We start from the raw sequence: 57,671 nt of genomic DNA, 5'->3' as shown, positions 1-57,671 counted from the left end.
GTTTGATTTTTTAGACACCAGTAACAATGGTCATATTAATCTTGATGAAGCATCTAAGATTGATATTGTCACAACTTATAAACCATAAATGATTATGAGTTAGTAAGAAAAAAGCCCTCAATTGAGGGCTTTTTTATGAAGTTAATACCATTAAAAACTACATAACATAAGGGCTGACGATACTTGGTTTAACATCAAAAATGATTGTCTGTAAATTTTCAAGTTGTTCAGAGGTTAATTGCAACTGCTCTTGTATCACCTGCTTATTACCATCTATAGTGACAGCAACTGGTAATTCTGAACCACTAAAAGTGAATGTTAATCCAGAGATTGGTTTCCTAAAATATTTCATGGGAAACCCTTGCTGGCCATCTAATAGCGCATCCATATCATTTTTGACATCAATTAACTCTTCTTTCGAGTATTTTACTTGCGTGGATTTAGCGCGAACTTGCATTGCAACACCACAAAGTGACGAGTCCCCTGTTACTTCAATATTTAGCAAGCCTCTATCAGATTTTAGCTGTGCATCATAAGGAAGGTACAAGCGCTGATCTTTATCATAAGTCAGCGGGTATTCATTTTTTTCAGTGGTAATATTGCCAGATATCATTTCACAGTTTTTATTTTTAGGTACGCTAAAAGCAACTTCCACTAATTGATAATTATGTTTGTTGACCTGCTTTAGTCTTTCATAAAAACCTGCATATGGTATTGAAACTGAATCAGCTATGACAGAAGGACTGATAAGCATTGCTGCAAAAATAATTGACGACTTTTTTAAATTCATTTTATAAACCTGCTAAATACGCTTTGTTTTGGCGTAACATCTCTAGTAGTTCGTCAATATAAGCATCTTTTCGTTCAGAGTAATGAATTAAGCCAAATACTAATTCTTCAGCAGTCGGCTCCTTTTCTTGTGAACGAATGTCAGCTCTAATAGAACGTAATAATCGATAAGCTGAATTTGTATTTAAATTCAACATGTATGCTGCAATAGAATCTTCTGGGGTATCAAAAGAAGCAACTTCATGATTCAAGCCTGCTTTTCTTGAGAGTGGCACTAAGCCACAACCTTTAGAAAAACACCATTGACCGAAATAGTTATTCCCTTCTTTGGCAAAGCGAGAGCTTCCCCAACCTGTTTCATTGGCTGCCTGAATCAATACCATTTTTGCAGGGACGGTATCGACTCTAATGAGTAAAGGAGCCAAGGTCGATTCATCGAACTTTTTAACAGAGTAATTATATTTATTAGTAAGCTGTTTAAGCTTAAACAATTCTGCTTCGGTTAACTCTTGTTGATTGTTTAGGTTTGCTAAAATGACTTTTAGAAAGTTGCGTTCTTTCAAAATTAGCGCATTTTGATGATTAACAGCAGGAGCCATATAATCAAAAAAGACTTGTTTTTTTGTTGGGATATCATTGATAGCGGTGAAGTTAGGAACCGTTTTTTCTTCTATCTCATTTTGCTGAATTTCAGGAGTGGAGACCAAAATCTTTTCCAAAGTTGGAACGAGCCATACTCTAATCAAAATAATACTGATTATCACAAAGCCTAAGCCAAGGGTAAACTTACCTACTCTACCAGTTCTCAAGAACAATCCTACCTTAATAATTTTTAAATGATTATACCCAGATTCATCACTAAAAGCAGTCCTGTGTTTATGCTATTATTTCTGAGCATTCAATTTTAGCATCAAGCAATAGTTAACATGCATTATTACGATGCAAGATTAGAAAGTCATCAAGAGTATGAAAGGAATCAAGAGTATGAAAGGAATCAAAAAATGATGAATCAAGAATTACATCAGTACAGTCATGTTGTTGCACTAGGCGGCGGACATGGTTTAGGGCGCGTATTAGCAGCATTATCTTTCTTAGGCCCTAAATTAACCGGAATTGTAACCACAACTGACAATGGAGGCTCAACTGGAAGAATACGCCAGGATGAAACAACCATTGCTTGGGGCGATTTAAGAAACTGTTTATCTCAATTAGCCCACCGTCCATCCATAGGCACTATGCTATTTGATCATCGCTTCAATGGCGATAATGAATTAAACGGCCATAATCTTGGCAATATCATTATGTACGCTTTAGAGCAGCTTTGTGTCAGGCCAATGGAAGCGATTAAATTAATCCGCACCATATTAAAGATTGATACTCGCATTATTCCAATGTCTGAGGAGCCAGCCCACCTAACCGCATTAAACCTTGAAGGCAAAACAATCTTCGGTGAAACCAATGTTGATGGGATGAAAGAAGTACCAAGCTCTTTAGCTGTTGAACCTCAAGTGGCTGCGACATGCGAAGCCATTCAGGCAATTAACAAAGCAGAGATGATTATCATTGGCCCGGGAAGCTTTCTTACTAGCGTATTACCGCCGCTACTATTACCTGAAATTTCAAAGGCAATTCAACAATCAAGCGCTCAGATTGTTTTCATAGACAACTTAACCAATGAGTTATGCGCCGCTAATACACTTAAATTAGAAGAAAAAATAATTTGGATTAATCAATTAGTTGGCCGCGATGCCGTTAACAATGTCATTAGCCATGGTGACAGTATTGATATCGGCGAATTTGTTAGCTATTTTCCGCTAGTCAGTGATCATCATGCAGGATTACATAATAAAATACTTCTAGCAGATGCATTAGCAAGTGTGATGAAGAAGCTTTAAATAAAATGCTTTAATACAATATAAAAAAGAGCGAAAAGTAAACATGACTTTTCGCTCTTATATTGATGTTAATAATCAATAGTATGATTTCGTGTGATTACAGAACTTGCGCAATCGCTTTACAGATCAAAGGGACATTTTGTTTAGTCATGCCAGCAACACTAATACGACCTGAACCAACAATATAAACAGCAAACTCATCTTTTAAACGATTGACTTGATCTTTGTTTAAGCCAGAGAAGCTAAACATGCCATTTTGGCGTGAGATAAAGCTAAAGTCTTGCTCTACGCCTTCAGACTTTAAAGTATCGACAAATAACGTACGCATTTCTGCGATACGTTGGCGCATTTCAGTCAACTCTGCTTCCCATTCTTGACGTAAAGCATCATCAGATAAAATTGTACTGACAATTAAACCGCCATGTGCTGGCGGGTTTGAGTATGTAGCTCGAATGGTTTTCTTAATTTGGCTGAAACTTTTCTGAGCTGCTGGCTCATCTGCTGCAACGATTGTTACAGCGCCAATACGTTCATTGTATAAACCAAAGTTTTTAGAAAATGAATTGGCAATTAATAGCTCTGGCACTTTAGCCGCAACAATGCGTAAGCCCTGAGCATCTTCTTCTATTCCTGCTCCGAAACCTTGATATGCAAAATCAAATAAAGGAACAAGTTCTTTGTCTGCACAAAGTTGGCCAATCACTTCCCATTGCGAAGCATCTAAATCGATACCTGTCGGGTTATGACAACAGCCATGTAATAACACAAGATCACCTGCTTTAGCGCCATGCAAATCAGTCAGCATGGCGTCAAAATCCATGGCATGGGTTTCAGCTTTGTAATAACCATACTCTTTTATCTCTAAACCAGCTGTCTGAAAGATATTTTGATGGTTAGCCCAAGTTGGATTACTGACCCATAATGTTTTTGAATCTGTATTTCTAACTAAGAATTCCGCTGCAACTCTTAATGAACCAGTTCCGCCTGGAGCTTGCGCTGTATAAGCGCGCTTGTTTGCAATAATGTCACTTTCTTCACCAAATAATAATGTTTGAACAACAGCGTTGTATTGTTCTACACCTTCTATTCCAAGATAGTTTTTTGTTTTCTCAGCTTCTAATAAAATAGCTTCAGCTTTTTTTACCGACTTTAACACTGGCGTTTGCCCTGCTTCGTCTTTGTAAATACCCACACCTAAATTGACTTTCTCTTTTCGAGTGTCTTTTTTAAAGGCATCTGTTAAACCTAAGATAGGATCGGCTGGAGCTTGAGGGACCTGAGAAAATATCATTACATCTTTCCTTCGTATGAAGTGAACCACTATTTTTAAGTATTTATACCATTGAATAGCACAATGAAATAGTGACTTTTTGTATTGTTGGAAGAATTAGTTCACAGTTTAAACATTTGGTAAATATTGACGTCAAAAAATAGATATTCTCTAAACATCCAGCCTTTGTTAAGACTACAAAATAGGTTTTATCTGATTTAGCTAACATTTTATCTAATGGATATAGAAAATTTTTAGTTAATTGCTTTAGCCCTTGATTGGGATTATTAATGCCACTTAATAAATAGTTATCTTGTAATAAAAGACATCATCACTTCAAAACAACGAGGGATTACACTCTTGATCCAATTTTTTAGATTTTAGACATAAAAAAGCCCCGACATTGGTTGAGGCTTATTTATAATGGTACCCGAGGCCAGACTCGAACTAGCACGCCCTACTTTACAACAACGAGGGGTTCCACTCTTGATCCAATTTTTTAGATTTTAGACATAAAAAAGCCCCGACATTTGTCGAGGCTTATTTATAATGGTACCCGAGGCCAGACTTGAACTGGCACGCCTATTAAGCGAGGGATTTTAAATCCCTTGTGTCTACCGATTCCACCACTCGGGCAAAAGTGTTGTTTTAACCGCTAACTCGTTCGTTAGCAACTAAACAAAATTTGTGGAGGCGCGACCCGGAGTCGAACCGAGGTCGACGGATTTGCAATCCGCAGCATAGCCATTCTGCCATCGCGCCGTTGTTTGATTGGAGCGACATATCGGGTTCGAACCGATGACCTATACCTTGGCAAGGTATCGCTCTACCAACTGAGCTAATGTCGCATATCAAACAATGCACTTGATAAAATTGATTAATCAATTTGTCTCTAAGTGCGGAATGGAATTCTACCGTTTTACGCAAATGTGTCAATGCAGAATTACACTATTTTAAGCCATTTATAACTGTTTGATGTTTAAATCTACTTATTGAGTAAATATTGTCTATTAAAGAATGACAGGCAAAAAAAAGCACTTCATATAGAAGTGCATTTTAAACTTATAATGTTTACTTAATTACGCTTCAGGTAAAGATAGCGTAGTTAGACCTAACATTTTTTGCATAACACCTACAACTTGGCAGCTATAACCAAATTCATTGTCATACCATACATATAGGATTGCACGTTTTCCGTCAGCGATGGTTGCTTGAGAGTCAACAACACCAGCGTAACGTGAACCGACTAAATCGCTTGATACGATTTCAGTTGAGTCAGTGTAATCAACTTGGTTTTTCAGTTCAGAAGTTAATGCAATATCTTTAAGATATTCATTTAATTCATCACGATTTGTTTCACCATTTAGATTTACACTGATAATAGCCATTGAAACGTTAGGCGTAGGGACGCGAATCGCATTACCTGTTAATTTACCTTCCATTACAGGTAGAGCTTTAGCAACAGCTTTAGCGGCACCAGTCTCTGTAATAACCATATTTAATGGAGCACTACGGCCACGACGGTCTGCACTGTGGTAATTATCAATTAAGTTTTGATCGTTAGTGTATGAATGAATAGTCTCAACGTGACCATTTTCAATACCATACTTATCATTTACCGCTTTAAGGACAGGTGTAATAGCATTGGTTGTACAGCTAGCAGCTGAAACAATCATATCTTCAGGTAAGATATCATTTTCATTTACGCCGTAAACTACGTTTTTAATCGCGCCTTTAGCAGGCGCTGTTAAAAGTACTTTACTTGCGCCTTTGCTCTTAAGGTGAAGACCTAAGCCATCTTCATCTTTCCAAATACCAGTATTATCTACAACAAGCGCATTATTAATGCCGTACTGCGTGTAATCAACTTGATCAGGTGAATTTGCGTAAATAATTTGAATGTAGGTACCATTAGCAATGATCGCGTTATTTTCTTCGTCAACTTCAACAGAACCATTGAATGGTCCGTGAACTGAATCGCGACGTAATAAGCTAGCACGCTTCTCTAGATCACCTTTTTTACCACCACGCAGAACAATAGCACGTAAACAAAGCTTATTACTCTTACCTGTCTTTTCTATCATTAGACGCGCTAATAAACGACCGATTCGTCCAAAGCCATAAAGAACAACATCTTTCGACTCAACGTCATCACCAAAGTTTAAGCCTTGTTCCAGCTCTTTAGTCATGTAAGCTTGAATTTGTGATGCATCAGCATTATCACGCCAGTAATTAATGGCTAACTTGCCAATGTCCACTTTACAGTGCTTTACTGATAACTTGCTTAATGCTTCGACGAATGGAAAGCTTTCACGTAGGCGTAATTTTTCGCCAATGTGACGACGAACTAGTCGATGAGCTTTAATAATTTCAATTGTAGATGCGTTTAAAAGTGGTTTACCATAAACTAAGACTTCAACGCCTTGATTACGGTACAGTTTACCTAGTAAAGGCTGCATAGCCTCAGCCATTTCGAAACGTTCTTGCCAACTTTGTAGGTGTTTATCAGCGCTCATTAAAAAGATCCTTTATCTCATATTTCAGCATTAGTGTGCAGAAAGAATTGAGTAACAAAAAGAAAAGACCAATAATCGTTATTTGGTAGGGTTTACCCCTTTTGGTCGGCGACATTGTAATGAAATTTGCACTTTTTCGCCAGTAAGAAATTTTTAGTAAACGTGTAATTTTATTAGAGAAATTCCTGTTTTGGAGCCTGTTTTGAACAAAAGTTTAGTAATAATTACATCATTTTCATTATTTGCTGCTATATTCGCCTTATTTGGTTGTGATGTTGGCCGAAATAGTGGCAGCATTTGTAAAAAAAATCCTGAACTTTGTGCCGATTTACACAAAGATAGTTGGTGTTTAGTAGAAAAAGGCGACTTAATTCGAAGCCGCTACCAATTAAAAATCACAGAAACCCCGTCGGGAAAGCAACTTTATGACCAATTAATTAAACTTGAGTCATACAGTAAGTGCATCGAATTGGCTGCAGGTATTAAACATATAATTAATACACATCGTACTGAGGACAGAGAACGTGCTTACGCTGTAAGTACTCAAAACTTAGCTCAATTACAAGAGTACACAAAAGATAACCCCGATATTTACCTTGCCTATTATCGTTGGACGAAATTTAATGACTTCCCTTCTCGCGATATTGTCATTAAAGCCGAACAAGCCGGTGAGCTCTCTGAAACTTTTATGATCGCACAAGTTGCCTCTCATTATATTAAGACTGATTTAGCTAGAGCCAAGTTGCTGTATTTGCATTTACTTTCTCATGTTAAGGCGAGCAATATAGATTCAGATTGGCTGCTTGCACTCGCAACCGTTTATAGAAGAGAGCAAAATACAGAAAATGAGTATTTGTTGACTAAGGCTAATACGCTAATGAGTGACAACACTGCTTCAGAAGAAAAGTTATTAGCGTTAATAGCCAATAATAATGAACTAGCAAAGCAACTTAATATTGATGCGGCGGAACTGGTGAAGCAACTTAACGCAGGTAAGTTTGATACAAGTGAAATTAAATTAAGATTTGAATAAACAAAGGCACGCTTGTTGGCTACACTAAAATGCAATTAATTAACAAGCATCAGTGTATTGCACTTTCAAAAAAGTCGTTTAGAAGTGCTGATTGTCGACTTTTGTAAATTAAATACAGATATTTTGGGATTTATTGCCGTTTTGAGGCTTTTTTACTTGACGAAAATCGTTAATTTGGTAATTTTACTACCATATGATTTACGTAACAGATTTATAATCACTTGAGGGATATGCAATGACTATCCGTGTAGCAATTAACGGCTATGGCCGTATCGGTAGAAATGTTTTACGTGCGCTTTATGAAAGCGAAAAGGATTACCCAATTGAAATCGTAGCTTTAAACGATTTGGGTGATGCTTCAATCAATGCTCACCTTACCAAATATGATTCAGTACATGGTCGTTTTAACGCTAAAGTTGACCATGACGATGAAGCAATCTACGTTAATGGCGATAAAATCTTAACTTTCCAAGAAAGAGATCCTTCTAAATTACCTTGGGCAGAATTAAACGTTGATGTGGTTTATGAATGTACTGGTATTTTCACTTCTAAAGAAGCTGTTCAACCACATTTAGCAGCTGGCGCAAAGAAAGTAATCATTTCTGCACCAGGTAAGAATGTCGATGCGACTGTTGTTTATGGCGTAAACAACGAAGTGTTAAAGAGTGACATGACAGTGATTTCAAATGCTTCATGTACTACTAACTGTTTGGCTCCTATTGCAAAACCGCTAAACGACGCTGTAGGTATTGAATCTGGTTTAATGACAACTATTCATGCTTACACCAATGACCAACGCCTATCAGATGTTTACCACACTGATTTGCGTCGTGCTCGTGCTGCTGCAATGTCAATGATCCCAACACAGACAGGTGCAGCTGCTGCTGTAGGTCTTGTGGTTCCTGAGCTTCAAGGTAAATTTGACGGCTTAGCTGTTCGTGTACCTACAGTAAACGTGTCACTGGTAGATTTAACTTTCCAAGCATCTCGTGACACTACTGTTGAAGAAATCAACCAGATTGTCGCTGACGCAGCAAAAACTTCACCTTTAAATGAAGCGCTTGCCATTAATGTTGAGCCTTTAGTCTCTATCGACTTCAACCATAATGCATTCTCTTCTAATTTCGATGCAACTCAAACAAGAGTTAAAGGTCGACTCGTTAAAGTTATGGCTTGGTATGATAACGAATGGGGTTTCAGTAACCGCATGTTAGATAATACTGTCGCGCTAATGACTGCTAAATAATTAGCTTAATACATTAGACGTAATCCATTAAAAAGCCCTGCAATTGCAGGGCTTTTTGTTATTCGCTGTTAACTCATTACAAGCTAACTTAAAAAGTAATAACTCAATAAACGCTATGCGTTACCCTTCACTTTCATGTTCAGTGTTTTAGCAAAATTTAGCATTCTATTGAGTGGCACTAACGCATCATCACGTAAAGCATCGTCAACAAATACTTCATGATCTGTCTTATCAGTAGCAGTTAACGACGCTTCAATAGCCTGTAATCCATTCATCGCCATCCAAGGGCAATGAGCACAGCTCTTGCACGTAGCGCCATTACCACCTGTTGGTGCTTCGATTAAGGTTTTACCTGGTGCTGCTTGCTGCATTTTATAAAAAATACCGCGGTCAGTTGCAACAATGAACGCTTGGTTATCCATTGTCTGCGCTGCTTTAATTAATTGGCTAGTAGAACCAACAGCATCAGCAAGAGCTACCACATTCGCAGGTGATTCAGGGTGCACTAAAATAGCCGCGTCTGGATGCTGTATTTTAAGTTCCCTTAGTGCTTTGGCTTTAAATTCATCATGGACAATGCAGTCGCCCTGCCACATCAACATATCTGCGCCAGTCTCTTTGGCAATGTAACTGCCTAAGTGACGATCAGGTCCCCAAATAATTTTTTTGCCTTCACTATCTAAGTGTTCAACAATCTCTAGCGCAATACTCGAAGTAACGACCCAGTCAGCTCTCGCTTTTACCGCAGCAGACGTATTCGCATAAACCACAACAGTATGATCTGGGTGTGCATCGCAGAATTCAGAAAACTTGTCGATAGGACAGCCAATGTCTAATGAACATGTTGCTTCCAATGTTGGCATTAAAACCGTTTTTTCAGGGCTTAAGATTTTTGATGTCTCACCCATAAATTTAACGCCTGCGACAATCAACTTCTTTGCAGGATGATCACGTCCAAAACGTGCCATTTCAAGAGAATCAGAAACACAACCACCCGTTTCTTCAGCAAGTGCCTGAATTTCAGGATCAGTATAATAGTGTGCAACTAAAACAGCGTCTTGGTCGATTAACAATTGTTTAATTCTTGCTTTCGCAGCAGCTTTTTCAGCGTCTGACAATAAAGCTGGTTTTGCAGGAAATGGATACTCGATAGAATCGATATTCGGTGCCGAGGTGATCATTATGGTTCCGAGAAGTTACAACGTCCGGAGATTATACAAAAAGCCTTAACAAAATTAAAGGACGCATTCGCGTCCTTTATTGTGTTGAATATTAACCAGCTAGTATTAACGCATTGCTAGTAACATTTCTTGTGGTTGTTCTAAGTATTGCTTCCAAAGATTACAGAAACGAGCAATTGTCCCACCATCAATAACTCGATGATCACCAGACCAACTAACCTGCATAATCTTACGAGCTTCAACTTCACCATTCGCATTAAAGCGAGGCAATGTCTGTAACTTACCCAACGCAACGATAGCAACTTCAGGTTTGTTAATGATTGGCGTTGCAACGGTTCCACCTAAGGCACCAATATTAGAAATTGAAATTGAACCGCCTTTTAAATCAGCAGGACTGACTCGACCACTTCTAGCTGCTGTTGTTAAACGAGTAATTTCAGCAGCGACCTCTAGTATTGATTTGCTTTGAACGTCTTTTACATTCGGTACTAATAAACCAACTTTAGAATCGACGGCCATACCAATGTTATGGCTTGCTTTGTAAGTGAGTTCAGTACAATCAGAATTAACTTGACTGTTAAGTACTGGGAATTCATTGATAGCAAGCGACATGGCTTTCATAAAGAAAGGCATCATGGTTAACTTAACTTCATCAGATGAATAACGCTGTTTCATTTCAGCGCGTAATGCAACCAAATCGGTTAAATCAAACTCTTCACAGTAAGTAAAGTGTGGAATGGTTGATACTGACTCAACCATCATTTTAGCCATGACAGCTTTAACACCTTTAATTGGCTCTACTCTGTCAGCAACTGATTGACTGACCACTTGTTGAGTCGGTGAAATCACTGGCTCTGAGGCTGTTGTCTCTGCTGAAGATGGTTTAGATACAGAGTTACCGTTTACAAAGTTTTCTACATCTTCTTTATAAACTCGGCCACTCTTACCACTGCCAGGTACATTGGCAATATTGATATCTAAGCTTCGAGCTAAACGACGAACCGCAGGGCTTGCTAACGCTTTGCCTTGCGCCACTGGTTCGTTTGTATTTACAACATCTGCAGAAATGGTTTCAACAGTTGCTTGTTGTGGTTCAGCAGCTTGGTTTGATGATTCAACTTCAATTGCAAACAAAGGTTCATGAACTTTGGCTAACTGCCCTTTTCGGTAATGCAGTTTAACAATTTTACCATTTTTGATTGCAGGAATTTGTACCAGTGCTTTATCAGTCATCACATCAGCGATTGGCTGATCCTCTGACACCATTTCACCTTCTTCTACTAGCCATTCAACCAGTTCACATTCAACAATACCTTCGCCAATATCAGGTAATAAAAATTCTTCTATGGCATTACTCACTGCTGAAGTTTCATGAGCTGTTGGTGAAGAAGCGTTAACTTCTTCAGCTATAACAGTAGTTTCTGTGTCAGATATGTTGTCTGTATTGCTTGCAACGGTAGCATCAAGTTCAACGGCATATAGTGGTTCGTGAACCTTAGCAATTTCACCTTTTGCATAGTAAAGTTTAGTGATAACACCAGCATGAGGTGCTGGAATTTGAACTAACGCTTTGTCAGTCATTACATCAGCGATGGGTTGATCTTCAACAACCACATCCCCTTCTTTAACCATCCAATCAACGAGTTCGCATTCAACTACGCCTTCGCCAATATCAGGCAAAATAAAATCTTTAATCATATCTTGCTCCTAGAAATTGACAGAAGCTTTGATTGCTTCATAAGTTTTCAGTTCGTCTGGCATATATTCTTTCTCAAGAATAAGCGGATATGGCGTATCTAAACCACAAACGCGACTTATAGGCGATTCGAGATGTAGGAAACATTCCTCTTGGATTGTTGCTGCAATCTCACCTGCAAAACCACCCGTTAATGGTGCTTCGTGGTTAATTAACAAGCGACCTGTTTTCTTAACTGATGTTGCAACAGTCTCGATATCCCAAGGTGATAAAGTTCTTAAATCTATTATTTCACAAGAAATGCCATCTATTTCAGCCATTGATGCTGCTTTTTCGAGGATTTCCATTTGAGCTCCCCAACCCAGTAGCGTGATATCACTACCGGTTTTAACCACATCTGCGTTACCTATTTCAATTTCGAAATCACCTGCAGGCACTTCGCCTACTGATGCACGATAAAGTCTTTTAGGTTCAAAGAAAATAACAGGGTTTGGATCACGAATTGAAGCAAGCAATAAGCCTTTAGCTTGTTCTGGATTGCGAGGAATAACGACCTTCAATCCAGGGGTTTGCGTGAAATAAGCCTCTGGAGATTGTGAATGATAGTGTCCACCGGCAATACCACCGCCATAAGGGGTTCTGAAAGTTAACCCTCCTACATTGAACTGATTACCACTGCGGTATCTGAATTTTGCGGTTTCATTAACGATTTGGTCGAAGGCAGGAAAAATATAATCAGCAAATTGAATTTCTGCAACAGCAGTCATTCCGTTCGATGCTAAACCATTTGCGAAACCTGCAATACCTTGTTCAGTTAAAGGGGTATTGAAACAACGATCACGGCCAAACTTTTCTTGTAAGCCTGAAGTTGCACGGAAAACGCCACCAAAATGACCAACATCTTCGCCAAATACCACCATTCTTTCATCAGCAGTCATGGCAATCGCTAATGCATCATTGATGGCGTGTAACATATTCATTTCAGCCACAATTAAATTCTCCCTGCGCTTTTAGGATAAGACTTTGGATATTTTTTGATATGTTGTTTTAGCTCTGCAAGCTGTTTTTCTAAAACAGGTGTAGGCTTATCCAATACGTCCGTAATGAGTCCATCTATATGTGGCAATGGTACTTTTTCAGCAACTTTTACTGCATTCAGTACTTCTTCACGATATTTTTCATATTGTGCGGCATCGTCAGCTTCATTTAACCAATCTTTATTGATCATCCACAGCTTGAAGCGCTTAACAGGATCATGCTGCTCCCACTTAGCCTCTTCTTCTTTAGAACGATACCCTGAAGGATCATCTGAAGATGAATGTGCACCTAAACGATAGGTCATCGCTTCAATTAATACAGGTGCGTTATACTCAAGGGCGTGAGCACGAGCTTGCTGTGTTGCAGCAAGTACTGCAAGCATGTCATTGCCATCTACGCGGATGGTATGCATTCCGTAACCTACTCCGCGACTTGCAATACCATTACCAGCAAACTGCTCTTCAGTTGGTGTTGAAATGGCATAACCATTATTGCGGCAAAAGAAAATGGTAGGAGACTTTAATACTGCAGCCATATTTAAGCCAGCATGAAAGTCCCCTTCAGAAGCGGCACCTTCACCAAAGTAGCAAATGGCAACGTTACGTTTACCTTGCAGCTTAAACGCATGAGCTACGCCAGTCGCCTGTGGAATTTGGGTTGCAAGTGGAGAAGAAATCGTTTGGTAATTAAGTTCATTACTACCGTAATGAATTGGCATTTGACGGCCCTTACCTAAATCTTTTTCATTACTGAACATTTGATTCATAAATTGTTCAGTAGTGAAACCACGATAACGCAGTGATGCATGCTCACGATACTGAGCTAAAATAACGTCACCATCATCAAGTGCAGCAGTACTGCCAATGATTGAAGCTTCTTCACCAGTACACGTCATATAAAAACTAATACGACCTTGTCTTTGCGCACTTAACATACGCTCATCAAGTACTCGGGTAAAAACACAAGTGTCGTGAATGCGTTCAGCTAACGCTTTATCAATAACTGGCATGACTGCATTTTCATATGTAGTGCCATCAGCCTGAAGAAGTTTTAAAATAGGAATGTGCAATGAAGCTTTGTCTAAGAAGCTGACACGATGCACTGTTTCATTATTCAGTGGTGCGTTGCTCATATTGTGCTCTTATTATGTGAGGCCTTATAAAATAAAGCTAAATTTATACTATGCGAACAAACATTACGTTAACGTAAACTAGCGATCAACTAATGTTCATTCCATCTGATGAATAACCTTTCAATAATTTTGTATATTTAGGTTTACAAATTACTGTATATCTTCGTTAGGCGCAGGTATAAGACATAATACCGTGCGCTGGCCAACAGGTACATTTTCATTTGGAAAAACGATAGCTTCATACGGATATTCAATTTTAATTTCTGTTCCACCTTCGGTAGCAAGTGTTTCACCTTGACTAAAGCCAGTGAAATTAACTGTGGATTTTGGAAACGAAAAAGTAAAATCATCGAAATTTTTATTCACTGAACGTGACACTTTATACAAGTTAAGCTTTTCCGCATCAAATGAAGAAACACTGATTTGTTGCTCAGTGATTAATTGATTAAGCATTTTTCGAGTGTTCGCAAACTTTTTTAACTCGTTTTGGCCAAATGGCATCACTTTGCCAAGCTCAACAGTAAATGCATCAGCTTTAAATTGCTCTGAAGAATAATAGCTAAATGTAGTTGTCGGTTCGTGATGAAATAAAATTGTATCGACATCACAACCAGCCAAAAACATAATTTGTTCAGCACTAAAGGTGCGGCCAGGCCTATAAGGATAGATGGCAAACTTCTCATGTTTTGAGGGTTTAATCGCGGTATGAAGATCGTAATGAATACGTTGTGACTGTTCATTATCGAGGAAAAAGTCTGCAACAAATAATTCTAATGCTTTAGCACGAACTCTTTCCTTATTACAAAGCCCCTCACCTTTTGAATGAGCACCACTGAATAATCGATTCATATTTTCTTCGACAAATCGTGTTTCAGTTAAAATTGAATCAGGATTACCGATTAAGAATAAGACCCGATGTGCGGTTTGAATTTTCTCTTCTAGTAAACCTTGAATGAGCTCATTACAAATTTCAATCGGTGCTGTTTCATTACCGTGTACCGCACAAGACAATACAATATCTTTCGTTGAACCAGTTTCGGGCGTAAAACTAATCACACCGTTATCTAATATTTTAACTGTTGTTTGGTTAGATAGAGTGAAACTCTGAGGGGTAACTTCTTTATCGATATTAGCTAAAGTAAATGCTAAAAAATCTTTTTCTTCAATTAATTGTTGAAACACGAAGACTCCTTGAAAGACGGCTAAACTGAAATGGTTTCAATCACATTTGTTGATTCTAACACAACTGAGGGAAGCTAACGTTAAGAGACAATTACCATAGTGTAAAACTTTACTTGCATTCTGGTTCAGATTAAATATAATTTTAGCCATCTAGACTTCTTTATGGTTGTAAGTATGACATTAGCGACATTTGGTGCAGGCTGTTTTTGGGGCGTTGAGTATTTTTTTAAGCAAGTTGACGGTGTTGTTAACGCTAAATGCGGCTATATGGGCGGAAAAGACCAGTTTCAAACTTATGAAGAAGTTAAAACTGGTACCACAGGTCATGCTGAAGTTGTTCAAGTTGAATTTGATGAATCTATTGTGTCTTACGAAGAGTTATTGGCGGTATTTTGGCAAAACCACAATCCAACGACACTTAATAAACAAGGTGGAGATATTGGTAATCAATACCGTAGCGCTATTTTTTTTCATGATAAACACCAAAAAGACACAGCCGTTCGTTCAAAGTTAGATTTAGCAAAAAGCGGCAAATGGGGAATTAAACATATTGTGACTGAAATAGTGCCAATACAGCAATTTCATCCGGCAGAAGAATATCATCAAAATTATTTAGAAAAGAATGAATTACCAAGCTGTCATATCAGTTATTAAGTAATAAATTTTAAGGAGGCGCTTATTTATAGTGCCTCAATCAATCAAATGGTGCTTTTTCTGTACAAAACCGATTAATACAATCTATATCTTAGACTCTTCTGCGCTTTACCCCACTCTATAAATTCCCTACAATCCATGCAAATTGCTTAAGGCATGAATACGGAGAAATACACAAATGAGTCAAGCTCGTCATATTAACCTACTTATTTTAGGTTCAGGTCCTGCTGGTTATACTGCTGCGGTTTATGCTGCTCGTGCTAATTTAAAACCTGTCATGATCACGGGTATGCAACAAGGTGGTCAGCTTACTACGACTACTGAAGTCGAGAACTGGCCAGGTGATGCTGAAGGACTAACAGGTCCTGCTTTAATGGAAAGAATGCAACAGCATGCAGAAAAATTCGATACTGAAATTATTTTTGATCACATCAATGAAGTCGATTTCAGTGAGCGCCCTTATAAATTGAAAGGTGATAATGGCGAATTTACTTGTGATGCATTAATCATTGCAACTGGTGCTTCAGCTAAATATTTAGGTTTGCCTTCAGAAGAAGCCTTCATGGGCCGCGGCGTATCAGCTTGTGCAACTTGTGACGGTTTCTTTTACCGTAACCAGAAAGTTGCTGTTGTTGGTGGTGGTAATACAGCTGTAGAAGAAGCACTTTATTTAAGTAACATTGCTTCAGAAGTCCATTTGATCCATCGCCGTGATACTTTCCGCTCAGAAAAGATTTTAATTAATCGTTTAATGGATAAAGTGGCTAATGGCAATATTATCCTACACCTAGACCAAACACTCGATGAAGTAACTGGTGACAATATGGGTGTGACTGGTTTGAATATGAAGAGCACTAAAGACGATTCTATTTCGTCTCTTGAAGTTGCTGGTGTATTCATTGCAATTGGTCATAGCCCAAACACTGGCATTTTTGATGGCCAGCTTGATATGAACTATGGATACATTACTGTAAACAGTGGCCTACAAGGCAACGCGACACAAACAAGTGTCGAAGGTATTTATGCTTGTGGTGATGTAATGGACCAGCACTATCGTCAAGCGATTACTTCTGCTGGCTCTGGTTGTATGGCGGCATTAGATGCTGAGCGTTTCTTGGATGCTCAATAATCTTTTATTAAAAGCCTAACCACATTAAAGCCAGCATTAGCTGGCTTTTTTAATCAGATATTTTTAGAAAGAATAGATATAAACATATAGGTGTAAAAAAGATAGCAAAACTATTTAACTTTTCTATTTGTAACATCCAAAGAATACAAAACAACATCAAACGCTTCATTTTCATCATGATATTGCTGGGTTTCAATGTAAGTCATACCAAGCTTTTTCATAACTTTAATCGATGCTGTATTTAATGGATCGGCTATTGCTGAAAACTTTGAAATACTATCTTGTTGCTGACTTATATGATTAATTAATGCCAAAGCACTTTCAGTTGCAATTCCATTCCCCCAAGTTGCTTGTTTAAAGCGCCAACCAATTTCTAAATCATCTAATTTTGGTTTGTCACTAAAGAACCCCATAGGCCTGATTAAAATCCAGCCTAAGAAAACATCATTTAAATCAAATACCTTCCACTGGCCCCAACACTTCTCTTGATTTAGATATTTTGCTAAGCGAGGAATTGAAACATCTTCTATCTCTTGTCTTGATGGTGCTTCTCCACCATTAATATATTGCATGACTGCAGGGTCTTGATCTAATTCAAATAATAAATCTGCATCATCAAGTGTCATGAGTGATATTTTTAATCGCTGGGTAACAATGAGAGTCATAAGTTTATTCCATTAAATGACAGGATAGATAAAAGTATCTGAAGTTTTAACTCTTATAAATTATAGGCATAAAAAAAGGAACCCGAAGGCTCCTTTTTTAAAGCAATACAGCTAATTACTTAGCTAAAGCTTCTTTTGCTTTTTCAACTAAAGTTGTAAATACAACTTTGTCGAATACAGCGATGTCAGCCAAAATCTTACGATCGATTTCGATTGATGCTTTTTTAAGGCCATTAATGAAACGGCTATAAGAAAGACCATTTTGACGAGAAGCCGCATTGATACGTGCAATCCAAAGTTGACGGAATTGACGTTTCTTCTGACGACGGTCACGGTAAGCATATTGACCAGCTTTAGTTACTGCTTGAACAGCAACGCGGTAAGTACGAGAGCGAGCTCCGTAATAACCTTTGGCTAATTTAAGTACTTTCTTGTGACGAGCACGAGCGGTTACACCACGCTTAACTCTAGGCATTGTTCATATCTCCTTTAATTAAGCGTATGGTAGTTGACGTGCGATTGCTGGCACATCAGACTTTGCAACTAAACATTTAGCACGTAAGTGACGTTTACGCTTAGTGCTCTTCTTTGTCAAAATATGACGTAAGTGTGCTTGTTTACGCTTGAAACCATTAGCGGTTTTTCTGAAGCGCTTTTGAACACCCTTATCTGTTTTCATTTTAGGCATTGCTAAAACTCCGCATTGGGACATTAATAAAACGTAAGGCGAGCAAAACCCTCAAAAGGACTTTGCTACTTTTTAGTGGGTTGCCCTACTATTTCTTTTTAGGTGCGAGGACCATAACTGCTTGTCGACCTTCCATTTTCGGGAAAGATTCAACAACAGCATATGTTTCCAAATCTGCTTTGATACGGTTCAAAAGATCCATACCAAGACTTTGGTGTGCCATTTCGCGACCACGGAAACGCAGCGTAATTTTCGCTTTGTCCCCATCTTCAAGAAAACGAATCAGGTTGCGTAGTTTTACCTGATAGTCGTTTTCATCAGTGCCAGGACGGAATTTTATTTCCTTCAGCTGGACCTGTTTCTGCTTCTTTTTTTGTTCTTTTTGAGCTTTCGCTTTATCAAAAAGGAACTTACCGTAGTCCATTATGCGACAGACAGGTGGTTCAGCATTAGGACTGATTTCAACTAGGTCTACACCTGCTTCATCAGCTAATTCTTGAGCCTGTGAAATACTAACGATTCCAACTGCCTCACCATTGATATCCGATAAACGAACTTCTGGTACGCCAGTGATTTCATCGTTAATACGATTAGGGGCTGGCTGTCGCCCTGCTGCTCTCTTGATCTTTATGACCTATTCCTCCAACAATAATAGACTACGGCTAGAAATTTGTTCTTGTATCTTGGCAGCGAAATCATTGATTTTCATCTTGCCTAAATCGATACCGTCACGTGTTCTTACCGCAACTTCCTTATTTTCCATTTCTTGATCGCCTACGACCAATAAATAAGGTACACGCTTTAACGTATGTTCACGTATTTTAAAGCCTATTTTCTCATTCCTCAAGTCTTTAGATGCACGAATGCCACTTTCTTTGAAAGTTTTAACAATTTCGTCAACATAATCAGACTGTTTATCTGTAATATTCATAACAATTACTTGCTGTGGAGCAAGCCATGTTGGGAATTTACCTGCGTATTCTTCAATTAGAATACCTAAGAAACGTTCAAGAGACCCTAAAATAGCTCTGTGGATCATAACTGGCGTTTGACGCGTGTTGTCTTCGGCAACGTAAGTTGCACCAAGACGTGATGGTAATGCGTAATCTAATTGCACAGTACCACACTGCCATGCACGGTCTAAACAGTCATGAAGTGTAAATTCGATTTTAGGACCGTAGAAGGCACCTTCACCTGGTAAAATCTCGAATTCGATATCATTAGCAACAAGTGCTTGCTTCAGTGCTTCTTCTGCTCTATCCCACATGTCGTCATCACCAATACGTTTTTCAGGACGTGTTGATAATTTTACGACGATGTTGTCGAAACCAAAAGTACCATAAGTATCATATACCATTTGGATACATTCACTTACTTGCTCTTGTACTTGTCCATCGGTACAAAATACATGTGCATCATCTTGAGTAAAGCCACGTACGCGCATTAACCCATGTAGTGAACCTGATGGCTCATTACGATGACAACAACCGAATTCAGCCATTTTTAATGGTAAATCACGGTATGACTTCAAACCTTGATTAAAGATTTGGACGTGTCCAGGACAGTTCATTGGCTTAATGGCATATTCGCGGTTTTCACTGTTTGTAGTGAACATCGCATCAGAATACTTATCCCAGTGACCTGAACGTTCCCATAAGTTACGATCCATCATTAATGGACCTTTCACTTCTTGGTAGGTGTATTGACCTAACTTTTGACGAATAAACTTTTCAAGCTCTAAATACAAACTCCAACCGTCGTTATGCCAGAATACCATTCCAGGTGCTTCTTCTTGCATATGGTAAAGATCTAATTGCTTACCAATTTTACGATGATCACGTTTAGCCGCTTCTTCAAGACGGTTTAAATGTACTTTTAATGCTTTTTTATCAGCCCATGCTGTGCCGTATACACGCTGCAGCATTTTGTTGTCTGAATTACCACGCCAATATGCACCAGCAACACTCATTAATTTAAAGTGCTGACAGAACTTCATGTTTGGAACGTGTGGGCCACGACACATATCAACATATTCTTCATGATGATATAAAGCCGGCGTCGCATCTTTACTGATGTTTTCATCTAAGATTGCGATTTTGTATTCTTCACCGCGTGCTTCAAAAGTATCGCGGGCTTCTTGCCAAGAAACGACGTTCTTAACAACGTTGTAATTGGTTTTTGCAAGCGCACTCATGCGCTTCTCAAGAGCATCGATATCTTCTTGAGTCAATTTATGATCTAAATCGATGTCATAGTAAAAACCATTATCGATAACAGGACCAATAGCCATTTTTGTTTCAGGCCACATTTGCTTAATCGCATGACCTAATAAATGTGCACAAGAATGGCGAAGGATTTCAACACCCTCTTCATCTTTAGCCGTAATGATTGAAAGATCTGAATCTGTGGTGATTAAGTCACAAGCATCAACTAATTCGCCATTAACGCGACCAGCAATACAAGCTTTAGCTAAACCAGGACCGATGTCAGCAGCGACATCGTAAGTAGAAACAGAATCTGCAAACTCGCGTTTGCTGCCATCAGGCAATGTAATAATTGGCATTTAATTTCCTTATCCAGTGGTGACCCACACGTAGGGTCACTTGGTAATAAATAATAAATAAAAGAAATGCCACCGAACTACAGACATTACAGGAGTCTGAGTTAGTAGTGGCATGAAATTGCATTGTATGTGAAAAGCGCTTTTGCAAGCAAGCGATGTGCATGGCTAAATCCTATTTAACTGCACATTATTTAAAGAATTAAGCTATTGATTTCAGTAAATCAGTTTTGTCCCTGTTTGATTGACATCAAATAACAAATTCAGATGTTAGTTGATATTAATAAGAGTCAACTATAATGATTATGGTAAGGGATAAAACTAATGGTTTGTGGCTTAATTGATAGCTATTAATAAGGAGTTGAATATGAATTTAGTAAGCCGGGTAATTAGTTGCCCACACTGTGGGCATAATCAACATGTTCACATTGATACAAGCTTAGGCGATCAAGAATATTATGATGACTGTCGAATTTGCTGTAATTCGATTCATATGAGGCTTCATGTCGATGACTCGAATAAAACGATTCAATTATTCATTGATTCTGATAACGAGCAATTGTATTAACTGCTCGTTATGAAAGTAGCCTTTAAACTAAGTTACTATTATCGAGTGCTTTTTTAGCTAATATACGTTCAACAGTATCGACGATAACTTGAGTTTGACTGTCTATTTCAATATTAATTTTATCGCCAACATTACAATCACTTAAGTTGGTCAACTTTAGAGTTTCTGGAATAAGGTGTAACTTGAATGTATTCTCGTCGAGTTTGCCAACAGTTAAACTGCAACCATTAACGCCTACAAACCCCTTATAAAAGATATAGTCCATCCATTTGGGAGGAATACTCAAGGTCAAATTGAAATGAGTATCAGTTTCACTCACTTCTTCAATCGTTGCCATAGCATGAACATGGCCAGATAAAATGTGACCACCAATTTCTTTTTCGAAGGTTAATGAACGTTCAATGTTCACTTTGTTACCTGGCTCAACAAAATTTAAGTTTGTTACTTGTAACGTCTCTTCCATTACATCGAAATAAACTCTATCATTCTCCAGTTTAGTAACAGTTAAACATACGCCATTATTTGCAACACTCGCACCGGTTTCTAAACCTTGTTGCAGCTCTTCTGGAATTTTGACTTCAAACGTTTTTAAACCGCTTTGCTCTATAATCGACACCACATCACATGTGGCTTGAACGATACCAGTAAACATATTTTCACTCGTTAGTTAAAAGGTTTTCTAATGAATCACACAGGCTTTCAAGCCAAAAAATTAATTCAACTGGCATTGCCAGTATTAATTGCACAAGTAACCCAAACCATGATGGGCTTTATCGATACAGTCATGGCTGGCAGAGTCAGTGCTCTTGATATGGCAGCTGTGGCTATCGGTACCAGTTTATGGTTACCTGCCTTACTTTTTGTACAAGGCCTTATTCTCGCATTTACACCAGTATTTGCCCACCATCACGGTGCTAATAACCCGAAAGCAATACAACCGCTAATGTCGCAAGCATTCTATATTGCCATAATAGGTACGGTCGGTGTTTTGCTGTTCCTCTCATTTGCGAACACAATTTTCAAAATGATGGAACTGGATCCTGAATTAGCTAATTTAAGTGCGGGATATCTAAACGGATTTATGTGGGGCGTTCCTGCTTTTATTCTATATCAAATATTACGTGGATGTGCAGAAGGTATTTCTTATACGTTACCTACTATGGTGATTGGTTTTGTAGGTCTAGCAGTAAACATTCCTGCAAACTATATCTTCATTTATGGACACTTTGGTATGCCAGCTATGGGCGGCGCAGGTTGTGGTGTTGCTACGGCACTTGTTTTTTGGGCAATGTTGATTGCCATGATGATCTATATGCAGTTCCACAAGAAATTTGATGAAATAGCACCGTTTAGTCGTTTAAACAAACCTAACTGGAAAACAATCTGGCAAATGACTAAACATGGTATGCCGATAGCAATGGCATTATTTTTTGAAGTGAGTCTATTCGCTGTTATTGCGCTATTACTCGCCCCCCTTGGCGCGACGGTTGTTGCTGGACACCAAATAGCACTAAACTTCTCATCTATTGTGTTTATGTTGCCATTATCTATTGGTATCGCTGTATCAATTCGAGTGGGATATTACTTAGGACAAGACAAATTAGAGATAAGCAATTTAGTGACAAAAATAGGCTTATCTATTGCTTTTTCTTTAGCGGTATTGACCGCTGTTATCACAGTACTTTTCAAAACCCAAATTGCTTTACTGTATAACAACAACCCTGAGGTTGTAGCTTTAGCAGGTAGCTTAATGTTCTTAGCTGCACTGTATCAGTTATCTGATTCAATTCAGGTAGTCGCTGCAGGCGCATTACGTGGCTACAAAGATACCCAAAGTGCATTTTATATCACTCTAATCTCGTATTGGGCTATAGGTATGACTTTAGGCTATATATTAGCAAGAACTGACATCATCGTTCCTGCAATGGGAGCTCATGGTTTTTGGATTGGTTTAATCGCTGGTTTAACGAGTGCTGCAGTGTTGTTTGCAATAAGGCTTCGCTATATCCAAACTTCTGGAAAGTTAAAAGCTGCGATATCTGATAGTCATTGATGTTTTGGTTACTAGTATCTATATGAGTTATGGCATATAAGCTACGCATTATTAAGCTTATATGCTGTAATTAACTCCAAAATGAACAGCAAATCACCACTCAATCATTTTTTTATCATTTTTGCTTGCATCAATCACGGTATACCGTAATATATCGCTCGTTCCAAAGATTACATGAATTTGTTTTCTTTAAACGATACAACTGTAGCTCAGCTGGTTAGAGCACCACCTTGACATGGTGGGGGTCGGTGGTTCGAATCCACTCAGTTGTACCATCTCCTTTTGAGATTGAAATCTTGAAATACAACCGTAGCTCAGTTGGTTAGAGCACTACCTTGACATGGTAGGGGTCGGTGGTTCGAATCCACTCGGTTGTACCAACTTTTAGTGATAATCAATCTTAAATATAAAAACTTCATCAATATTTAAAATCTCCAACTAATCAGGCATTATATCTCTTATCAATATTATTGATATTTGACTTCATAAAATTATTTGCACCTATTGATAGTTATCGTAACATTTAGAGACTAATAGTCTTGTCGCAAATAATTTAATATTCAAAATAACTACCCTCATGATTATTATGCAGAATGAACTATTAATCTGAATGAACTATTAATATTCCCAAGACACTATTGTGTCAATTCAAATAGTATATATTGCATTTATATCGTTAAATAAGTGAAACCTTTTATAGGTTATATCTATACATCTACGGATACACTTAATCTATTTTACCCACGCCCTTACCTGTCGCTGCCCAGTAGATTCCACCGAATAAGTGCTGTAAAAACAAAGGGTCTTGGTAGGTAGCTGGTAAATGTCCTAATGCAGTATAAAATGAACGTCCGCCATCAATCTCTTGATACCATGCAATGGGGTGAAAATCTCCCATACCACTTACCCTTACATCCCCCCATTGAGCTGCAGGCTTATAAGTCGACTCATCAACCGTTAAAATATACTTCAAGTTTTCAGAAAGAGGCTCACTGAAATGATAATATTCATCGGTCCATAAAAAGGAGCTTGGTAGAAGTGAACTTCCTGGAAAGTCGGCTTGGACAACATTTATTTTAGCGGTTTGAATTGCAGGATGAATTACAAACATTCTCCCCACTAGTTGCGTATACCATGGCCATTGATACTCAGTATCAGAGGCAGAATGCACCCCGACAAAACCTTTACCAGATTGAATAAACAGCTTCATCGCCTTTTGCTGCTCATCATTAAGTACATCACCCGTAGTATTTAAGAAAATAATGGCATCAAATCGGTCTAAATTTTTACTATTAAACTGTTTAGCATCTTCATGCCATTCATAATCAAAGTGATGCTTTTCAGCTAACACCTTCACGGCATTCACTCCCTCTAAAATGCTTTGGTGATGCCACCCTGCTGTTTTAGTAAATAACAGTACTTTAAATTGCTTGGCTGATAGTACGGGGCTACTTAAAAGCGCCATGCAAAAACCAATAACCAACAAAAAATGACGAGACCAAATCATACTACCCCCCACCCTAAATAATGATGTTAATCTATATTTTTTAATGACTTAAAGTAACCCGACTTTTAACTGCTTATCTGCAAAATCAACCGCTCTAGCTGTCATTGCCATAAAAGTAATAGAAGGATTAACACAAGAAGTTGATGAAAATGCAGCGCCATCAGTCACAAACAAATTGGCAACTTCATGACATTGATTCCATTTATTAAGATATGAGGTTTTTGCATCTGCCCCCATACAACATCCGCCCATTTCATGAATTGCCCCTCCTGGCGGTGCATATCCTTCAAATCCTTTAATATCTTCAAGACCCGCAGCGGTTAATATTTCAACCGCCGTTGCAGTCATATCATCTACCATGTTTATTTCATTTTGCTGGTATGTCACATCTGTTACCAATAAAGGTAAGCCCCATTGGTCAGTTTTAGTCGGATGCAAAATCACACGATTTTCATAGCGCGGCAACACTTCACCAAAGCCCCACATGCTAAAGTACCAATTACCCGGCTGGCCGACTTTCGCTTTAAAGTCTGCACCTATCCCTTGGCCATTTTTAGCCCATTGCCAACCACTTCTATTTGCACCACCTTGAAAACCATAGCCTCGAATAAAAGGTTTTTGGGGCTGATTTGTATTTGACGATGTAGTAGGCGACGTGGGCTCAAGATTACGAAAACGTGGTATATATACTCCTCCAGGTCGCCGCCCTTTATAGTAATCATCTAAATACCCGGGCATTTTTCCACTAGCTCCACCACCGCCACAGTGATCCATAATGTATCGGCCTAAAATATCATGTCGATTACCAATACCATTTGGGTAGATTGTTGAAGTTGAATTTAACAGGATTTGAACCGTACCCAATGTTGATGCACACATAAACACCACTTTGGCACCAATGGTATGAGACTCACCAGTTTTATTATTTACGTAACGTACACCAGCAGCTTTTTGGCGTTGCTCATCATATAAAACAGCTTGTACTTGAGCATTTGCAATTAATGTCAAATTGCCCGTCTTTTTAGCGGAAGGCAAAGCTGCAGAGTTAGAGGAATAATAACCGCCAAAAGAACAACCTCTAGGGCACTCACTTCTGGCTTGGCACTGAACTCTGCCTAAGTCGGTATGAACCTTATTAGCTTGGGTTAAATTGGCCATTCGAGCAGGAATAAACTTGCGTTCGGGAAAGGCTCGCTCGACTTTAGCCTTCATTTCACGTTCGACAATATTCAACGGTTGCGGCGGTAAAAATTGTCCATCTGGCAATTGCGGTAGGTTTTCATAACTACCTGAAATCCCGACGTAAGGTTCAATATAGTCATACCAAGGAGCTATATCTTGATATCGTATAGGCCAATCTACACCATAACCATCTTGCTGATTTGCTTTAAAGTCTTGTTCGCACCAACGGTAACTTTGTCTACCCCAAATTAATGATTTACCTCCCACAGTAGCGCTTCGATACCAAATAAATGGTTGTTTTTGGATGTAAGGGTTTTCAAGGTCATTAATTAAATGGTGCTTAGTAAAGTCACTATAGATGTATATATTTTTCTGAATGTGCTGTTGTAATTTAAACTCTTGTAACACTTCCCCCCGAAAAGGCATTTGCCAAGGTGCTAATCCTTCCGTTTTATATTGACCGTGTTCAATAGGGTCGCCACGGTCCAATACCAAAGTTTTATAACCTTTCTCACAAAACTCTTTTGCCGCAATTCCCCCAGACATTCCTGAGCCGACAACGATAACATCATAATCCATTAATTTTTCCTGATTTTTTGTCTGCAGTTAAAACCAAACGCCACCAACTTGATCTAACTTTATTTCTTGATATGGCCCGGGAATAGGATCAAAGTTTAACGCCTGAGTCGCGCCAACTTTTGACGTGTAATAACCAATCACAATCAGTTGTTTTAGCTTGCTATAGAATGTGCTTTGCTCAGTACCCTGATACATCTCACGATCAATTTTTTGGACTAATTCAACTTGTCGACTGCTCGAAAGTTGCAACAAACGGTCACTAATTAAATGGTCCATTTGAGCAACAAAAACCTTGCGCTCTTTTGTAGTCATAAAATGATGTACGTAATAGTCTACATATAAGTGAGTTTCAGCTTGGCTAGCACTGGGAGTGTCTGTTTGTGGAATGATGATATCGGCAATGAGTTTGATGCATTCAAGTTGTGTTTCAGTAAAGTGACCCTTTGAGGCGTTATTATTTATCTGAGATGTGATTGCATCTGCCATGCTCTCGACTGACACAACACTACAACCTAAAACAACAGAAAGGTTGATTAAAAATTGACGTCTATTCATACCAGTACCATCCATGAAACACAGATAAGAATTCAGAAACGGTTATCAACTATCTGACAGCAATTCTTATAACCTAGTGAAATTATAATGTGATAATACCTTAACGCTAACATTGTTTATTGTCTACAATTTATTAGTTGGGCTTTATTCTGTAATTATCGAGGTAATTTGATGGGCTGTTTTAGTAAGTGATTCAAGCAAGTCATCCGCGCTATTATCGCCATTGGATTGAATTTCAAACGTGGACATACTTAACGCAGCAATCACTTTTGCATTCGGATTGCCAATAAGTACGGAATAATCTTTTACCCCAGTCAATAAACTATTCTGCTGCACAATAAATCCAGATTGTCTTATAGCTTCTAACTCTGTGGTTAAATGACATCGTTCAGGCGCCCCCAAACGACTAAATGTCGAATCATGCTCTATTAACATTGTTTGTACCTCTTCATTACTATTTGCTAATAGCAATTTTCCCGCTGTCGATTGGCTTAGGCTAAACATTGCACCTTCAGTAATGCTCAAATGCATGGCACTAGTGCTTCTAGCATAAACAATTACCATCGCTTGGCTTTGATACAGCATGCTTAAATAACACGACTGACCACTACTCACGGCGAGATCTTCCATATACGGCAACGCCGATTGTCGAACAAGATCGATGGGGACAATATTTCTAGATAGGTGATACAACTTTAGCGATAATTCATATCGACCTGTTGTGGGGTGACGTTGAACATAACCCCGCTTTTCCAATCCAACAAGCACTCTATAAATTTCATTTGGGACACGCCCAACTCCTACCGCTATCTCACTTTGACTGCAAGGCAACGCATTACCAACCAAAAACTCAAGTATATCCAACCCTTTATCTAACGCGGGCACAGCATATTTGGGGCTCGCTTTATCTTTCACTTTGGCTCCTTTTATTTAAAGATTCTTATATGAACAAAAAAAAAATTTAAACGTCAGCAAACACTAATAAACACAATGAAACAGATACTTAACTTACCTTTTAATATTCATATATAAATGTCATATTTTAATATGAATTCTAGTTGAAATTATCAGCATTACCAGCAATCATTGTCAACAATAGACATTAATCATATTCAATTAAGGACAATATCAAATGACGTTAACCGCCGAGCAAATTACACAATTTAATCAAAATGGATATTTGATTATGAAGGGTTACTATTCGCAGGAAGAAATTTTACGATTGCAGCAAGCTGCATTTAACGATGAAACATTGTATGAACGTGCCTGGGATAAAAAAGATGCACAAGGCGCAGTCAGTAAAGTATGTTTATGGCAAAAAACCGGTGACGACTTTTACAGCATGTTTTCACGCAGTCGACGTTTAGTTGATGTCTGCGAACAATTAATTGGTGAAGAGGTGTATCACACCAGTACAAAAATTATGATGAAAGAACCCTTTGTTGGCGGAGCATGGGAATGGCATCAAGACTTTGGTTACTGGCATCGCGACAACTTTATGCTCTACCCCAAAGCAATTAGTTGCATGATTGCGATTAACAAGGCTACCCCAGAAAATGGCTGCTTACAGGTGCTAAAAGGCTCACACCACTTAGGCCGTTTAGACCACAACAAAACCGGTGATCAAAAAGGCGCAGCAATGGCGTTTGTGGAAGAAGCGATGAAATATCATCCCATTATCAATGTCGAGCTTGAGCCTGGGGATGTGTTATTTTTCCACTGTAATTTACTGCATAAGTCTAACCAAAACCGTTCGTCAGAGCCTCGCTGGTCAATGATCAGTGCTTACAACGCCATCAGTAATCAATCTTTCCAAGAAAATGAAGCCATTTATTATCCATTACATCGCGTGGATGACGATGCGATTTTGAATTGGCAAGCCAGTTAGTCAATTTAACCTTTCAGCTTAATTAACCTAAACCGCTTAAAATAGTCTTTAAGCGGTTTTAGCATAAGAGAAAACCATGCCTGCTAAACACACGCTAACTCAACATGCCCTTCCCTCAAATGGACAAGACCCTCATGGCAAAATAATCGGTCAGGGTGAGTTTACATACTTAGTTGATGCCCATTGGGGCAAACTTGACCCTACAAAATATCCAGTTGAAAACTGTCATGGTTTTGCGATGGATGCCAAAGGCCGCATCTTTATGATTACCGATAATCCACGCAATAATATTTTAGTCTATAACCAGCAAGGTGAATTACTGGATGCATTCAGTAGCCAATTTCCAGGTGGACACGCGATTAAAATTGTTAAAGAAGATCAGCAAGAATTTATCTATGTCGTAGACAGTGGCTGGGTAGTGAATCGCCATTGGGATGGTAAAAGTGTCGATAAATGGGATAGCCCATATAACAAAGTCATTCCACAAAGTGGCTTTGTGGCCAAAATGACCTTAGACGGCAAGCTGATTTATACCATTGGTCACCCGCAAACTTACGGGGTTTATAAACCTGAACAACCCTTTCGCCCGACAGACATCGCCATCGCACCTAATGGCGATTTATATGTCACCGACGGTTACGGCAGTGACTTTTTACTGCATTACAACAAGCAAGGCCAGTACATTCATCATTGGGGCGGCCATGATAATGAAGATGTAAACGACAACCTGCACAATACCCACGGTATTGAAATAGACCTGCGTGACAAACATAACCCGACACTAATGGTCAGCTCTCGGTTCGAACAATGCTTAAAGGTATTCTCATTAACGGGGGAGTTCATTAAAAAAATTGATACAAACGGCGCTTATATTGGCGGGCCAGTGTTTAAAGGCAACTTATTCTACGCGCCTGTTTGCTGGTCACATGTTAATAATCATAATGCCGACAACACGGGTTTTATCAGTATTTTTGATAACAATAATACTGTAATCGCCAATTTAGGCGCAACTGCACCACAGTACCTTAATGGCCAATTACAACCCATGCAAAGCACTGAAGATGTGTTTAACCACGTACATTGTCTTTGTGTCGATGAGGATAATAACCTGTATGTTGGACAATGGAATGCCCAGCAAAGTTATCCAATGAAGCTGATAAGGCAATAATGTTAAACATGGCTTACTAAAAACACGATGATTTGAAAGCTAAATGACAGACGAAGTAGATGAGTTTGTTGATCGACCATCTTGGATACTAAAGGCATTTAATTGCAAAAGGAGCTAAATAAGTTAGGCTCGCCCATTGACTAGCGGGAGGCTCATATGTGTTAGGTGAAATTAATCACCATGCCTCCAGACAGGAAAAGCAAATTCTAGGCCTTGCTCTTCATGTACATTTAGAAGCGGGTCAAGTGCATCAAGATCTAATTCTGGTGGAACGTCGACTGAAATCAAAGAATACTGGTTGAGAGTCTCGACTTTACAACCAAGCCTTTTGAGCATATCTACAAAAAATGTAGTATCGACACCGTTATTATTCATTACCCAAATAACTGAGTGACCAGACTTTTCTATTATCTCAAAATCAAATATATGTTCATTTACTTCATCAGGGGTAGCAGAGAATATATCCCCGTATGCCAAATCAGGAATAAAAAAAGGAGCATTAACTAATTTATAATTTCCATCTATCCGTTCACACCAAACACCTTCACCGCCTACTGGTGGCCAGCCATTTTCAATATCGAGAGCGAACATAACTTTTTCGGCTGACACTAAACTTCCTTTTTCACCTAACCGCTTATTCAACAGCACATCATTCAATGTCGGCCGTTTAAGTTATTGATTAACAACATCCTACATTTGCTATCTTATTGATGTAAAGCTCTTTTCATTTCAATAATCATAAAACAAGGCTTACACTGATATTTATCTTTTTGAATACAGCTGGTTTGTTGCTAATAGTAAAATAAAAAGCTAAAAGCCACAGCAGACCCTCGATTAAAGATCTCGAGGGTGACGGCTAGGAAAATATCGCGGGTAGCAGTTAGGGGGATCAAAACCTAAAGGACAATACATATGAATTTAAGACATTATTGTGCTTGCTCTATATTAGCAAAAAACGCAAACGTTTTTGCCACATGCTGATGCCAATAGTCCCAACTATGCCCACCATCAAAGATGTCAAATGTATGGTCAATATCGGCCTTAATGAGTCGCTTTACTAATTGGTAATTAGCGGTAAACAGTGGGTCATCTTTACCGCAATCTAATCTTAACGGTGCTAATGTCGACTTATGTTGATTTAACGTGGTGAACACATCTCCTGCATATATATCAGTGGTTTGTTTTAGTGAATCTAACGTTTTGCTGTCAACAAAATTGGTAAAATCTTCAATATGAGTAATTGATGAATGAGCCGATATTCCGCTAAATACATGGGGATACTTCGCCCCTAATCGTAATGCGCCATACCCGCCCATTGATAAGCCAGAAATATAAATATTTGATTTATCAGAACACATAGCTTGAGTGTTAATCACCGCTGAAATGACATCTTCAACAATCCATGATTCATAATCTGCATGTTGAAATGGTAAATAACCACTGCCTTCATAGTGGCCCCCGTCTGATGGCATCACCAGCACAAACTCGCTCAAACCTTGTTGCCGAAGGTTTTGATAAACCTGCTCTACTCCACCAAGTTGGCTCCATACCCAATGGCTACCATATACTCCATGTAGCAGAATGATAATAGGCACGTTTGAACTTTGTGTGGCTTGCCGGTAAACACTGATATCACCTCGGCCATTCAAGTGGCTGCTATAAGCCGTAATCGTGACAAAATTATTGCTGGAAAGAGTCAGCGGTGAAACTTCTAAACTATTGACTGTCATTAATGATTTCCTACGAAAAAGTATTAGCACTAGCACTAAGCACTAAAAATTAACACCATGAGTGACTTCGGGTTAATTAATCCTCAAACACAATCACGCCTTTGGCGATTCGCCCAGCTAACATGTCATCAAAACCTGATTGCAACTCTGCTAATGTGTAGGTTTTGGTCACTAGCTCATCCAATTTAAGCTTTCCTGCATCATACAGTTGTAATATTTGACCAAAATCGCGTTTAGGATTGCATTGACCATAAAGCGGATTAATGTAAATTTTATCCCACTCAAAAAGCGTACAATCAAAATCAATTTTTTGTTCAATACCACTCACTTGAACGGCCACACCTGCACTACGAATTAATGCCAATGGCGCTGACCCCAAAGCCGGTACGGCGGTACATTCAAAAGCAAAATCGGCTCCTCGTCCATGGGTTAATGCTTTAACCTGAGTCACCATGTTGATTAAGTCTGGATCATCTTTGTCAGCCAATACGGTATGTGTTGCACCAAATTCCTTTGCCTGTGCTAAGCGATTTAGTGATAAATCTATAGCTATAATTTTTGCAGCCCCCGATATGGCGGCGCCTTGAATCACATTTAACCCCACGCCGCCACAACCTAAAACCGCAACACTGGCACCGGCGTTAACTTTGGCGGCATTAACCACCGAACCATAACCTGTCATCACCCCACAACCAACAATACTGGCACTGGGGAAGTCGATATTGCTGTTAATTTTAATGACCGCGGCAGCCTTCACAATCGTGTATTCACTCATGGTGCCTAAATGAAAAGAGCGCGTTAGCGCACTGCCATTGTGTTGGCAGCCTTGTTCATTGGCATGGCCACACAAACCGTTTCCAGTCACAGGACTATTCACTTCGCAAATATGTAAGTTGCCTTCTTGGCATTGAAAACATTCACCACAGGGAATGGCCCAATTTAAAATCACTTTATCGCCAATGCCTAAGTCTTTTACGTTTTCACCTAACTCAACAATGACCCCCGCGCCCTCATGACCAATGATAAATTTTTTATTCCATGTCTTGATAGAGTCCCAGTCGGTATGACAAATCCCAGAAGCTTTAATTTTTATTTTTACTTCGCCTGCCGCAGGTTTACCAAGCGTCACCGTGTCAAAAAAGAAACCGCCTTTACCATCTGCAATTGCAGCCCTTGCCTTGTACATGTAAACTCCTAATTGTTAACAATAAGCATAAAACTATGAAAAAACCAACCATATACTGTGAACCTTACTCGATAAAACAAGGTAACGACTTTGAAATTCATTACGTGAGTTATCTGCAGCATGATAGCTATTCATGCTTTTTGCATTTTCATCAGGTTCACGAATTTATATTTTTTGAACAAATTGACGGTAAATATTTTTATCACCAGGGTGAAACATCACTCTCAGACTATGAAGCCGTATATACTCCCTCTATGGAAAGCCACAACTTCGCGCTCAATTCCCGGGCAAAATCTTGGTATATAGTGCAATTTGTACCTGAACGCCTTAACGACCCAGCACTGGCAGAATTCAGCCAGATATTAAGTTCAGGGTTACATTTGAGTTTTCCAGCTGACGTTCAACAAAGAATCCACCTACTGCTCAGTTGGTTACTCAGTGAGTTTAGCCAACACCCCAAAAGTCAAACCTGCCAGCAATTGTTTAACAGCTTAGTCACTATGGTGTGTGAATACGGCCAAAGTCGCTTAAGCAAACAACACACACCGTTAAATGTGTCGAATGGCTATAAAAAACTTGCCCCATTAATGGCCTTATTAAAACAAAATAACTGTGCGAATTTATCGCTAGATCAAGCGGCTGCACTGTGTCATTTATCACCTTCGTATTTTTCTAGGGTGTTTAAAAACCACTTTCGTGTGCCCTATAGCGATTATATTATTCAGCACAAGTTATATAGTGCCGCTCGATTATTAGGGCAAACCAACCTATCTATTACTGATATGTCTTATGACTTAGGCTTTTCAAGCTCGTCATACTTTATAAAACAATTTAAACAACACTTTGGTTTAACCCCGCACCAATACCGTCGCCAATTAAAAACAGATCTCAGTTCAGGCTAGTTACAGGCTCGATAAGTAAGCTCGTTTTAGTAAGCTCAGTATCTAATGCACTAAGCAATGACTTATTCACCTGCATGTTGTGTTTAATGGCCTGAGTACCTAATACATAGGCTTTAGCAAGATTTACCGCTTCAACGCATAACAAACGGTCTGCTTTGAAATACCACACAGAGAATTGCTCAGCAGATTCTTGACACACAATTAGCTCGTCATATCCGTCAGAAAGACCCACTATTTGTAATTTGCATTGATATTGATCAGACCAAAACCAGGGAACGGCTTCTTGAGTGTTAGGGCGACTATCGTTTTGAATCGTTTGATTAACAGTATTAGTGTCAGGCACAACAGTCGGTAAGTTACCCGTAATAAACTGTGCAACAGTCTTAGCCTGTTCAACAGCATTTTGAACAGACTCCAGTTTGAGCCATCGCTGATATCGTTGGCTAAAGTATTCAGTGCAATCACCAATTGAAAAAATATTGGGATGAGATGTCTGACACACGGCATTAACTTTAACCCCTTGTTCAACATCAACACCTGCAGCAATTGCTAACTGAGTATTACGTCTTACGCCCACCCCTACTATGATAAAATCAGCGGGATACTGCGTGCCATCGCCACAAACAACAATGTGTTTATCCGCTTGATGAATCACTTCAACTACATCTTTACCCGTTGTTAGCGTCACCCCTTTATCACGATGTAATTGGGTTAAAAAATCAGACATAACATGCGAGGTCACTCTGGATAAAATGTGTGATTGTTTTTCGATCACGGTGACCTTTGCACCCAAGGCAATAAACGAAGATGCGCATTCAAGGCCGATATATCCGCCGCCAATAATAACAACTTGCTTATCTTTGCTATTCGTTAATGCCGACTTAATCGCCAGTGCATCTGCATAGGTGCGCATGGCAAAAAAACGGTTAACACCTGTTTCATCAACCGTATCTGACAACCCTTTAATCGGCGGAATAAAAGCATCACATCCGGTTGCAATAATTAATTTATCAAAAGGAATGACTTCACTATTGGCTAAAGTAATCTGCTGAGTTTTGCTGTCTACTGAGGTCACATTTTGGCCTAGATTTAGGCTAATTTCGTTATCAATGTAAGCTTTTTCTGCTTTTAAAGGTGAGCTGACAAGTGCATCTGATTGCAGTGTTTTTTTAGACAACGGTGGTCGGTGATATGGCAACTGTGGGTCACGGTCAAGTAAGATTATCCGCCCTTTCCACCCTTGCTGACGCAAGTTAAACGCTGCACTCACCCCAGCATGACTAGCACCAATGATCACCATATTTAAATTTAACGCTTCATCTTTAGTTTGCATAAGTCATAATCACTTTATTAATTAGCCACAACAAACGTCATACCATCAATCACTTCTGACACTTCAATTTGGCAGCATAAACGGCTAAATTCACGCACATTGTCATCTAATTGCAGCATGTCACTTTCAATCTCTTCAGGCTGACCTATTTTTTCAAAATCGGCAGGTTCAACATATATATGACAAGTGGCACATGAACATACACCGCCACAATCACCATCAATGCCTGCTACACCATTTGCCACAGCCAACTCCATTAAAGATCCACTGTCGCCTTCCACTTCCATCGAGCCGTTGTTTTGAGTAACAAAAATGACTTTAGCCATGATTTAATTCCTTTATTGTAGGTGTTATGTTTTGCGTTATTCGTTATTTAGCAGACAGGCTAACCACTAGACGGTTAAAGCCCACTTTGCGTGAAAACTCACCGAGCTGTTCAATGTTTTCATCAGCACTGACAACATCAATGTCATTGACTTTATTAGCCAACGTTAACACCAGTTGTCTTAAAATCTGCCTTGCATGAGTTGCCCCTAAACAATTGTGATGACTAAAACCAAAACTCACATGGGGATTCACTTTACGATCAAAATCGACAGTATTAGGATGACTAAACACATTCTCATCTCGATTAGCCGATGCCCAACATAATGAAATCCTGCTATCGGCTTTGATGGCATGTTCGCAAACTGCAGTGTCTTCTGTGACCACGCGGCCCATCTGTGTTAACGGTGAAAAATAGCGAATTAACTCTTCAACCGCCCGATTATTGATGTTAGGCTCAGCTGCAATGCGCTTTAAATCATCCATATTTTCACTAAAGTAAGCTAAGGTATTGGTGATCGCGTTAATGACCGTATCTCGACCACCCGCAAAAGTTAAAATCATCACCCCTTTAATTTGTTCTTTAGTCAGCTTTTTCCCATCAACCTCAGCATTAAGTAACACGGTATACAGGTCTTGTTCAGACGCTTCACAAGGCTGGTTATTTATACTGGCTTTATCAATTTCAGCATCAATATAGTCATATAAAATATTAGCTTTATTGGCATCTAAATGACTGGATTCGCTTCTGAATACGTGCGTGCCCCAATCAATCCAGGTTTGAGCATTATCCATAGGGGTATTTAATAATAAAGTGAGCGCTTTAGACTGAAGTGGCAAAGCAAAATCAGCCACAATATCAAGCGAATCCGCCGATAAAGCTTGGGCAATGGTGATATCAATGATCTGCTGTAACTTAATTTGATATGATTTATCTTGTGGTCGTTTAAACCAAGGATTAAGTAATTCACGGAAACCTTTGTGCTCAGGGGGATCCACTTCAAATGGGATTTGTCTGGTTTCTCGTATGGCTACTTCAGATGGGATAACAATTCGACCAGGTTTAGCGCCAGATTGAAAAGTAGCACAATTATGCGCAGCCTTGCGTACCTCCTTCAAGCCCAAAATCATACTAATAGGGTCGTTTTGATCGTCCATTTGACCTATGCCTGATGTGGTGCGCTGCGTTGCAAATGCATCATTAAATTGGCTAACACCGCTAATTTTGGTTGTCATTATTACACCTCAAAATGTATAAACTTTGTCATATCCTAGCGAGTTACTTGATGCTTAAATACACAAATAGTGTTCAAAAATATCACTTTGATGTCCTTTGTTAACTTATTAATAGGGATAAAAAAAGGCTATTGCAGCGGGGAAATAGCCTAATAAATAATGCTTATATTCAAAGCTTATTGTTTGAGTCGTTGCTGATACATAGTCGAGGTGACGGTTTTAACGGCATTAATTAACGCAGGATAAGGTGTGTCGGTGACGGTCACAAAACCAATATTGGCATTTTCACCATCAAATGCACGACCGGTAAGCGGTTCATCAATATATTGAAACCAGTGTGCGCCAACCATATAAGGTTTTTCCAAAACACTTTCCATATATTGCTGATACTTGTCAGCCCTATCTTGCTGACCACTAGCATGAACAATTCCAGGATTGAATAAACCAGAGCCTTCAGTACTGCCTATATGAAACTCACCAATAACCACGGGTAAATCAACTTCTTCTAAAAATGCCCAAAAATGCGGTTGCATGCCTTCTTCATAAATATTGAAGCTCAATACATCAGAATACTTTAATGAAGCCTTAATGATTTCATCAGGCATGCCCCAATTCGCCATTCTGGCGCCCATGTATAAATGATTAGGCATTTTCTCTGCTAAAGTGTTATGTACCACGTTAAAGTATTGTTCACCTAAAATTTCTAATAAACGCGATAAATCAGCCACTTGGTTTTCGCTAAATTGGCTAAAGGTAACCCCTTGGTTAAGTGTTCCCCAATCACTAATGTCAGTTTGCCAAGCGGCATTTAACTGCTCAATTTTGTTATACTTTTGCTGTAAGAATTCACTAAAGGCTTTTTTAGCAGGACTTTCAGTGACGCTTTTAGATAATGCATCTAAAATTACGCCGTACCTCGCGGCGACTGAACCATCACGTTCGCCCCAGCTTTTTTCATTATCGATAAAAATGCCTGCACACCAAGGTGAGTCGTTAACTGCTGCAGAAATCTCATCAATGGTAACTTTAGCGCGTCGAGCAAATTCTGGGTCAAAAGGATCAGGCATCAGCCCCCAATGGTTAACCGAACCAGAAAGCGTTTTAAAATCACCAATAATCCAACCATTGGCAAAATATGGCACTTGTTCGGCCGCATAAAAGGCCGGGTCAACCCAATTGCCGAACGAGGTAAAACCCCAGTCTTTCATTCTAGACAATGTCACCTCATGCCATTTTGTTAAATAAGCACCTTCAGGCTGATTGCCATATTTACGTTGTAAATTCGCTTGATAAAAACTGTATGTTTCACCATGAGGCATTGCGCCCTTGTGGGTTGAACGGCGGTAACTGTACTGTTTAGCCAGCGGATCGGAGTATTCTGGCAACCACTCAAACATATTGTGGCGTAGCGGTGAAGTCACGTACCGGCTGTCTTTTATGGCTTGTGGAATGTGCACTGTTCCCATTGAATCTTCAGGAGTGGTTTCGCTGGGGTCACGATAACGCACAGCATCATCTTTATAATCAATCCCGGTTAAGGTAGACATATTGGCCATGCGCACATTAGCTGGCCCATGTGAGAAAAACACATGTCCTTCAGGGTCCACCATCCACCATTTACCATCAATTTTTTCCGTTCTAAAAAAACCTGATGCTTCAAGTTTAGGCCCTTTTGTATACCCACCGTATTTTGAACGGTTTGGCATGCCTGTTGATGCATTAAGTTGAGCCAACTCTTCTGCTGTTTGCTGTGCTAATTGTTCATCTGAGGTAATTTTTAGCGGATAATCAATCAGCGCGTTTTGGCCATACTGGTCAACAATATTTTTCATCCATTGTGGATTTGTCTTTGGATTCGCCCTAATGCGAATATCAGAGACTTCTAGAGAATGGTTTTCTAGTATTCCTATCGTAAAAAAATTTAACGCTGCAATTTGAGTTAAATCTACATCATCTGCTCGCCAAGAACGCCAAACCATCAACAAATCATCGGTTTCCCATGGTTTAGCATCGCCCCATAAACCTGTCTCAGTATCGGCTTCTATGCCATCAAGGGGGAAAAACACTGTGCCCTTGTAAAGGGGTTCGATACTCACAGACCGACTTTGATATTCCCCCTGTAGATTCTCAACAGACAAATAAAAATGCACAGATTTATCTTGAGGATTCACGACATTAAACGCTAAGTTATATTGTGAATATTGCGATAAATTCCAAGGCTGCTCAGGCACGATACTAACAGTAGAAATATTGTGTTGCGCTGAAAACTCAATATCAAGTTGGTTTTGGTTTACTTTGCTTGAGGCTGATTTATTTTGCACCCAGCTTTGCTGTTCTTGTGAGTCAAAGCTGACCAAGGTTGTTATTAAGGAAGGCGCAAGCGTGCTAACGTCCTCTTCGATGTTGTCAGTTGTAATAGTCGTTACTGTTAAAGTCGGCTGCTTGACCTTTGCTTGCTCTGAGCAGCCGGCTATCGCAATGGCACTACTCAGAACAAGTAGTTGATAACTATAATTCTTTTTCATGTGGTTCTCCTAACCATCAGCCAATAATAAGCAAATTGAATTGATTAAACCCCAGGTGCTTGTAAGTTTGGTATTGGAACAAAAAAAGGGCCACAAATGTGACCCTTTATATAAAGTTACCTTTAGAAGTTCATTCGTGCATTTAAACGGAATGTACGTCCTGTTTGATATTGATAAACAGTACGTGAGTCAGTTGCATCACCGCTTATTGGACTTCCTTCATCTAACACCTCGCCATTCACATTTAAGAATCGACTGGTGTAATATTGACGTACACCTTCATCGGTTAAGTTAACGGCCTGGAATGAGAAGGTGACAAAATCATTCAGTTTATAACTCGCTGAGAAATCGAGTGTTTGACGTCCCTCTTCCCATAACGAACCTGACTCCCAAGAACGTTTAGCAAGTTGATCACTGTTGCCTCTGTAAGAAAGGCGCAATTGATGGCCATTTTTTTCCCAAAAAGCCGTTAAGTTATAACTGTGTTCAGGTGTATACGCTACTTGTAACTCTGGTAACTTTACACTGTCATCAATAGAGGACACTTCTTGGTCATATTGGCTATCTTGATAGGTATAGTTGGTTTGAATACCTAAACCAGACATCCATCCAGGTAACATATCGAAGGTTTGAATATATTGTAATTCAACCCCTTTAATTGTCGCGCCTTTGCCATTCTTAATACGTGTCGTTTTAAATTGGGCACACATTTGTTCTAAATCGCCAGAATACATCCAGTCTTCTCGGAACTCATCACTGCCTTGAAAACGTTTGGGCATACACTGCTCAAGGCTATCTTGGCCTGCGATTAATACTAGATCTTCAGGGTTATATGACTCGTTTTCATCAAGCCCGACACCACGTAAATCATCCATGTAGGTCACTACAGTTTCTGATTCTTCAAAGTTAGTCATATCTTTATAGAAAAGACCTGCAGATAACATACTCGTTTCGTTGAAATACCATTCATAGGATAAATCAAAGTTAACTGACTCTAATGGATCAAGCTTTGGCGATGTTAATGTAATCGTGTTATTACGGTTATAACCGCCCCACTGTGTTTCTCGTACTTTAAAACCAGGACGTAGAGAATCAATTTGAGGGCGCGCCATTGTTTTAGATGCTGCAAATCGTAAAACCGTGTCATCTAACAAGATGTAATTTAGATTTAAACTTGGCAGAAATACATCATAATCATGAGTTCCAGTCACATCAAAAGTTCGAAGGCTTCTATCTTCAGTTGCAACTAACTGTCCATTTTCATCAATCTCTCGATCACCATAAACATAATATTTTTCTGTAGATACATCGCTATGGCGCCATAACCACCAATCTGATTCATTTGGATTGCCTTGTACTGCATTAGGGTCAAAACAAGGACCTTCATCGGCAAGTGCTATATCATCAGAAAAGTCATTAGTTCCGTTAGTATCGTAACCTTGGCCATCAACACGACCCCAGCGGGCTTCTGCATTCCAATCTGTACCATAAAATGGGATCGCACTACATTCAGGAAGACTCGAATCTCTCAATTCAGCCAGCTTGAAAGGGTCCATTAAACGGCCAACATTACCTGGGTCAAATGCAAACTGAACACCTGAAGAACCCGCGGCTGAAACTTCAGTTTTAACATAACGGACACCTAAATCACCAGATAACTTGCCATCTAAAAAGTCAAAATTGGCTTTTAAATAGGTAGCAAAGTTTTCTAACTCTGCAGAGCGAGTATTAGAGTCATCAGCATCAAAACCTACTGCTGGAGAACCTAGGGCTACTTCAAAAGCCTTAAACGCAGAGAATGTTGTCCAACCATCAGTAATCGAATCCCGTCCATAGCCATTACTAGCCATAAAGTCATCAACAGGGAAATTTGAATCAGTTGCAAACAAATCGCCAGATAACGAATTCAGACCGTCATTCAACACTGCAGGGTTACCCGTATAAGGGTTATTAACGACAACACCTTCGGCCACACTGTTAAAGGCATTCTGTTGATTATCGACGTATTTTTCACGCTCAGAGTATTTAGCACCAAACTCAATACTTCTCAAAGGGCCGACATCTAATACCCAATCGAAATCAATAAAAGCAGACTTTTGAGTATCTTCAACTGCCACAACTGAGCGATTCAAGAAGGTTAAATGCTGAGCATTTAATTCATCAGCGTTAAAACCTGTGGTTGAATAGTTATCCCAAACATTTAATGGGTCACCAAACTCATTGTTAGCACCAAAGTCAATTAAGCCACTGCCATCGACAATAGTACAAGGTCCATTTGTACAGTCGTAACCTACTGGCTCGATATCTGTTTCAGGAACATTCTTAATTAACCAACGGTTAATATTGCTAAAGTTTTGCATGGCAATGAAAACTTGATTTTCAGGAATGCGTTCTGATTTTGAATAACCTAAACCAGCATCCATAATGAGATTATCAGTAATATCATGGCGTACATCGAATGATACGACTGTGTTTTCTTCTTCATACTTGTTTTCAGACTGGCTCAAACCGCCATCACCAAAGCGATTTAGGTATTTAGTAAATGTATTTGTTTTAGTGTCAATGGTATGCCAATTTTGTTGAGGATCAGTCCATTGTGAAGGGCCGCCCCCTAAACCTGGGTCAACCCCTTCAATCATGTTACCTTGCTGGCCACTGCGTACTTGTACACCATGCATCGAGCTTTCAAAAGCTTGTTTGGTGTAGTTAGTATTCAAATTAAATTCTGTTGAGTTTGTTGGTGCCCACTGTAAACCCAAGTTAAAATTCATGCGGTCTACATCGTTATTGTACAACTCGTAACGGGTATTTTTATTGGTAAGGCCCCAAACGTCTTGTACTTGATTACCGTCGGTATCTGTTGCTAAATGAGAAAACTCGGACACCCAGTTATCAGCACTATATTGATCTTTACGATAAGAATTTGTTTCTTTGACTGCAGTAAAAATTACCCCGAATGTGTCATCTAACAGTTTCTCAGAAAATGTGCCTGAAATCTTGTAGTTATCATCCTCTAGTAAATCGTTATATCGACCTTCTACCGTTACAGTTCTAATTTTATAATTTAAATCTAACGGCTTGTTAGTAATCAAATTAATGTTTGCACCTAAAGCCCCTTCTTCATGGTCAGCACTGGGTGTTTTTACGACTTCAATTTTTGATAAAATATCTGAAGAGTACTGCGACAAGTCAACACTTTGGCTAAAGTCAGTTGAACCTAACTGTACACCGTTCATGCTGATATTATTTTGTTGAGAGTTCGCACCACGTACGGTAATCCTTGAACCTTCACCGTCAACTGACTGAACTGTAACACCGGTTACACGAGATAATGCATCAGCAATATTTTGGTCTGTAGATTTACCAATATCTTCGGCGTTAATTGAGTCTGTTAAATTTTCTGAAAAGCGTTTGTCATTAATTGATTTTTTTAAACTACTTTTTAATCCTTTAACCTGAATAACTTCCATTTCTTCTGCATTATTATCAGAAGCTTCCTCTGCAGTCACTTGCATAGACATTGCAGCAAGCAAAGCTATGCAAACCGGACTGTATTTATAGCTTGTCGTTTTAATTGGCATGTTTACTCCCCCAAGAGCGTTTAGTTTCTGCCTAACCTGAGCCGCTAAAGTTAATATAATGTTGCAACCCTGTTTGTAAACACTACTCAACTAGAGAAGTTGTGTCAACATAATTTTGTTAACAATCTTCAATATTTTTTTTATTATTTTATCTGATATTCGTTTATTTACTTCGCTAAACGCTTACATAACCACTCACTCAAACTAGGCTTAAGTCTATGATTTAAAATAATACTTACTGTTGTGAATTTAATTTTAACAGATGAGGAATTGTAACGGTATTGTTAATTATCTTGCGAAGGGGAATATGATTTTTGGTTGCATTTTATGAATTAATCATACAAAAACAATCCAAAGCGGCCGCTACCAATGTAGCGCAATTGTTGCAATTAAGGTGCCTGAAAAATAAAAAGCTGCCCTCGATAAAAGATCTCGAGGGTAACGGATTTATAATCATTCTGGCAACGCTTTTGCCGGAATCTGCAGTTAAGCCTGTTCAAATTTATGAATATAAGGCCAGCCAGGAAATTGCTTTCCTTTACTCGGGTCGATATTCCACTCCCAACATTCAAACTCAAACTGTTGGGCTTTATGGTCAACCTTTACAATGCCGTATCCTTCACTTTTTAGTGAACGGTCTGCCAAAAAGTTACTCCATGAATTATTGGTTTGTTGCTTAAAGTCATCATAAGTCACTTTCGGATTTGCCACAGCCAATACGCGCATTTTATTGCCAAAGGTATCTGTAAAGTTACCGGTGTTAGGGTCTTTATTAAATTGGTTATCCAACTTATCTAACCCTTCAAACCAACGCTGCCAGAAAGCTGCAGCGGCAGGACCGGCAAAAAATAGCGGTCCATCATCAAAGGTATCAAGACCTTGTTTTGCCATCATAGGTAAATGTTGATCGCCACAAATCACAACAGCACCAGCATCTTTAATTAACTTAACCGCGCGAGTTCTGCCATCAGGCGGGTATCCATTTGAATCATAATCTAATAATGGCTCTAAATTACTCTTAGTTTGTGGAGAGCCCCAAATAGACGATGCAATGCACACCTTAGGCAACTCATTATCCATATCAGCCCATGCACGTAAAAACTGCTCCTGGCGATGACCTAACAGCTCACCCTGAGTATGTAGCGGGTTAATTTTTGTATTACGTCGCGATTTAAATTTTCGGTCTTCCACTAAAGCAAAACTGACACCACCGTACACAAAAACACCATAAGTCACGGGGATATCATGCTCTATTGGTGTGGAATCATAAGCATCAGGATTATGCCCATGCTGCATTCGATAAACCATTTTAACGAGCGCTTTGGTCTCCATATAACCGCCGTCTTCTTCAGTGCGTTTTTCGCCCTCAAGTACCACAGGGTCTCTTCCCCCTACGCCCCACAAGTTTCCTTGTAATACATCGTGGTCATCAGCTAACAATATGGAGGGTTTATTGCGGATTGAATCTCTAAATGTCCAATACCACAAATACCAGCGATACAACATATCTAAATGAGAATCGGGTCTACCTCGCCATACTTGGGTTGGCGTAGCTTCATAATATTGGTCACCACAAAAAACATACATATCAGGATCATGGCTGTTGCAATTGTCCACAAGTTCACTATGTGGAAATAAAATGTTTTCAGGTCCAAAACGACCTAATAACTTTTCTTGTTTTAAACGAGTTTTATAGTGCTCAATATCTAATGACAAATTTGTTGCGACTAAACAAGAATATAACGCAATCGATAACGGCTTAGACTGACCAGGGTCTTTCAAGATTTGACCTTGATATAACACATCTATTTGGTCATTTTCATGGCTAACAACACGATAATCATATTGTTGAGCGTTATCCCAACCTTCTACTCTAAATTGAATCACATAACCCGGTTCAATTTGTGAAGTAGTAGATCGCCATTCGCTGTTTGATGATTGTCGGTATTCAAGTGTAACGTTGCGATATTCATTATCAGCAACAGGCATAAATTGTGCGCTTAGCTTTAATACCGATTTATTCAGGCTATGCATACAACCAATAACCGGCCCTAATCCTCTGTCATCGAATTTAGACAGCTTTTCACCACCGGACTGTATATCTTCAAACGCCCATCTTGCGCCGCTTTGTTTAGATGGCATTGATGACAACAACATAACTCCGCCAAGTAACTCAGAACTTGGCACCCCAGTACGCACAATAAAGCCTAATTCTTTGTTGGTTTTACTGTCTATGGCCACTAGACGTATATCAAAGTTATTATTTGATACTGGATCAATATGGCAATCTAGAATAATTTCACGGTCATGAAGATGGCCAATGTTTACGGAATTGGTTCTAACTACTTTTTCGAAAGCCAGTGGTTTTTTTGTGTCAGAAAAGTCTCTAAAACTTAGCTCACCTTTATCATTAATGACTGCCATAAAGCCGCCATTTTTTCCAGAAGCACGTTGAATTAACGCACTAGCACGGTAATCAAGTTTATCTGCACCTGCCCCTAATAAGAAGCCACAAAAACCCGATTTAGTCGGCTTTAAATTACTGACTTTAGCTTTAATACGTGCAGGCTTTTGCGCGTCGTTGAGTTGGCGAGTTAAAATAGACACCGTACGCATTTCAAAGCCGCGATCTCCGCGAATACATTCAATTCTACCAGCATTCAAACGCCAATCTTGCAAACGATTCCCCCAAAATGCTTTGCCAAGCCAAGGGCGTTGAACATTGTTTGGCAATATTTCAATGGGCACGGTTTGCGTTAATGAGTGTCTATTAGCAGCAGCTCTTGCTGCTTGTGTCGGAAACAGCATGCTTCCTGTTGCTAACGCCGACAGTTTTATAAAACTTCGTCTATCCATAACTACCTCATTTTTCTTATTTTAATTAGCCACTTACTTGAATTGCATACTTAAGTCTTCAACAATAAGACCTAATAATTAAACGGTGTTCAGTTACTGTTTTGAAAAGTCCCCGCATCAAGTACTTGCCGTTTTATTGTAAAACGGCAAATAAAATTCCAGTTCCAGCTAGGGTCATACTTATGGCAAAGCCCCCAAGATAGACCGGGTTTAGCAAGCTTTGATTGGGACTGCTCGGTAAAATTAGGATCGCGATACAAGCCTATGGCTTCTGGCGCGCCTTTAATGTGCGCTTTAATATCAAAATTAATCCCATCTTGTGCAAACTGGATAGTATTTTTTTCAGGGCCATCGGTGGTTAATAACGTTGCAATACCGCCTTGGTAGTTCCAAACCACCACCTCATGTCCACTATTTGAAATCGGGTTAAGTTCAGACTTTATATAGGGGCCAGTAACATTATCAGCTACTGCTACACCGTGTTTTATTTCACGGCCACCAAAATTCATTTCTTCGCCCATAGTTTCACCTTTATAATAAAGATAAAACTTGTCATTAAAAAATAACAAGCAAGGGTCATGAACTTTATGACTGTCAAAACTACCTTTACTCAGTACATGAAAACGGTTGTCTTCATCACCGCGCCAAACACCATCTTTACTAGGACTGAGAATTGGCGCAGCAGATTTAGACCAAGGTCCAAATGGACTATCGGCGCTTGCTAGCGCAATGTGTTCATACTGCCTATTGGTATATGGGGTCATAACGGTTTGATAAACTAGGTAATAGCGGCCTTGATGTGCGAGCACTTCAGGTGTAAATATTGCTCTGTCATCATAGTTTCCACTCGCGCCTCGCGTTATTGCTACGCCTTGCTCTTTCCATGTGTCTCCGTCTGTAGAAGTTGCATGCCAAACCTCTGTCAAATCCCAAGGAAACACTTTGTCATTGATATTATCTGATCCAAAACCAACGGTTTCCCCTTCACCTTTTGTGTACCAGCAATGAAATACCCCATCAACTTCTATAACAGAAGATGGGTCACGCCTGATAACACCTTCCTCAAAAGCAAAATCACCTTTCAAAGGACTCACATCAAATTCCACCATCCAGTCTGATGGTTGGCTATCGTAACCGCGTTCTATTGCACGTTGGCTGGCACGGCTTAATGACTTAGTTGCATTCATATCATTTCCCAAAACTGGATATTTATTTGTACTGTTAAATCACTTTTTTATTGCTGGTTACAACTGCGCAATAATGTTTATTGTCGATAATGGCACCAGGATGCTGAACGACTACTCTTGCTACATTGCAGGCATTGACTAAAGCATCTTCGATACCATAGCCACTGAGTCTAGAAGCTAAATATGTCCCCGCGAACGAATCGCCTGCCGCGGTGGAGTCAACTTGAATAGGTGCTGCAATAAATGTTTCATGAGCTATTAATTCACCACATTGATATGCGAGTGTGCCTTGCTCACCACTTTTAATAATTATTTCAGTTGCACCTAATTGCTGGCAGTACAGCATTACATCAATGGGTGACTGGTGATCAAATAATAATTGATGTTCATCTAAACCAGGTAAAACAATGTCACTATGCTGATATGCTCGCTCTAACCAGAGCTTTGCATGTTCAGCCCCTTTCCACATTGCAACTCGGTAGTTAGGATCAAATGCTATTGTTGCTCCTTGTTCACGCATGCTTTTAGTCAAAGATAATAAAACATGTTTATCTTCTTCAGATAAAATCCCTAAGGTAATACCACTAAAGAAAACCGTGTCCGTATTACCTAGTTTTTTAAGTAAAAGATCTAATGGTAATAAACTCATCATTTGTGTGGCTGCGGAATCATTACGCCAGTAACTAAAACTTCTTTCACCTTTGTCATCCGTTGCTATAGCGTATATTCCAATCGTTGAGTCATCAGTAGTTATTACTTTGTCAGTATTTAATTGATGAGACTGCCAAGCTTTAATCATCGTATGGCTTATCGCATCCTCACCAACAGCAGTGAAAAACTGACAATCAAGTTGCGGGTTAAACCGTTTAGCATAAACCAGTGCATTATAGGTATCGCCAGCATAAGAGCGATTTAATAAATTAGGTGAGTGTTCTATCAATTCCATCATGCATTCACCGATAGCCAATATTGTTTTCATCTTTATGCTTCACTCTTCTCTAAAGGAGTCGCTTTAGTGATTGGAGCTTCATTATTCGAAGCGATATCTGGCTTAGATAACAAATTAGCTATGTCTTCAATCGATTTATTTTTAGTTTCGGGCATAATTTTATATAACAACACAAAACCAATCGCACCGCAGATAGCGTAAAACAAGAATATTTCATCGGCCCCAAATACGCTTAACTGCCAAGGAAAAAATTGTTGCACCAAATAGCTAACAAAACTTGCAATAAAAGCAAATACAGGAATAGCGATACCACGTATATGAGTTGGAAAAATTTCTGAAAATAACACCCACATAATTGGACCTATTGAGAAGTGAAAAGCGGCGATAAAACCAATCACCCCAGCTATAATAAGATTAACATTGATATTTGCCGCACTTTGAAGCAGTTGGCTTTCATATAACTTAGCCTCTGAAGCTCCCATTAAATTAATCAATGCATCCTTAAACTCAACGTCGCTTTGATAAATAATGTTTGCCATAGAACTTATATCAACCAATGAATGCTGTTCTATTAGTTCACTGATTTGCATTTCATTCAGCGTATAAGTTGCCTGACTGAAGCCCCAATAACATGCAAACAAACTGATTGTGGCTGTGGCCAAGCCCCAAATAACCAAGGGCCTTCTGCCTAAACGGTCAATGAGTAATATCGCCACAATAGTAAAAATAATACTGACTAGTCCCACTATAACCGCTTGGAAGAAAGCAGCGTCCGTCCCAATACCTAACTGTTCGAAGACGGTTGGCGCATAAAACATAATCGCATTGATACCGGTTATCTGTTGGACAACGGCAATCGTCAGAGCAATGATCATTGCACTTCTGACTTTGGTATCAAACAAGCTTTTAAATAATTCAAATAGAGTCTGTTTTCCTTGGTGGTTATTTAAACTTGCTTTAATATCGGCAATTTCTTGCTCACACTGCTCATCAGAATGAATGCCACGATTAGCTAACTGGTTAAATTGCTTGATTATTTTTCTTGCCTTTTTATCTTTTTGTTTCATGACTAGCCAACGAGGGCTTTGAGGAACGTTGAGTAAAAGGCAGAACCAGATAACAGCAGGTAAAATTTCAATACCGAGCATCCAGCGCCACGTATATATATCAAGCCCTAAGGTGGACACTAATGGATGCTGACTTTCGGAGAATTCTAAAATGGCGTAATTTGCGAAATAAGCAATCGACAAACCAACAACGATGTTTATTTGAATGATAGAAACGAGTTTTCCTCTTAAATGAGACGGCGCGATTTCACCAATGTACATCGCAGCAACAGACAAAGAAGTAAAAGCTAAGCCACCGATGAACCTAGCAATAACTAGAGATTCAAAACTTGTAGCCAGTACTGACATCACGGCTGAAATAATATAGATAAATGAAATGATAACTAAGGTTTGCTTTCGGCCAATTTTGTCACAAATAAATCCGGTCACCATTAAGGCAAAAATAACCCCGAAGCCAGGAGCGCTGACTACGGTACCAACCTGTAAATCAGATAATCCAAACTCATTAGTGACAAATCTGACCGTGCCAGATATTAACGCAGCGTCTAATCCGAAAATAAACCCACCTAACGCTACCACGAGTGCACAATACAAAACACTATGACTTCTGGTCATTTTAAATACTTCCACTGTTATTTTGATTAGCTATTGACGTTTGTTCTGCCAGTGCATTGAAACTTATCAACTATCACCTAATTGGCCTATGTAGCACTTAAACAACACCAAACAGAACTTACATACATTTAACATCACATTAGCACTAAGTGTTTCCCACAAGCAACTATTGTTAACAATTTACTATTAAAAATGATCGGGAATTTTAGAAAACAACCAAAGTAAACATTTATAACATCATGTAATCTATTGTTTATCAGTGTATTCTCTTCATGATATCAATCCACGTAACAAGGAAACTTCAAAATTAATGGATTAATTTATAAAACTAAAAAATTAATTCACCCAGGTTATCTTGTTAATAAAATATTGCGCACAGAGTTTTTACAATGTAGATTGTTAACAAAATCAAATTAGCAACTATGTCGTAACTGGTTATGGAAAGTAAATTATGAATAGCGTAAAGAGTGAAAATAAAACCGGCAGCAATCGATTTAAGCTTAGTCAGCAAGTAATGTTATTTTCTGCGTTGTTACTCTCGTTAGGAGCATGCCAAAATGATTCAACCAAGAAAACAGTTCACTCTGAATCTAACGCTAACTCACAATTGATTAACCAACAATCAAGCTCAACCGAATTACAAACTATCGATTTAATTAACTTTTCCAGTGAAGATAATATTAAAAATGTCATTTCTGTTAACGCTGCAAAAACTCAATTAAAAGATGCTGTACTTTATGTAAATTTTCTTTCTAAAGAAAACAGTTACAGCAATGTCAGCTTTGCCCCTAAAACACCATGGGACTGGAGTGATTTAACTGATTTCAATTTAGCATTTGAGATCAGTAATCCAGGTCAGCATAGTGTTCAACTTTATCTAGATATTAGTGATATTGATGGTGCTAACTACACTCGCACAGTAAGTGTACCAGCAGGCACCAAACCACAAATTTACTACGCAAAAATGGCTGGACACGATTTAGGGACACCTGATGGCGATCATAAAGTAGAGCTTAATTTTACTTCAGGACTGCGATCTAACCCTGATACATGGAAAAGTGAAGAAAGTCAGTTTACCTCTATGTGGGGCAAAAAAAATCTTAATACCAAGGGTATTTCGCGTATTAGCTTAAGCGTTCAAAGTAATCTCCATGATAAACAAATTATGGTTAGCAAAATGCAATTACGTCAGAACCCTGAATTTAATCCATTATTCTTAACCAATATTGTCGACCAATATGGACAAAATAATACTGATGATTTTATTGGCAAAATTACTACTGACGTTCAGTTTGAACAACAAAGACAGCAAGAAGCTAAAACCTTAACAGGTAAAGTTGCAGATGGCCGAAGTCAATATGGTGGATGGTTAAATGGCCCTAAATTAAATGCGACTGGCTTTTTCCGTGCTGAAAAGGTCAATAACAAATGGTCTTTAGTTGACCCTGATGGTTTTCTTTATATAGCAACAGGTATTGATATTATTCGATTATCAAACTCATCTACCATGACTGGTTACGATTTTGATCAAAGCTATATAGTACAACCTACTGATGAAGAGGTAACACCTGAAGATTCGCAAAAACTCAATAGAGTTAGTGAAGAGGCTATTAATAGCCGCTTTGTCTCATCAGAAGTGCGAGCCAAAATGTTTAGTTGGTTACCTAGCTACGATGAACCTTTAGGAAAACATTTCGGTTATCGAAGAAGTGCTCACTCGGGGCCAGTAAAACATGGTGAAACTTATAGTTTTTACGCAGCGAATTTAGAAAGAAAATATGGCCAGCAACCTGAAGGCTATATGCAAGCATGGGAAGATACAACCGTTAACCGTATGCTGGACTGGGGCTTCACTTCATTAGGTAATTGGACTGATCCACGTTACTACGACAATAATAAAATCCCATATTTTGCCAACGGTTGGATAATCGGTGATTATAAAACGGTATCCAGTGGCGATGATTTTTGGGCGCCAATGCCAGATGTATTTGATCCCGAGTTTGAAAAAAGAGCTTTGGCCACAGCAAAAGCTGTTTACGAAGAAGTAAAAAATAACCCGTGGTGTGTCGGTATATTCATTGATAACGAGAAAAGTTTTGGACGCTCCGACAGTATTGCTAGCCACTATGGCATCGTGGTTAACACATTGACACGTGATGGTGCTGAGGTCCCAACAAAAGCGGTATTCACACGTGTTATGAAACAAAAGTACCAACAGATTGAAAAACTTAACGCTGTATGGGGGACCAACATATCAGATTGGGCTGAATTTGATAAAGGTATCGATTCATCAATCAATAATGATAACCAAGTCGTTGATTATGGTTTGTTATTAACAACCTATGCTGATAAATATTTTAGCACTGTAGATAAAGCATTACAGCAATACCTGCCAAACCATATGTACTTAGGCTCGCGATTCCCAGATTGGGGGATGCCGATAGAAGTTGTTAAGTCATCAGCAAAATTTGTAGATGTCATCAGTTTTAATTCTTATAAAGAAGGTTTACCGAAACAGAAATGGCAATTTTTAGCTGATATTGACATGCCAAGCATCATTGGCGAATTTCATATTGGTGCTAAAGATTCAGGTTTATACCATCCAGGTCTTATTCACGCTGCAGATCAACAGGATCGTGCTGTAATGTATAAAGATTACATGAACTCCCTCATCGATAACCCTTACTTCATTGGTGCGCATTGGTTCCAGTATATAGACTCACCTATAACGGGGCGTGCCTATGATGGCGAAAATTATAATGTTGGCTTTATTTCAGTTACTGACACGCCTTACCCATATATGGTTGAAGCGGCTAAGGAAATAAATAGTAAGATGTATCAACGTCGTTTCGGTCAAAAATAATTGATTTTTAAGGCGTCTTATATCCCCAATAAGTCGTCTTAATTTTGATCCACTTTTGTGGATCGATTGAATCTGGTTAGGTCTCCAGAGTTGCCCTAGTACTTTTATTGCATATTACGTTCGTTTATCGTCAATTAACGACATAAACTTTGTTAACAATAAAACGTACCCAGGGCATTTTTTATATAAAAATACATCCCTACCTCCCCCCCTCTCCTTTACTATCAATAACTTGCAAAATAATATTGTGTATATTTTTAACAATATGACATTTGACAATTGTATTAAATGACTTAAGTGTCTAGAATGTTTAAATATAATATTGAATAGCGGAAACAACATGGCTACTGCAAAACCAACTAAAATTTTATCAGTTAAAGACCAAATTGCAGATCAACTCAGATCAGATATCATTGCCGGTGATTTAGCACCGAATACTAAATTAAATGAACAAGAGTTAGCTAAACGTTTTGGATTATCACGCGGCCCTATTCGTGACGTTATTTTACAGTTGACTAAAGAAGGCTTATTAATTTCAAAGAACAATTGCGGCGCATCAGTTAATAGCGTACTAGAGCCTAAACTGCAAAAGCTGATGATTAATTTGCGAAGAAATATCGAAGTTTATGCCATTGAAAGCTTAAAAAACAATCCATTGAATGAAGAGGATTTAGGGCAGTTAGAAAATATTCTCGATGATTTACAAGGTGCTTTTGATGACGAAGATTATACAGAAGTCACTAAAATAGATATCTCGTTTCATAACTATTTAATTAATAAAGCTGGTGGCGAAGATCTCGTCAATATTTGGTATCCATACGTAATGAGAATGCGTTTAAACTACAAACGAATTACTACAAGTTCTGAATGTGTTAATGAACACAGAGGGATCTTGCAAGCTTTACGTGACGGTGATATTACTAGTGCCGTTAAAGCAATCAAAGCGAACATTAAATGATCTAAGCTTAGTAAATATAAAGCTAGATAAAATAAAAGCTATATTCAAACTGACGTTTAAAGGGCAGCCTAACCTCTGTCCTTTTTTATTGTATTTATTACAGACGCCCGAAAATTAATCAATTGCATCGAATATTGATCCTCCCACAAAACAATCAGCGCTGAGTTAAACCTTGCAATTATCAAATGTAAAACATGAGTACATTGCGAAAGTTGTTATTTCAACACCTCAATACCCTTGCCCCCCCATAACACACTTTGCAATACCTAGAATCGCTTCATTACTCATTTGATATAAGCATCTGAATTTAAAATCAATTATAACTTATACACTGCCCACAACTAAATTTAATTATATTGAAACCAAAATTATTTATAACGCAAATTATTCATATAAATATTTAAAAACAATACCTTAATGCATCAAATAATTTCAACCAAAATAAATATATCGAAAACTATAAATTTTGTTAACAATTTAATGGTAACAATGTTAATTTATTAATAAGTCAATTGGGGATACAGGATTTATTCGTAAGTAAGTACTTTGTTGCTTTAAACGAATTTGATGTCATCACTGTGCAGTTAACCCGCCTACTCTAACTGTATTAAACATAAGTGAGCATCATGAAACAATATGCAAGTCAGCCTTTATATTTGGCTATGATTACCTTCGTTCTATTAACGACCTTAACTGCTTGTGGAGGAAGTGATTCAAATACAGCCTCTGATGACACAACAGATATAATTAGTCCGCCAGACTCAAGTACACCCGTGCCTGATACGAGTATCGACGAGGTCATTTTTACACCATTAAATGATATTCCACTTTCAACTTTAGCTTCATCTAACCTTGTTACTATCAGTGGTATAGATACTGAAATTGATATCAGTATTGATAAAGGCGAATTCTCAATAAACGGTGCTGATTACACGAGTACATCAAGTAAAATTAATAATGGTGACACCGTCAGCGTTCAACTCATGTCTGCAGAACACATTGCTACCGAAACCATTGCAACAATCTCCCTTGGAACATTTAACACTCGTTTTGTCATAACCACGATTAATAAACTAGCAGTAGAAAATACTCAGTTGTCGTTTAATTTAGATACTGTTCATAGTGTTAATGGCGTTGATAGTTTTACAAGAGAAAAGTTTATTACCGTCCATGCATCTCATACTGAAAATGATTGGTATTCAGTGGGTACAAATGAATCAGAGGATCTTATTACTGAATTTGTTGAAGGCTATGACGTCTATTTTGGTAGAGATACAGGCGGCATGCATTATCAATTAAGTTTACTACCAGAATCATCAATTAATGCAGGTTATGTAGATGCTGAAATTGCCACTAACAATGGTGGTAATAGTCGTTGGATCTATACCACTGGCACCGACAAAACAGCCGAAAAGAAACGTCAACACGAACACCGTAACGCCAACATGGTTGTTGCTGCTCAACAGCACCCATACTGGCCAGATGGGAAAGACACAGGCCAAGGATGGGCATTCTCACAGCTTGACACCACTGAGGAGCCTTTTGGAACAGCTACTGGCGATTATATGGGTCAATTTATAGCAAAATACTTCAACAAAAATGATGGTGTTGATATTTATGGCCAACCAAAGCCTAAATACATAGAAGTCATGAATGAACCTTTATACGAATTAGTTGATATTGCTGACGACCCAGCTTCTGTAAATCAAGTGTTTCAATTCCACAGCAATGTTGCTAAAGCCATTAAAACCGTAACAGTCGATGGTGTTTATACCAATGACAATGTATTAATTGGTGGATACACCGTTGCTTTCCCAGATTTTGATAAACAAAACTTTCAACGCTGGGAAACACGTGATAAAGCATTTATTGACGTGGCAGGTAATGATATGGATTTTATTTCATTACACTTCTATGATTTCCCTGCATTTCAAGACAGAACAGAGCTACGTACTGGTAGTAATATTGAAGCAAGTTTCGATATGCTAGAACATTATATGCATTTGTCTTTAGGCGATATTAAACCTTTTCTTGTATCTGAATTTGGCGCCCAAACCCATTCCTTATTTAATCAGCCGTGGCTCGCATATCGTGATTGGTTTCACTTAAAAGCCATTAATGGTCAGCTAATGTCTTTTCTAGAAAGACCAGATCAGATCGAGATGGCTATTCCATTTGTGCCAATAAAAGCGGAATGGGGAAGACTGAGTGACACCGTCCCCTATTACACACGTTTAATGCGTCAAAAATTCGAAAAAACAGGTGAAACTGGTGATGAGTATGTCTATACCGACATGGTCAAATTTTATCAATTATGGTCTGAAGTGAAAGGCACTCGTGTTGACAGCTTTTCTACCGATTTAGATATGCAGTTAAATGCATTTGTTGATGGAAGCAATGCCTATTTAATAATTAATAGTTTGGAGCATATGCCGACAACTGTAGATATTACTTTATTGGGTTTAGGCGATAACACCCCTTCTGAAATATTGGTTAAGCAGCTTTATCTCGATGAGCAAACACCTATGCTCAGTGAAACTAATGTAAGTGATATTGCATTTATCGACTCACTCGAAATTGCTGCAGAAGCTACGGTGATTATTAAGCTGAGTTACGATAATGATATTGAACTTAACCACACACAAATCGAAACTAAGTATTACGCAGATAAATATAAACAACCGATCACTGCTAACAACACCTTAAACTTTTCAATTAATGATGTCGTTATCGCAGAAAATGGAGAAGCTGTTTTACGTCTTGGGCTTGGTCGTGAACACGGTAAATCCCTCACACCCAATGTGATGATAAATAGTCAGCCAGTTGAGGTTACTGCTGATTATCGAGGCTACGATCAATATCACAAAGGTGAAGGACGTTTACAATTTTTTGGCGTCATTGAGCTCTCTATATCTAATCAATTTATTCAAACAGACAACACTATTGAGCTCACATTTGATGACGATGGCGGTTTTGTCACCTCTCTATCAATGCAATATTTCCAGCATTCAAAACAGCTAACGCGTAATAACCAATAAACTTATTCGTTAACCTGCATGGTACGCATGCTGGTAATCAACCTATCTGGCTTTCATGTTTTCCACAACACAACATGAAGGCGAGATCTATTCTTGTTGTTGCAAGAATAGTCACAAGCAACACTTTCATTAAAAATTAAGTCATCATTTAAGGGAACTATATGAAACATAAACTCAGTCAAATCAGCAAAGCCGTTGTGTTCAGTAGTAGTGTTTTATTACTGACAGGTCAATATGCGGTTAGCGCCGATTGGGATACGATTCCATTACCTGCCAATGCAGGGAGCGGAATGGTTTGGAAGTTAAACGAAAATTACTCCGATTCATTTAATTACACAGGTAAAACATCGACCTTTACCAGTAAATGGAATGACACCTATTTCAATAATTGGGAAGGGCCGGGACTAACACGATGGAGTAGCAGTGAATCTTGGGTCTCTGATGGAAACTTGATTATTAGCGCTTCACGTAAAGCCCCTAACCTGGTTAATGCAGGTGTGATTACCTCTAAAACCAAAGTTAAATTCCCGATTTTTCTGGAAGCCAGCATCAAAGTGAGTAATTTAGAGTTATCTTCTAACTTTTGGCTACTAAGCGAAAATGATGAACGAGAAATAGACATATTAGAAGTTTATGGTGGAGCGCGTGAAACATGGTTTGCTCAAAATATGTCAACTAATTTTCATGTCTTTTTGAGAAATAACGACAATAGTATTAGAAGCGATTTTAACGATCAAACACATAATACTCCTGTTTGGGGAAATTATTGGCGTGAAGGTTTTCATCGCTTTGGCGCGTATTGGAAGAGCCCTACTGACGTAACCTTTTACATTGACGGTCAAGAAACACCACAAGGTTCTTGGGCCGAAGTTGTCATGAAGGACAAAGACTATACTGGCGCCATTATGGATAAAAATCAGTACACTATGGATGAGGAAATGTATATCATTTTAGATACTGAGGACCACTCATGGCGTTCTGAAGCAGGAAATGTGGCTACCGATGCGGATTTAGCCGACTCAAGTAAAAATAAAATGTTTGTAGACTGGATTCGAGTTTATCAACCGGTAAGTGATGGAACCTCGGGCGGAGATATTTTGCCTAATCTGCGATATCAAATGACAGCTAAACACAGCAATAAGTGTAT

46 protein-coding genes and 5 tRNA genes (2 of these 51 running past the window's edge) are annotated in these 57,671 nt (G+C 38.8%); 17 read left to right on the top strand and 34 right to left on the bottom strand.

Annotated features, from left to right (window positions below; genetic code table 11):
- A protein-coding gene (gene ttcA, locus L2735_RS02530) for a tRNA 2-thiocytidine(32) synthetase TtcA (protein WP_428848285.1) crosses the window boundary here: on the top strand, positions 1–88 show its final stretch. 842 nt of this gene lie to the left of the window's left edge; 88 of the gene's 930 nt are visible here — the last part of the coding sequence; its start codon lies beyond the left edge, outside the window; it ends in the stop codon at positions 86–88.
- Positions 89–157: 69 nt separating this feature from the next.
- Here ttcA and L2735_RS02525 read toward each other — a convergent pair whose 3' ends face one another.
- Both L2735_RS02525 and L2735_RS02520 read right to left on the bottom strand, forming a co-directional pair.
- Positions 158–790 carry a DUF2987 domain-containing protein gene (locus L2735_RS02525; protein ID WP_248983198.1) on the bottom strand — a complete coding sequence of 211 codons (633 nt, stop codon included), beginning with the start codon at positions 788–790 and terminating at the stop codon, positions 158–160.
- Between the two features lies 1 nt (position 791).
- Positions 792–1,598, bottom strand: coding sequence for a glucosaminidase domain-containing protein (locus L2735_RS02520; protein WP_220755609.1), 807 nt, complete (start codon positions 1,596–1,598; stop codon positions 792–794).
- Positions 1,599–1,790: 192 nt separating this feature from the next.
- On the opposite strand from L2735_RS02520, the gene yvcK reads away from it, so the two are divergent.
- Complete coding sequence (yvcK, locus tag L2735_RS02515) at positions 1,791–2,684, top strand: uridine diphosphate-N-acetylglucosamine-binding protein YvcK (protein WP_248983197.1); 894 nt, start codon at positions 1,791–1,793, stop codon at positions 2,682–2,684.
- A 97-nt stretch (positions 2,685–2,781) separates the two neighbouring features.
- Here the strand turns inward: yvcK and L2735_RS02510 are convergent, their stop codons facing one another.
- The 5 genes from L2735_RS02510 to L2735_RS02490 all read right to left on the bottom strand — a co-directional run bounded on the left by L2735_RS02510 (position 2,782) and on the right by L2735_RS02490 (position 6,470).
- Positions 2,782–3,975: an amino acid aminotransferase gene (locus tag L2735_RS02510; RefSeq protein WP_248983196.1), complete on the bottom strand. Its 1,194-nt coding sequence runs from the start codon at positions 3,973–3,975 to the stop codon at positions 2,782–2,784.
- Between the two features lie 529 nt (positions 3,976–4,504).
- Positions 4,505–4,590: transfer RNA gene (locus tag L2735_RS02505), tRNA-Leu, on the bottom strand.
- Between the two features lie 52 nt (positions 4,591–4,642).
- Positions 4,643–4,716: transfer RNA gene (locus L2735_RS02500), tRNA-Cys, on the bottom strand.
- Positions 4,717–4,726: 10 nt separating this feature from the next.
- Positions 4,727–4,802, bottom strand: a tRNA-Gly gene (locus L2735_RS02495).
- 231 nt (positions 4,803–5,033) lie between these two features.
- On the bottom strand, positions 5,034–6,470 hold the full coding sequence (locus L2735_RS02490) for a glyceraldehyde-3-phosphate dehydrogenase (protein ID WP_229368680.1): 1,437 nt from the start codon (positions 6,468–6,470) through the stop codon (positions 5,034–5,036).
- A 202-nt stretch (positions 6,471–6,672) separates the two neighbouring features.
- Between L2735_RS02490 and L2735_RS02485 the strand changes: the two genes are divergently transcribed.
- Together L2735_RS02485 and gap are read left to right on the top strand one after the other, a co-directional pair.
- Positions 6,673–7,503: a DUF2989 domain-containing protein gene (locus L2735_RS02485; RefSeq protein WP_248983195.1), complete on the top strand. Its 831-nt coding sequence runs from the start codon at positions 6,673–6,675 to the stop codon at positions 7,501–7,503.
- 235 nt (positions 7,504–7,738) lie between these two features.
- Positions 7,739–8,749 (top strand): type I glyceraldehyde-3-phosphate dehydrogenase, encoded by a 1,011-nt coding sequence (gap, locus tag L2735_RS02480; protein ID WP_248983194.1) that lies wholly within the window; start codon positions 7,739–7,741, stop codon positions 8,747–8,749.
- 113 nt (positions 8,750–8,862) lie between these two features.
- Here the strand turns inward: gap and nadA are convergent, their stop codons facing one another.
- The 5 genes from nadA to astE all read right to left on the bottom strand — a co-directional run bounded on the left by nadA (position 8,863) and on the right by astE (position 14,978).
- The gene (gene nadA, locus L2735_RS02475; RefSeq protein ID WP_248983193.1) at positions 8,863–9,930 is read right to left on the bottom strand and encodes a quinolinate synthase NadA; all 1,068 of its coding nucleotides are present in this window, start codon (positions 9,928–9,930) and stop codon (positions 8,863–8,865) included.
- Positions 9,931–10,035: 105 nt separating this feature from the next.
- The gene (locus L2735_RS02470) at positions 10,036–11,628 is read right to left on the bottom strand and encodes a dihydrolipoyllysine-residue acetyltransferase (protein ID WP_248983192.1); all 1,593 of its coding nucleotides are present in this window, start codon (positions 11,626–11,628) and stop codon (positions 10,036–10,038) included.
- A 9-nt stretch (positions 11,629–11,637) separates the two neighbouring features.
- Positions 11,638–12,615, bottom strand: coding sequence for an alpha-ketoacid dehydrogenase subunit beta (locus L2735_RS02465; protein ID WP_248983191.1), 978 nt, complete (start codon positions 12,613–12,615; stop codon positions 11,638–11,640).
- Positions 12,616–12,617: 2 nt separating this feature from the next.
- The gene (locus tag L2735_RS02460; RefSeq protein WP_248983190.1) at positions 12,618–13,796 is read right to left on the bottom strand and encodes a thiamine pyrophosphate-dependent dehydrogenase E1 component subunit alpha; all 1,179 of its coding nucleotides are present in this window, start codon (positions 13,794–13,796) and stop codon (positions 12,618–12,620) included.
- 150 nt (positions 13,797–13,946) lie between these two features.
- On the bottom strand, positions 13,947–14,978 hold the full coding sequence (astE, locus tag L2735_RS02455; RefSeq protein ID WP_248983189.1) for a succinylglutamate desuccinylase: 1,032 nt from the start codon (positions 14,976–14,978) through the stop codon (positions 13,947–13,949).
- Positions 14,979–15,152: 174 nt separating this feature from the next.
- On the opposite strand from astE, the gene msrA reads away from it, so the two are divergent.
- Both msrA and trxB read left to right on the top strand, forming a co-directional pair.
- Positions 15,153–15,632, top strand: coding sequence for a peptide-methionine (S)-S-oxide reductase MsrA (gene msrA / locus L2735_RS02450; RefSeq protein WP_248983188.1), 480 nt, complete (start codon positions 15,153–15,155; stop codon positions 15,630–15,632).
- A gap of 178 nt (positions 15,633–15,810) precedes the next feature.
- On the top strand, positions 15,811–16,761 hold the full coding sequence (trxB, locus tag L2735_RS02445; protein ID WP_248983187.1) for a thioredoxin-disulfide reductase: 951 nt from the start codon (positions 15,811–15,813) through the stop codon (positions 16,759–16,761).
- A 110-nt stretch (positions 16,762–16,871) separates the two neighbouring features.
- Here the strand turns inward: trxB and L2735_RS02440 are convergent, their stop codons facing one another.
- From L2735_RS02440 to thrS, 5 genes are all read right to left on the bottom strand, one after another.
- Entirely contained in the window at positions 16,872–17,426 is a 555-nt protein-coding gene (locus tag L2735_RS02440; protein ID WP_248983186.1) for a GNAT family N-acetyltransferase, read from the bottom strand.
- A gap of 115 nt (positions 17,427–17,541) precedes the next feature.
- Positions 17,542–17,901 carry a 50S ribosomal protein L20 gene (rplT, locus tag L2735_RS02435; protein WP_012325107.1) on the bottom strand — a complete coding sequence of 120 codons (360 nt, stop codon included), beginning with the start codon at positions 17,899–17,901 and terminating at the stop codon, positions 17,542–17,544.
- A gap of 18 nt (positions 17,902–17,919) precedes the next feature.
- Entirely contained in the window at positions 17,920–18,114 is a 195-nt protein-coding gene (rpmI, locus tag L2735_RS02430; protein WP_055023949.1) for a 50S ribosomal protein L35, read from the bottom strand.
- An 88-nt stretch (positions 18,115–18,202) separates the two neighbouring features.
- The gene (gene infC, locus L2735_RS02425; RefSeq protein ID WP_248983241.1) at positions 18,203–18,745 is read right to left on the bottom strand and encodes a translation initiation factor IF-3; all 543 of its coding nucleotides are present in this window, start codon (positions 18,743–18,745) and stop codon (positions 18,203–18,205) included.
- 3 nt (positions 18,746–18,748) lie between these two features.
- Positions 18,749–20,677, bottom strand: coding sequence for a threonine--tRNA ligase (thrS, locus tag L2735_RS02420; RefSeq protein WP_248983185.1), 1,929 nt, complete (start codon positions 20,675–20,677; stop codon positions 18,749–18,751).
- 364 nt (positions 20,678–21,041) lie between these two features.
- On the opposite strand from thrS, the gene L2735_RS02415 reads away from it, so the two are divergent.
- Positions 21,042–21,242 carry a CPXCG motif-containing cysteine-rich protein gene (locus L2735_RS02415; protein ID WP_248983184.1) on the top strand — a complete coding sequence of 67 codons (201 nt, stop codon included), beginning with the start codon at positions 21,042–21,044 and terminating at the stop codon, positions 21,240–21,242.
- A 22-nt stretch (positions 21,243–21,264) separates the two neighbouring features.
- Here L2735_RS02415 and L2735_RS02410 read toward each other — a convergent pair whose 3' ends face one another.
- The gene (locus L2735_RS02410; RefSeq protein ID WP_248983183.1) at positions 21,265–21,894 is read right to left on the bottom strand and encodes a riboflavin synthase subunit alpha; all 630 of its coding nucleotides are present in this window, start codon (positions 21,892–21,894) and stop codon (positions 21,265–21,267) included.
- A 30-nt stretch (positions 21,895–21,924) separates the two neighbouring features.
- On the opposite strand from L2735_RS02410, the gene L2735_RS02405 reads away from it, so the two are divergent.
- From L2735_RS02405 to L2735_RS02395, 3 genes are all read left to right on the top strand, one after another.
- Positions 21,925–23,295, top strand: a complete 1,371-nt coding sequence (locus L2735_RS02405) for an MATE family efflux transporter (RefSeq protein ID WP_248983182.1) — start codon at positions 21,925–21,927, stop codon at positions 23,293–23,295.
- Positions 23,296–23,493: 198 nt separating this feature from the next.
- Positions 23,494–23,570, top strand: a tRNA-Val gene (locus L2735_RS02400).
- A 28-nt stretch (positions 23,571–23,598) separates the two neighbouring features.
- Positions 23,599–23,675: transfer RNA gene (locus L2735_RS02395), tRNA-Val, on the top strand.
- A 347-nt stretch (positions 23,676–24,022) separates the two neighbouring features.
- On the opposite strand, the gene L2735_RS02390 is transcribed toward L2735_RS02395, so the two are convergent.
- The 4 genes from L2735_RS02390 to L2735_RS02375 all read right to left on the bottom strand — a co-directional run bounded on the left by L2735_RS02390 (position 24,023) and on the right by L2735_RS02375 (position 28,033).
- Entirely contained in the window at positions 24,023–24,802 is a 780-nt protein-coding gene (locus L2735_RS02390) for a ThuA domain-containing protein (RefSeq protein WP_248983181.1), read from the bottom strand.
- A gap of 48 nt (positions 24,803–24,850) precedes the next feature.
- Positions 24,851–26,563 carry a GMC oxidoreductase gene (locus tag L2735_RS02385; protein ID WP_248983180.1) on the bottom strand — a complete coding sequence of 571 codons (1,713 nt, stop codon included), beginning with the start codon at positions 26,561–26,563 and terminating at the stop codon, positions 24,851–24,853.
- Between the two features lie 27 nt (positions 26,564–26,590).
- The gene (locus L2735_RS02380; RefSeq protein WP_248983179.1) at positions 26,591–27,118 is read right to left on the bottom strand and encodes a gluconate 2-dehydrogenase subunit 3 family protein; all 528 of its coding nucleotides are present in this window, start codon (positions 27,116–27,118) and stop codon (positions 26,591–26,593) included.
- 144 nt (positions 27,119–27,262) lie between these two features.
- The gene (locus tag L2735_RS02375; protein WP_248983178.1) at positions 27,263–28,033 is read right to left on the bottom strand and encodes an IclR family transcriptional regulator; all 771 of its coding nucleotides are present in this window, start codon (positions 28,031–28,033) and stop codon (positions 27,263–27,265) included.
- A 217-nt stretch (positions 28,034–28,250) separates the two neighbouring features.
- Here L2735_RS02375 and L2735_RS02370 point away from each other — a divergent pair, with 217 nt between their 5' ends.
- Complete coding sequence (locus tag L2735_RS02370; protein ID WP_248983177.1) at positions 28,251–29,006, top strand: phytanoyl-CoA dioxygenase family protein; 756 nt, start codon at positions 28,251–28,253, stop codon at positions 29,004–29,006.
- 76 nt (positions 29,007–29,082) lie between these two features.
- Positions 29,083–30,174: an NHL repeat-containing protein gene (locus tag L2735_RS02365; RefSeq protein ID WP_248983176.1), complete on the top strand. Its 1,092-nt coding sequence runs from the start codon at positions 29,083–29,085 to the stop codon at positions 30,172–30,174.
- Between the two features lie 171 nt (positions 30,175–30,345).
- Here L2735_RS02365 and L2735_RS02360 read toward each other — a convergent pair whose 3' ends face one another.
- From L2735_RS02360 to L2735_RS02350, 3 genes are all read right to left on the bottom strand, one after another.
- Positions 30,346–30,783, bottom strand: a complete 438-nt coding sequence (locus tag L2735_RS02360; RefSeq protein WP_248983175.1) for a DUF4265 domain-containing protein — start codon at positions 30,781–30,783, stop codon at positions 30,346–30,348.
- 317 nt (positions 30,784–31,100) lie between these two features.
- Positions 31,101–31,904 carry an alpha/beta hydrolase gene (locus L2735_RS02355; protein WP_248983174.1) on the bottom strand — a complete coding sequence of 268 codons (804 nt, stop codon included), beginning with the start codon at positions 31,902–31,904 and terminating at the stop codon, positions 31,101–31,103.
- A gap of 76 nt (positions 31,905–31,980) precedes the next feature.
- Positions 31,981–33,090, bottom strand: coding sequence for a Zn-dependent alcohol dehydrogenase (locus L2735_RS02350; RefSeq protein WP_248983173.1), 1,110 nt, complete (start codon positions 33,088–33,090; stop codon positions 31,981–31,983).
- Positions 33,091–33,125: 35 nt separating this feature from the next.
- On the opposite strand from L2735_RS02350, the gene L2735_RS02345 reads away from it, so the two are divergent.
- A complete protein-coding gene (locus L2735_RS02345; protein ID WP_248983172.1) occupies positions 33,126–33,992 on the top strand; it encodes an AraC family transcriptional regulator in 867 nt (288 codons plus the stop codon).
- Here the strand turns inward: L2735_RS02345 and L2735_RS02340 are convergent.
- From L2735_RS02340 to L2735_RS02300, 9 genes are all read right to left on the bottom strand, one after another.
- Positions 33,979–35,325 (bottom strand): NAD(P)/FAD-dependent oxidoreductase, encoded by a 1,347-nt coding sequence (locus tag L2735_RS02340; RefSeq protein WP_248983171.1) that lies wholly within the window; start codon positions 35,323–35,325, stop codon positions 33,979–33,981. The genes L2735_RS02345 and L2735_RS02340 overlap by 14 nt on opposite strands.
- A 17-nt stretch (positions 35,326–35,342) precedes the next feature.
- Positions 35,343–35,651, bottom strand: a complete 309-nt coding sequence (locus L2735_RS02335; RefSeq protein WP_248983170.1) for a 2Fe-2S iron-sulfur cluster-binding protein — start codon at positions 35,649–35,651, stop codon at positions 35,343–35,345.
- 43 nt (positions 35,652–35,694) lie between these two features.
- Entirely contained in the window at positions 35,695–36,885 is a 1,191-nt protein-coding gene (locus L2735_RS02330; RefSeq protein ID WP_248983169.1) for a cytochrome P450, read from the bottom strand.
- A 176-nt stretch (positions 36,886–37,061) separates the two neighbouring features.
- Positions 37,062–39,410 (bottom strand): beta-galactosidase, encoded by a 2,349-nt coding sequence (locus L2735_RS02325; protein ID WP_248983168.1) that lies wholly within the window; start codon positions 39,408–39,410, stop codon positions 37,062–37,064.
- 122 nt (positions 39,411–39,532) lie between these two features.
- Entirely contained in the window at positions 39,533–42,991 is a 3,459-nt protein-coding gene (locus tag L2735_RS02320) for a TonB-dependent receptor (protein WP_248983167.1), read from the bottom strand.
- A gap of 486 nt (positions 42,992–43,477) precedes the next feature.
- The gene (locus tag L2735_RS02315; RefSeq protein WP_248983166.1) at positions 43,478–45,847 is read right to left on the bottom strand and encodes an alkaline phosphatase D family protein; all 2,370 of its coding nucleotides are present in this window, start codon (positions 45,845–45,847) and stop codon (positions 43,478–43,480) included.
- A gap of 89 nt (positions 45,848–45,936) precedes the next feature.
- Positions 45,937–47,034 (bottom strand): glycoside hydrolase family 117 protein, encoded by a 1,098-nt coding sequence (locus tag L2735_RS02310; RefSeq protein WP_248983165.1) that lies wholly within the window; start codon positions 47,032–47,034, stop codon positions 45,937–45,939.
- Between the two features lie 34 nt (positions 47,035–47,068).
- A complete protein-coding gene (locus tag L2735_RS02305) occupies positions 47,069–48,013 on the bottom strand; it encodes a sugar kinase (RefSeq protein ID WP_248983164.1) in 945 nt (314 codons plus the stop codon).
- Between the two features lie 2 nt (positions 48,014–48,015).
- Positions 48,016–49,665: an MFS transporter gene (locus L2735_RS02300; RefSeq protein ID WP_248983163.1), complete on the bottom strand. Its 1,650-nt coding sequence runs from the start codon at positions 49,663–49,665 to the stop codon at positions 48,016–48,018.
- A 451-nt stretch (positions 49,666–50,116) separates the two neighbouring features.
- Between L2735_RS02300 and L2735_RS02295 the strand changes: the two genes are divergently transcribed.
- From L2735_RS02295 to L2735_RS02280, 4 genes are all read left to right on the top strand, one after another.
- Complete coding sequence (locus L2735_RS02295) at positions 50,117–52,528, top strand: beta-galactosidase (RefSeq protein ID WP_248983162.1); 2,412 nt, start codon at positions 50,117–50,119, stop codon at positions 52,526–52,528.
- 340 nt (positions 52,529–52,868) lie between these two features.
- Positions 52,869–53,486, top strand: a complete 618-nt coding sequence (locus L2735_RS02290; protein WP_248983161.1) for a GntR family transcriptional regulator — start codon at positions 52,869–52,871, stop codon at positions 53,484–53,486.
- Positions 53,487–54,112: 626 nt separating this feature from the next.
- Entirely contained in the window at positions 54,113–56,524 is a 2,412-nt protein-coding gene (locus tag L2735_RS02285) for a hypothetical protein (protein WP_248983160.1), read from the top strand.
- A gap of 161 nt (positions 56,525–56,685) precedes the next feature.
- A protein-coding gene (locus tag L2735_RS02280) for an RICIN domain-containing protein (protein WP_248983159.1) crosses the window boundary here: on the top strand, positions 56,686–57,671 show its 5' portion. It continues 382 nt past the right edge of the window; only the first 986 of its 1,368 coding nucleotides appear in the window; the start codon lies at positions 56,686–56,688; its stop codon lies beyond the right edge, outside the window.

The organism is Shewanella olleyana (assembly GCF_023283825.1).
Lineage (GTDB): Bacteria > Pseudomonadota > Gammaproteobacteria > Enterobacterales > Shewanellaceae > Shewanella > Shewanella olleyana.
The sequence above is the reverse complement of the archived record's forward strand: the minus strand, read 5'-3'. Positions and strand labels throughout refer to the sequence as shown.

Excerpts from the sequence above, each read along its gene's own strand:
- msrA (WP_248983188.1), top strand. The coding sequence starts at position 15,153 with ATGACATTAGCGACATTTGGTGCAGGCTGTTTTTGGGGCGTTGAGTAT.
- L2735_RS02390 (WP_248983181.1), bottom strand. The coding sequence starts at position 24,802 with ATGATTTGGTCTCGTCATTTTTTGTTGGTTATTGGTTTTTGCATGGCG.
- L2735_RS02385 (WP_248983180.1), bottom strand. The coding sequence starts at position 26,563 with ATGGATTATGATGTTATCGTTGTCGGCTCAGGAATGTCTGGGGGAATT.
- L2735_RS02305 (WP_248983164.1), bottom strand. The coding sequence starts at position 48,013 with ATGAAAACAATATTGGCTATCGGTGAATGCATGATGGAATTGATAGAA.
- L2735_RS02470 (WP_248983192.1), bottom strand. The coding sequence starts at position 11,628 with ATGATTAAAGATTTTATTTTGCCTGATATTGGCGAAGGCGTAGTTGAA.
- L2735_RS02350 (WP_248983173.1), bottom strand. The coding sequence starts at position 33,090 with ATGTACAAGGCAAGGGCTGCAATTGCAGATGGTAAAGGCGGTTTCTTT.
- thrS (WP_248983185.1), bottom strand. The coding sequence starts at position 20,677 with ATGCCAATTATTACATTGCCTGATGGCAGCAAACGCGAGTTTGCAGAT.
- L2735_RS02310 (WP_248983165.1), bottom strand. The coding sequence starts at position 47,034 with ATGAATGCAACTAAGTCATTAAGCCGTGCCAGCCAACGTGCAATAGAA.
- yvcK (WP_248983197.1), top strand. The coding sequence starts at position 1,791 with ATGATGAATCAAGAATTACATCAGTACAGTCATGTTGTTGCACTAGGC.
- L2735_RS02415 (WP_248983184.1), top strand. The coding sequence starts at position 21,042 with ATGAATTTAGTAAGCCGGGTAATTAGTTGCCCACACTGTGGGCATAAT.
- L2735_RS02285 (WP_248983160.1), top strand. The coding sequence starts at position 54,113 with ATGAAACAATATGCAAGTCAGCCTTTATATTTGGCTATGATTACCTTC.
- L2735_RS02365 (WP_248983176.1), top strand. The coding sequence starts at position 29,083 with ATGCCTGCTAAACACACGCTAACTCAACATGCCCTTCCCTCAAATGGA.
- nadA (WP_248983193.1), bottom strand. The coding sequence starts at position 9,930 with ATGATCACCTCGGCACCGAATATCGATTCTATCGAGTATCCATTTCCT.
- L2735_RS02320 (WP_248983167.1), bottom strand. The coding sequence starts at position 42,991 with ATGCCAATTAAAACGACAAGCTATAAATACAGTCCGGTTTGCATAGCT.
- L2735_RS02295 (WP_248983162.1), top strand. The coding sequence starts at position 50,117 with ATGAATAGCGTAAAGAGTGAAAATAAAACCGGCAGCAATCGATTTAAG.
- trxB (WP_248983187.1), top strand. The coding sequence starts at position 15,811 with ATGAGTCAAGCTCGTCATATTAACCTACTTATTTTAGGTTCAGGTCCT.
- L2735_RS02405 (WP_248983182.1), top strand. The coding sequence starts at position 21,925 with ATGAATCACACAGGCTTTCAAGCCAAAAAATTAATTCAACTGGCATTG.
- L2735_RS02370 (WP_248983177.1), top strand. The coding sequence starts at position 28,251 with ATGACGTTAACCGCCGAGCAAATTACACAATTTAATCAAAATGGATAT.
- L2735_RS02410 (WP_248983183.1), bottom strand. The coding sequence starts at position 21,894 with ATGTTTACTGGTATCGTTCAAGCCACATGTGATGTGGTGTCGATTATA.
- L2735_RS02440 (WP_248983186.1), bottom strand. The coding sequence starts at position 17,426 with ATGACTCTCATTGTTACCCAGCGATTAAAAATATCACTCATGACACTT.
- rplT (WP_012325107.1), bottom strand. The coding sequence starts at position 17,901 with ATGCCTAGAGTTAAGCGTGGTGTAACCGCTCGTGCTCGTCACAAGAAA.
- L2735_RS02315 (WP_248983166.1), bottom strand. The coding sequence starts at position 45,847 with ATGGATAGACGAAGTTTTATAAAACTGTCGGCGTTAGCAACAGGAAGC.
- L2735_RS02330 (WP_248983169.1), bottom strand. The coding sequence starts at position 36,885 with ATGACAACCAAAATTAGCGGTGTTAGCCAATTTAATGATGCATTTGCA.
- L2735_RS02345 (WP_248983172.1), top strand. The coding sequence starts at position 33,126 with ATGAAAAAACCAACCATATACTGTGAACCTTACTCGATAAAACAAGGT.
- L2735_RS02510 (WP_248983196.1), bottom strand. The coding sequence starts at position 3,975 with ATGATATTTTCTCAGGTCCCTCAAGCTCCAGCCGATCCTATCTTAGGT.
- L2735_RS02335 (WP_248983170.1), bottom strand. The coding sequence starts at position 35,651 with ATGGCTAAAGTCATTTTTGTTACTCAAAACAACGGCTCGATGGAAGTG.
- rpmI (WP_055023949.1), bottom strand. The coding sequence starts at position 18,114 with ATGCCTAAAATGAAAACAGATAAGGGTGTTCAAAAGCGCTTCAGAAAA.
- L2735_RS02340 (WP_248983171.1), bottom strand. The coding sequence starts at position 35,325 with ATGCAAACTAAAGATGAAGCGTTAAATTTAAATATGGTGATCATTGGT.
- L2735_RS02290 (WP_248983161.1), top strand. The coding sequence starts at position 52,869 with ATGGCTACTGCAAAACCAACTAAAATTTTATCAGTTAAAGACCAAATT.
- L2735_RS02325 (WP_248983168.1), bottom strand. The coding sequence starts at position 39,410 with ATGAAAAAGAATTATAGTTATCAACTACTTGTTCTGAGTAGTGCCATT.
- gap (WP_248983194.1), top strand. The coding sequence starts at position 7,739 with ATGACTATCCGTGTAGCAATTAACGGCTATGGCCGTATCGGTAGAAAT.
- L2735_RS02380 (WP_248983179.1), bottom strand. The coding sequence starts at position 27,118 with ATGAATAGACGTCAATTTTTAATCAACCTTTCTGTTGTTTTAGGTTGT.
- L2735_RS02355 (WP_248983174.1), bottom strand. The coding sequence starts at position 31,904 with ATGACAGTCAATAGTTTAGAAGTTTCACCGCTGACTCTTTCCAGCAAT.
- L2735_RS02460 (WP_248983190.1), bottom strand. The coding sequence starts at position 13,796 with ATGAGCAACGCACCACTGAATAATGAAACAGTGCATCGTGTCAGCTTC.
- L2735_RS02490 (WP_229368680.1), bottom strand. The coding sequence starts at position 6,470 with ATGAGCGCTGATAAACACCTACAAAGTTGGCAAGAACGTTTCGAAATG.
- L2735_RS02525 (WP_248983198.1), bottom strand. The coding sequence starts at position 790 with ATGAATTTAAAAAAGTCGTCAATTATTTTTGCAGCAATGCTTATCAGT.
- L2735_RS02300 (WP_248983163.1), bottom strand. The coding sequence starts at position 49,665 with ATGACCAGAAGTCATAGTGTTTTGTATTGTGCACTCGTGGTAGCGTTA.